Source organism: Micromonospora sp. NPDC049047 (genome assembly GCF_040649135.1).
In the GTDB taxonomy this organism is placed as follows: domain Bacteria; phylum Actinomycetota; class Actinomycetes; order Mycobacteriales; family Micromonosporaceae; genus Micromonospora.
Map to the genome: position 1 here is coordinate 230,687 of NZ_JBEZEY010000008.1, position 56,597 is coordinate 287,283.

Below are 56,597 nucleotides of genomic sequence, written 5' to 3' on the forward strand. Positions count from 1 at the left end.
CGAGGTCAACCTGGCGACCCTGGCCGAGACGGCCGAGCAGCCCACCCTGGTCACCGTACGCGGCGCGCTGCCCGACGGCCGAACGGTGAGCGTCTCCGGCACTGTCACCCACTCGGGTGCTCGTGACGTGCTCAAGCTGACCGAGGTGGACGGTTTCGACGTGGAGATCGGCGCGGAGGGCATCCTGCTCTTCCTGCGCTACGCCGACCGGCCCGGTGTCGTCGGCACTGTCGGTACTTTGCTGGGCGAGTCGGGCATCAACATCGCCGCCATGCAGGTGGCTCGTCGGGAGGCGGGTGGCGAGACGCTGATGACGCTCACCGTCGACCAGGCGCTCGGTGCCGACCTGCTCACCTCGGCCGCCGAGTCGATCGGCGCCACCGCGGCCAGCGCCGCCGACCTGCGCGACGAGTAGCAGCGGACAGACACCACGGGGGGCCTGGCGATACGCCGGGCCCCTCGTCGTTTCCGGTCCGTGCCGCCGGTCGGGTCAGCCGGGCAGTCGTGCCGGGGGCGGGTAGACCGAGCCGTCCTGCGGGTCGAAGAGCATCAGCCCGTGCTCGCCGGCCAGCCGCTCGATGTCGAGCAGCACCTGGTCCGCGCAGGTCGGGTGCAGGTTCAGCTCGACATGGTCGTGGGCGGCGTGCAGTGGTGCCACCGCCCACGGGCTGTTCGCGCCGGGGTGACGGTCCGGGTAGGAGGCGGTGATCGCCCGGTAGAAGCCGACCACCCGCGGGTCCGGGTAACGGTCCACGTGTCGCCCCTGCCGGCAACCCTCGACCGCTGTCCGTACGTCCTCGGGCGTCGCCCCGTCCTCCAGGGCCCACACGCTCAGATCGAAACTCACGGCGGATAGCGTGCCATCCGCCGTTCACCATGTCGAAACTGCCTCGCTGCCGGTCAACCAGTGGGCCGGCAGCATCCCGTCACGACGGTCCGGTGTAGAGACTCTTGCGTCGAGTTGCGTCGATTCGCTAGCGTACGTGCTGCGGTCACTGGCCGAGTTCGAGGCGCCGGCCCGTCTTCGGGTGGCGCGGTCGGCATCCGGCGCGACCGGTCCGCACCCCTCGATTGTGCGAGCCACGCACACTCGTCGCTGATCGGCCCCCACGGTCGTTGCCGAGAGCGTGGGGGCCGATCGCAACAGAAGGTGGCCGCCCGGCGGACCCGCAACCGGGCCCCGGGGCCGATCGCAACGCTCAGCGTCGGTGGGCGAAGAGCGCCCGGTAGTTGGAGTTGCCGCGGAACCACGCCAGCCCGGTGGGGCCGGCCGCGTACAGCGCTGTCGCGTAGGCGTCGGCGATCGTCAGGTCGGGGCCCACGACGGTGGCGGCGACGAGCTGGTCGGCCGGCTCGCCGGTGTGCGGGTCCACCACGTGGCCCTGCCGCCCGGTCACCCCGGAGGTGCCGACCGCCCCGGCGGTCATCTCCAACACAAGTGGTGCGCGCTCGGGCGCGGTGGGGTGGTGCACCGCTACCCGCCAGGGCCCGCCGTGCGGCGCGTGGCCGCGGACGACGAGGTCGGCCCCGGCGAGTACGGCGTAGTCGTGGATGCCGGCGGCCCGCAGCCGCTCGGCGGCCCGTTCCACAGCCCAGCCACCGAGCAGGCCGCCCGGGTCGAAGCCGCCGGGCACCGCCCAGGCGTCGAACCACCCGTCGGTGGCCGCGCGCATTGCCGCGCAGCGGTCCACCAGGTCGGCGAGCGGGGCGTACGAGTCGGGGCTGATCTCACCCCGACGCAGCCGGGAGACCAGGCTCTCCGGCCGGTTGGGGCCGTAGGTGAGGTCGATCGCGCGCAGCTCCGCGACGCTGTCCCGCAACGCCTCGCCCACGCCCCGGCGGCCGAGCCACTCGGGCGCGTTGAGGAAGAGGGTGTATTCGGCGGTCGCGGTGCGTACGGTGTGCTGCACCGCGATCCGGCCCTCGGTGGCGCCGCCCGGGTCTATCCGGTGCCGACGGCTGCCGAGTCGGAGGTCGGGCCGACGGTTGCGGAACGCCGACGGGTCCGGCCAGCGGGTCCGCGGCTGCTCGTCGATGCGCATCGCATCTGCCCCCTCGCACTCGGTGCCGCGTCGTCGCGACCCAGCGGTCGGCAGGGCCCCGTGACCCGCCGATCGCCAGCCTAGGCAGCGGACATGACCGCCTCATGAGTTCCAGCTGAGAGGCTGCTGTGCATTGCAAATCCCATATTTTGAACCCCGCGTACCGGGAGGCGGGACAGCGACGTACCGTTGCCGGAACGGACCCGTTGAGCAGAGGAGTGCGGTCGTGGCGCGGATCGCGGTGGTGGCCGGAGATGGCATCGGGCCCGAGGTGGTCGCGCAGGCCCGCAAGGTCCTCGACGCGGTACTGCCCGGTGTGCAGGCCACCGAGTACGACCTCGGCGCGGCCCGCTGGCACCGTACCGGAGAGGTGCTGCCCGACTCGGTGCTCACCGAGCTGGCCGGGCACGACGCGATCCTGCTCGGCGCGGTAGGCGACCCGACGGTCCCGCCCGGGGTGCTGGAGCGAGGGCTGCTGCTCAAGCTCCGGTTCGCGTTCGACCAGTACGTCAACCTGCGCCCGTCCCGGCTCTGGCCCGGGGTCGCCGGCCCGCTCGGCAGTGTCAAGCCGGGTGAGGTCGACCTCGTGGTGGTGCGCGAGGGCACCGAGGGCCTCTATGCCGGGGCCGGTGGTTCGCTGCACCGGGACACTCCCGCCGAGGTCGCCACCGAGGAGAGCCTGAACACCCGGCACGGCGTGGAGCGGGTGATCCGGGACGCGTTCGCCCGCGCCGCCCGCCGGGAGCGGCGCAAGGTCACCCTGGTGCACAAGACCAACGTGCTCACCCACGCCGGGTCGCTCTGGGCGCGCACCTTCGACGCGGTCGCCGCCGAGCACCCGGACGTCGCCACCGAGTACCAGCACGTCGACGCCGCCGCGATGTTCCTGGTCACCCAGCCGCAGCGCTACGACGTGGTGGTCACCGACAACCTCTTCGGCGACATCCTCACCGACATCGCCGCCGCCGTCACCGGCGGGATCGGGTTGGCCGCCAGCGGCTGCATCAACCCCGAGGGGGCGTACCCCTCGATGTTCGAACCGGTGCACGGCTCCGCGCCGGACATCGCCGGGCGGGGCATCGCCGACCCGGTCGCCGCCGTGCTCTCCGTCGCCCTGCTGCTGGAGCAGCTCGGGCACACCGAGGCCGCCATCCGGGTCAACGCGGCGGTCGCCGCCGAGCTGGCCAGCCGCACGCCGGGTGCGACGCTGCGTACCGAAGAGGTCGGGGACCGGCTCGCCGCCCACGCCGTAGCCTGATCGCCCCGGCGTCGGCCTGGTCGCCACCCGGTCCGGCCCGAGCGGCGCTACCCGCTGAACGACCGTTCGGGGTAAGTTTCTGGCACAGTCATGTCGGTGTGCGGTCTCGCATGCCGTTGTCCACAGGGAGGTCAGCGCGATGAGCGGTGGTGACATGCTCGACTTCGAGATCCGTCCGAATCCCGCGCCGGTATCCGCCGCCGATCGGGCCGCCCTGCTGGCCAACCCCGGGTTCGGCCGCGTCTTCACCGACCACATGGTCACCGTCCGTTACGCCGAGGGCAAGGGTTGGTACGACGCCCGGGTGGAGGCACGTGCCCCGATCCCGATGGACCCGGCCAGCGCCGTGCTGCACTACGCCCAGGAGATCTTCGAGGGGCTGAAGGCGTACCGGACGGCCGACGGCGGCGTGACGATCTTCCGGCCGGACGCCAACGCCGCCCGCTTCGTCACCTCGGCGCAGCGGATGGCGATGCCGGAGCTGCCGCCCGAGGTGTTCGTCGACTCGCTGCACAAGCTCATCGAGATCGACCGGGACTGGATCCCCACGGTCGCGGACAGCAGCCTCTACCTGCGGCCGTTCATGTTCGCCAGCGAGGTCTTCCTCGGCGTCCGCCCGGCCAACGAATACCTCTACATGGTGATCGCCTCGCCGGCCGGGTCGTACTTCAGCGGTGGGGTCAAGCCGGTCACCGTCTGGGTCTCCCCGGACTACACCCGGGCCGCGCCCGGCGGCACCGGCGCGGCCAAGTGCGGCGGCAACTACGCCGCGTCCCTCGCCGCCCAGGCCGAGGCCATCGAGGCCGGCTGCGACCAGGTGGTCTTCCTGGACGCGGTGGAGCGCCGCTTCGTCGACGAGTTGGGCGGCATGAACGTCTTCTTCGTCTACGACGACGACACGGTCGTCACCCCGCCGCTGACCGGCACGATCCTGCCGGGCATCACCCGCGACGCGATCCTCACCCTGGCCGGTGCCGCGGGTCACCAGGTCGAGGAGCGGCCGGTCAGCTTCGCCGACTGGCAGACCGACGCGGCAAGCGGTCGCCTCCGGGAGGTGTTCGCCTGCGGCACCGCAGCGGTAATCACCCCGATCGGTGGGGTCCGCACCCCGGACGGCGAGTTCCTGGTCGGCGGCGGCGAGCCCGGCCGGGTGACAATGGCCCTGCGTCAGCAGTTGGTGGACATCCAGCGCGGCAACACGGCCGACGAGTACGGCTGGGTGCACCGGGTGCTCTGACCTGCGTGGCTGCGCCGGCCCGTCGCAATCGGACGGGCCGGCGCGGTCGGGTCATGGTGGTCGGTCCCGACCGACCGGGCGGGCTACGCCCCGCCCGGCTCGGCCAGCAGGTGGTCGCGGAGGGCGGCGAGCTGCTCGTCGGTCACCCCGGCATGTCGCAGGTACGCCTCCACCGAGCCGTGCCCCTCGCGTAGCTCGTCCAGGAAGAGCTGCATCGCCTCGGCGGGCGAAGCCAGGAACGGTGCCGGCACGTCCACGCCGTCCGGGTTGATGGCGGCCAGCCAGGCACTGTAGCGGGCCGACCCCTCGCTGCTGAGCGCGTAGTCCGCAGTGATCTGCGCGTCGTCGACGCCGAGCACGGCGAGGGTCAGCGCACAAACGATGCCGGTGCGGTCCTTGCCGGCCACGCAGTGCACCACCACCGGGGCATTCGCCGAGTCGGCGATCAGGCCGACCGCCTCGCCCAGCCCTGCGGTGCCGGTCTGGGCCAGGTCGGCGTACCGGTCCGCGAGGTAACGGGCCAGGCTGGCACCCTCGTCGTGCGGCACGCCCGCCCAGTCGTCGTGTTCCGGGTGGATGTTGTGATAGGTCAGCCCCTGGTAGGCCGGCACCCGCCCGTCGCGCTGCACCTCGGTGGGGCGGCGCAGGTCGATGACGGTGCGGATCCCGATCGCGACGAACGCGTCCCGGTCCTGCTCGGTGAGGCGGTGCAGCGAGTCGGACCGGAAGAGCCGGCCCCGGCGTACGGGTCGGTCGCCGTGGCCGAGGCAGCCACCGACGTCGCGGAAGTTGAAGGTGGCGGGCAGCGAGGTCTGGCGATTGTCGTCGATGGCGTCCACGTTCACACGGTAACGGCCGGTGGGGTCGGACCCCACCGGCCGTCGGGTCGAACAGTCACCGGGCGGTACCCGGCGGGAGGGCACCGTACGTCTCGTCGTAGTAACCGCCGAGCTGATCCCGGTAGCTCGGGTCGCTGTGGCTGCTCTCGTCGTACTCCGGGGCGGCCTTGATCTGGTCCCGGGTGCGGTCGACGGAAACGGTGCGCTGGTCGTGGTCGACCTGGTTGACGGTGCCGGCCGGCAACATCACCTTCTTGCCGAAGATCCAGGGGCCGGTGTCCACCACCAGGTAGCTGCCGCCCACCTCGTGGCTGGCGCTGTCGATCTTGCCGATGCCACCGTCGCTGGCCTCGACCTTGTAGCCGACCAGGTCGGCGTCGGCCACCCCGGCGTGGTCCCGGTACCGCCAGGGGTCGAACGTTCCGGCTGGCGCGCCACCGGGCACGACGCCCTGGTCACCGCCGTGCAGCGGGTCCGGCCCGGCGTGCGTGGCGTGCGGATCGATCCTGTCCATGCCGTTCACTCCTGACTGTCGCCGATCGTCTCGGCGTAGGCGGGTTCGTGGTCCCCGCAGGAGCTACCCGGCCACCGGGGGCCGGAAACGGCGTGCGGCCGAGGCCGCCACACCGCGACGGGCCGGCGCCGCGAGATGCGGCGCCGGCCCGTCCGGGCGGATACCTGCTCAGGCCAGGGCGGCCTCGGCGTCCAGGGTGACCGCGGCGGCGTGCACCACTGCGGAGATCCGCAGGGCCTCGTGCACCTGCTCGCGGGTGAAGCCGCTGCCGCGCAGCGTCTTCTCGTGCGACTCCAGGCACACGCCGCAGCCGGTGATGGCCGACACGGCCAGGCACCAGAGTTCGAAGTCGCCCTTGTCCACGCCGGGCCGCGCGATGATCTGCATCCGCAGCCGGGCCGGCATCGAGGCGTACTGCTCGTCGCCGATGACGTGCTTGGCCCGGTAGTAGATGTTGTTCATCGCCATGATCGCGGCGGCGCCCTTGGCCGCTTCGACGCCCTCCGGCCCGAGGTGCGCAAGCGCCTCGGCGGCGATCTCCCGCAGCAGCACCGGGTTGCGGGCGGCGACCGCGCAGGCCAGCGCGGTGCCCCAGGTCTGCACCGGGGTCAGCGTCGAGGTGCCGATCGTGGAGCCCAGATTGAGTTTGATGTCCTTGGCGTACTCGGGCAGGCCAGCCTTGACCGCGTCCAGGCCCATGCTCAGACCCCGGCGGCGAGGAGCGCGTTGGCGTCGAGGGTGTCGCCGCCCTTGTTCCAGTTGCACGGGCACAGCTCGTCGGTCTGCAGTGCGTCGAGCACCCGCAGCACCTCGGAGACGTTGCGGCCGACCGAGCCGGCGGTGACCATTGCGAACTGGATCTCGTTGTTCGGGTCGACGATGAAGGTCGCCCGCTGGGCCACGCCGTCCTCGCCGAGCACGCCGCAGGCGGCGGACAGCTCGCGCTTGATGTCGCTGAGCATCGGGAACGGCAGCTCCCGAAGGTCGGGGTGGTCCTTGCGCCACGCGTAGTGGACGAACTCGTTGTCCACGGACGCCCCGAGGACCTGTGCGTCCCGGTCGGCGAACTCGCCGTTGAGTCGGCCGAACTCCGCGATCTCCGTCGGGCAGATGAAGGTGAAGTCCTTCGGCCAGAAGAAGACCACCCGCCACTTGCCCTCGTGGGACTTGTGGTTGATCGTCTCGAACGCCTTGTTGGCGTCGAGAGACACGCAGGCGGTGAGTTCGTACTCAGGGAAGCGGTCACCGACAGTGAGCACAGGTCCTCCTTCTAGGCGGCACGGTGGCCGTAACTGGATCCGTTCCAGATTGTTCCGCACTGCTGTTTTGGCCGGTGGGCGGCCTGGGAGCGGGTGAAGCCGATCACCGGCGGGGGTCCGGGCCGGGTTCTCGGGACCGGGCGACCCCGAGAACCCTCCGTAACGGTCCCGGAATGTGGATTGTTCTTCCCACATTCGGAAGGGAGTGGCAGAGTGGCGATCGTGACCAGCACCGTCCTGATTATTGCGACCTAGCGCGCCGGCTCTCCCCTCCGCCGAGCGCGCAGACCTCCCGCACCCGCGGGAGGTCTTTTTGTTGCTCCGAGAAAGGATCCTGATGACGTTCCAGGTCTTCGACACGACCTTGCGCGACGGCGCCCAGCGCGAGGGGCTCACCTACTCGGTGATCGACAAGCTGGCGGTGGCCCGGCTGCTCGACGAGTTCGGCGTCGGCTTCATCGAGGGCGGCTGGCCCGGCGCGGTGCCCAAGGACACCGAGTTCTTCCGCCGGGCGCGTACCGAGTTGGACCTGCGGCACGCAGTGCTCGTCGCGTTCGGCGCCACCCGCAAGGCCGGCGTCGCGGTCGCCGACGACCCCCAGGTGCGCGCCCTGCTCGACGCGCAGACCCCGGCGGTGGCGCTTGTCGCCAAGGCCGACACCCGGCACGTCGAACGGGCGCTACGCACCACCGGCGCGGAGAACCTGGCGATGATCCACGACACCGTCAGTCACCTTGTCGCCGAGGGCCGCCGGGTGTTCGTCGACGGTGAGCACTTCTTCGACGGCTACCGGCACGACCCGGCGTACGGCGCGGCAGTGGTGCAGACCGCAGTCGCCGCGGGCGCCGAGCGGATGGTCCTCTGCGACACCAACGGCGGCATGCTGCCGTCCCAGGTGACCGCCGTGATCGTCGACCTGACCAACCGACTCGGCGTCGACCCCGCGCTGTTCGGCATCCACGCGCAGAACGACACCGCGTGCGCCGTGGCCAACACGATCGCCGCCGTCGAGGCCGGCGTCCGCCACGTGCAGGGCACCGCCAACGGGTACGGCGAACGCCCCGGCAACGCCGACATCTTCGCGGTCGTCGCCAACCTCCAACTCAAGCTCGGCATGCCCGTCCTACCGGAGGGCTGCCTGGCGCAGATGGTGCGGGTCTCGCACGCCATCGCCGAGATCGCCAACATCGCCCCCGACACCCACCAGGCGTACGCCGGGGCCGCGGCCTTCGCCCACAAGGCGGGGCTGCACGCGAGCGCGATCAAGGTCGACCCGTTGCTCTACAACCACGTGGACCCGTCGGTGGTGGGCAACGACATGCGGATCCTGGTCACCGAGATGGCCGGCCGGGCCAGTGTCGAGCTCAAGAGCCGCGAGCTCGGCCTGGACCTGGCCGGCAGTCCGGAGGCGCTGACCCGGGTCACCAAGCGGGTCAAGGAGCTGGAGGCCGGTGGCTGGTCCTTCGAAGCCGCGGACGCCTCCTTCGAACTGCTGGTCCGCTCCGAGTTGCCGGAGGGCGGTCCGGCCCGACCGTTCACTCTGGAGTCGTACCGGGTGCTCGTCGAACACCGCGAGGACGGTTCGGTGGTCTCCGAGGCGACCGTCAAGATCCGGGTACGCGGGGAGCGGGTGATCGCCACCGCCGAGGGCAACGGCCCGGTGAACGCCCTCGACGAGGCGCTGCGGGTGGGGCTGGCCCGGCACTACCCGCAGCTGCGCGGCTTCGAGCTTGCCGACTACAAGGTGCGCATCCTGGAGGGCAGCCATGGCACCGGCGCGGTGACCCGGGTGCTGCTGGAGACCGCCGACGGCACCGGCCGCGACTGGACGACAGTGGGCGTGCACCCCAACGTGGTCGAGGCCAGTTGGCACGCCCTGATCGACGCCCTCACCTACGGCCTGGCCCCAGCCTCGGTCTAACCCACCCCTCCCGGCCCGCACCCCGCCCCACCTCGCCCCCGGTCCCGCCCCGCCCCCGCCCCCGCCCCACCCGGTCGATCATGGAGTTCTGGTGGCGACAAAACGGGTTTCGGTGCCAAAACACCCGCCACAACTCCATGATCGACGAGGGCGGGGCGGGGCGGGGCGGGGCGGGGTGGGGTGGGGGTGGGGTGGGTTAGGGGGTGGGGAGGGTGAGGGTGGCTAGGACTGGGCGGTGGTCGCTGCCGGGTAGGGCGAGCACCCGCACTGCCTGGACCGCGATGCGCCGGTCGACGAGCACGTGGTCGATGGTGACCGGTGGGATGAGGTCCCCGTCGTACGGGCCCCAGGTGCCGGTCAGGCCCTCGCCGGTGACGTCGGCGGCGTCGACGTAACCGGTGCGCAGCAGGGCGCGGAGCGGACCGTGGTCGAGAGTGGCGTTGAAGTCTCCGGCGAGGATCTGTAGGCCACCGTCCGGGGTGGCCGGGGGTTGGGCGCCCAGGTCGGCGCGCCAGTTGCCGACCTGGTCCAGCGCGTACGGGGCTGACGGGTGGGCCGACTCGACCCGTATCGGGGGTGCGCCGGGGATGGCCACCGTCCCGTACGCCTGGGTGAAGCCCCAACCGTTGAGGTTGCGCCGCAGGCCGACGTCGGTGAGCGGCCAGCGCGAGTAGAGCCCGGAGCCGGGCGTGCCGATCTCCGCGTTGAGCTGCCGGTACGGCAGCAGCCGGTCGAGGCCGGCCTGGTCCAGGGCGGCCTGCGCCGCCGGCGTGAACTCCTGCACCGTGAGCAGGTCCACCTCGTTGCGGCGGACCAGCTCGACAAGCGTCCGGGCGTCGCCGGCGCCGGCGAGCAGGTTGGCGGTGAGCAGCCGCACGGTCGGCCCGGTCGCCGGCGGCTGCGGGGCGGCCAACGCCCGAGGTGCGACGACGCCGAGCAACGCCACGGCCGTCAGGGCCGCGACAGCCGCCGGCCACCAGCGCCGCAGGGCGAGTGCGAGGGCGAGCGGCAGCACGCTGAAACCCGCGATGTACGGCGTGAAGGCGAGCGCCTGCACCAGCGGACCCCGGTCCAGGCCGATCAGCCGGGCTGCCGCCCAGAGTGCGCCCGGCGCGACCGCCAGCCAGCAGAGTGCCGGGCCGAGCCGAGAGCGGCGGTACCACCGGGGCGTGGGCGGAGGCCCGTCGACGATCATGACGGTGATCCTAGTGCCTATGTCGAAACTGTTTCGTGAACGGTTTTACGTTCACGTTTCGCAATTATCTGACGGCTGATTGACAAGTCGATAAAGTGAGATCAACTATTGACTCTCGGCTTTTTCCGGTGCTACGTTCCATCTGGCTTAAACGACGCAACTCTGAGTAGTAATCCCAGCTCAGGGGGGATGTAGATCCTTCAGGAATCAATCTCACCGGTTGCCAGTGGGCGAGGTTTCCCGCACCCCAGTGTCGTCGTCCGCCTATTTATGGGCAGTCATCCGTCCCGCCCCGCGGGTCGGCCGAATTCGCACGGTCACACAAGGGGGACCTGTCATGGAAACATCTCTCCGACGCAAGGCGGCAGCTGTCACGTTCGCCGTCCTGGCGCTCACTCTGGCTGGCGGGGGGATCGCCGTCGCCCAACCGTCGGCGAAGGCGCCGCAGCCGGCCGTCAAGCAGGCGGAACGTCGCACGAACAGTCAGCCGCCGGTCACCGCCGAGTCCGCGCGCTCGGCGAAGGCCGCAATGAAGGCGGGTGGGGTCACCACGATGGCGGCGGCCAGCTGGTTCACCGTCGTCAACGCCAACGGCACCAAGGCGCGTGGCACCGGCACCGTGCTCAAGTACGGCCCCGGCGAGTACGAGGTGCAGTTCGGCTACAACGTCTCGGCCGGTGCCTTCCTGGCCACCATCTCCCGAGCCGACTCCTGCTGCATCCCGCCCGCTGGGGAGATCGCGGTCGCCCCGCGGCTGGGCACGCCCAACGCGGTCTTCATCCAGACCCGCGACTCGGCGGGAACACCTGCCGACCGAGGCTTCACCCTGCTCACCCACACACCCTGACCGAATCGACACCCGGCCCCCGCGCTCGTGCGCGGGGGCCGGGCGCTGTCCACCCGCCCTCGCCCGACGGCCCGGCCATGATCGCCCGTGCGCGACGCGGGGCGCTGTCCACCCGCGTCCGCCCGCCACGACCCCGTGCCCGACGCGGGTTGCGTGCATCCGTGCTGTCCGGGCCAGTGTGATGCCCGCGCCCACCGCCGCGCCGGTCCTGGCCCCGCCTGCCGGGTGCCGACCTGGTTGTCGGTCCTCGGCAGGCTCGCGTCGATCGTCACGCTTGCGTGCGACTCATCCCCGTTCGAGCCACCCCGGGCCGGTCCGGCCCGCACAATCCCACGTTTGCCGGGCCCCCGCCCCGGGAAGCAAGCACCGTGACGGACATCTCGGACACCCTGGCCAGCATGCCCAGCTCGGTCGATCGCGAGCCGACAGGCGTCGAGCTGGAACAGACCCTCTTCGAGGTCAAACGCGTGATCGTCGGGCAGGATCGGCTCGTCCAACGCCTGCTCACCGCACTGATCGCCAACGGGCACTGCCTCCTGGAGGGCGTACCCGGAGTGGCCAAGACCCTGGCCGCGCAGACCCTCGCCACAGTCGTCGGCGGCACCTTCTCCCGGATCCAGTTCACCCCGGACCTGGTCCCCTCCGACATCGTCGGCACCCGGATCTACCGGGCCTCCAAGGAGACCTTCGACATCGAGTTGGGTCCGATCATGGCCAACCTGGTGCTGGCCGACGAAATCAACCGTGCCCCGGCCAAGGTGCAGTCGGCGCTGCTGGAGGCGATGGCCGAACGGCAGGTCTCCATCGGCGGGCGCAGCTGGCCGGTCCCGGCCCCGTTCCTGGTCCTGGCCACCCAGAACCCGATCGAGTCCGAGGGGGTCTACCAACTCCCGGAGGCGCAGCGCGACCGGTTCCTGATGAAGGTGGTCGTCGACTACCCGAGCGACGCCGACGAACTCGCCATCCTCTACCGGATGAGCACCGACCGGCCGAGCCCGCGCCCGGTGCTCGACGCGCAACGACTGCGGGACCTCCAGGCCCACGCCGAGAAGGTCTTCGTGCATCACGCGTTGGCCGAGTACGTGGTGCGGCTGATCCTCGCCACCCGTGACCCGGGCCGCTTCGGGCTGCCGGAGATCGCCCCGCTGTTGGCGTACGGCGCCAGCCCGCGGGCCACCCTGGGCCTGGTCGCCGCCGCCCGGGCCCAGGCACTGCTGCGGGGGCGGGAGTACGTGCTGCCCGAGGACGTCCGCGAGCTGGCCGTCGACGTCCTCGCCCACCGGCTGGTGCTCTCCTTCGACGCGGTGGCCGACGGGGTGTCGGCCGAGAGCCTGGTGCGACGGCTGGTCGAAGCGGTGCCACCGCCCCGGTTGGCCACCGGTAACCCGCAGCAGACACCGGACCTGGCGGCGGCATGAGACGAGCTGACGTCGTACCCGCCGACCCGGGCCTCGCCGAGTTGGCCCCGGACCAGCGGGTACGTCGCCTCGAACTGACAGTCACGCGGCGGCTCAACGGGCTGCTGCACGGCCAGTACCGCGGCCTGCTGCCCGGACCGGGAAGTGAACCCGCCGGCAGCCGCGAGTACCGGCCGGGCGAGGACGAGGTCCGCCGGATGGACTGGGCGGTGACGGCCCGTACCGCCGTCCCGCACGTCCGCCAGGTCGACGCCGACCGGGAACTGACCACCTGGCTTTTGGTCGACGGCAGCGCCAGCATGGAGTTCGGCACCGCCGAGCTGGACAAGCGGGAGCTGGCGGTGGCCGCGGTCGCGGCGGTCGGCTTCCTGACCGCGGGCGTCGGCAACCGCCTCGGTGCCCAGGTGCTGCGGGCCGACGGGGTACGCCGCTTCCCGGCCCGCAGTGGGCGTACCCATCTGCTCGCCCTGCTCCGCACGCTGCTCACCGCCCCGCGGCCCACCCCGCCCGCCGACCGACCGGGGTGGGGGTCACCGGACCTGGCCGACGGGCTCGACGCGCTGCACCGGATCGCCAACCGACGCGGTCTGGTGGTGGTGGTCTCCGACTTCCTCGACGGCCTGCCCGACGACCCCGACCAGCCGGCGCCCTGGGAACGCACGGTGCGCCGGCTGGCCGCCCGGCACCAGGTGCTGGCGATCGAGGTCACCGACCCGCGTGAGCTGGAGCTACCGGACGTCGGGCTGATCACGCTCGTCGACCCGGAAACCGGTCGGCACCGCGAGGTGTGCACATCGGACCGCCGGTTGCGCGAACGCTACGCCGAGGCCGCCGCCGCCCAACGCGACCAGATCCACACGTCGTTGCGCCGCAGCGGTGCCACCCACCTGCCGCTGCGCACCGACGCGGACTGGAGCGCGGACGTCGTTCGGCACGTGCACGCCCAGCGTCGACTGGCCGCCGCGCCGGTCGGCCCAGCCCGGGGAGGTGTCGCGTGACCTGGCAGTCTCCGCTGCGACTCTGGCTGCTGCTCGGCGTCCTCGCCCTCGTCGGCGCGTACCTGCTGGTGCAGCGTCGGCGCAGCCGGTACGCGGTCCGCTTCACCAACCTGCGGCTGCTGGACCGGGTGGCGCCGGAGCGGCCCGCCTGGCGTCGGCACGTACCGGCCGGGCTCTTCCTGGCCATGCTGGCCCTGCTCGTCGTCGGGTTCGCCCGCCCCAGCGCCGAGGTCCGGGTGCCTCGGGAACGGGCCACGGTGATGGTGGCGGTGGACGTGTCCACGTCGATGCTCGCCACCGACGTCGAGCCGGACCGGTTGGCCGCGGCGAAGCAGGCGGCCCGCCGGTTCGTCGACGGCCTGCCCGACGAGTTCAACGTGGGTCTTGTCGCCTTCGCCGGCAGCGCGGCAGTGCTGGTGCCACCCGGCACCGACCGGGACGCCCTCGAGGAGGGGATCGGCCGGCTCGCCGAGGGCATCACCGGCGTGCAGGGCACCGCGATCGGCGAGGCCATCAACACGTCCCTCGGCGCGGTCAAGAGCCTGGACAGCGCGGCCGCGAAGAAGCCGCCACCGGCCCGGATCATCCTGCTCTCCGACGGCGCCAACACCTCCGGGATGGACCCGATGGAGGCGGCGGCCGAGGCGGTGACGGCGGAGGTGCCGGTGCACTCCATCTCGTTCGGGACACCGTCCGGGTTCGTCGACCGCGGCGGCCGACCCATCCAGGTGCCGGTCGACGGGCAAACCCTCAAGGAGGTCGCCGAGGAGACCGGCGGGATGTTCCACGAGGCCAGCACCACCGAGGAGTTGCGCGCCGTCTACGACGACATTGGCAGCTCGGTCGGTTACCGCACCGAGCGGCAGGACGTCTCGGCCCGGTTCATCGGCCTCGGACTGGTGTTCGCGATGGGCGCCGCCGCCGGCTCGATGCGCTGGTTCTCCCGCCTGCCCTGACCGCCGCGCACCACAGTCGTCGACCGTGAGGAGTACGCATGGCTGTACAGACCGGACTGGGCGAACCGCGCGGTCCCTGGTTCATCTCGCCGCAGCTCGACCCGGACGGGCGCGGGTGGTGGGATCCGCCCGAGCGTGACCCGGGCGGGCGTCGGCCCCGACGGCTGCTCGCCGCGCTGGCCGTGGTGGCGCTCTCCACCGTCTCGGGCGCCGTCGCCGGGGGCGTGGTAGCCAGCCGGGACGCGGATCCCGGCGCGGCCGCGGCGTCCGCCGCCCCGGTCCCGGCCGAGTTGGTCACCGCGGCCGAACGGACCGTACCCGGGGTGGTGTCGGTGCTGGCCGGGGGTACGACAGCCGGTTCCGCGACCGGCGGGGTGGCGACCGGCGGCCCCGCGACCGGCTCCGGGTTCGCCGTCGACGACCAGCAGCACCTGATCACCAACGATCACATCCTGGCCAAGGGCGGTGGGGGACCGGTGACAGTGGAACTGCCCGACGGCCGACGGTTCGCCGCCGAGGTGGTGGGCCGGGAACCCCGCAGCGACCTGGCCGTGCTGAAGGTGCCGGCGGCGGCCGGGCTCACCCCGTTGCCGATGGCCAAGCCGGGCGCGACCCGGGTCGGTGAACCCGTACTCGCGGTCGGCTCGCCGCTCGGTCTCGCCGGCACTGTCACCGCCGGCATCGTCAGCGCGTTGGACCGCGAGGTGCGGCTGGGCAACAACCGGCACCGCGCGGTGCAGACCGACGCGTCGATCAACCCCGGCAACTCGGGTGGGCCACTCGTCAACGCCCGCGGAGAGGTGGTCGGCGTGAACACCGCCATCGCCACCATCGACGGGAGCGGCTCGATCGGGATCGGGTTCGCCATCCCGATCGACCAGGTGCAGCAGACCGCCGACACGATCATCGGCAAGGGTGGCTGACCTGCGCGGACAGCCGAGGTGCGGCCAGTGTCGGATATCCGGCCGGACGGCATCGGACCATGGAAATATTACTGTCGGTATGGATACTGGCGGAGGTGGAGCGTCCTCTTCTCGCGGTCCTCCTGCTGGTGGGCCTGGTCATCGGATGTGCAGTGGGGTCGGCGTACGCCCGGGCACGACGCGGGTGGAACGACTACCAGACGGTCCGGAAGTCGGTGCCGGGCGCCCGTCGAGGTGCCTGGTCACTGATCCGTGGAGTCGCAGTGAAAGCCGCGGTGATCGCGTTGCTGCTCTTCGGCGCGGTGGCGTACGCGGCGGTCGGCTCCGACGAGGAAACCGCCGGGCGGCCGGCGCCCGGCCACTCCCCGACGCAGCGGGAGACTTCGCACCGATGACCACCGGTGGGTCGTCGCGGGTTAGCCTCGGGGCGTGGACGACGGACTGCGGGTGACCGATCGGTGGATCGTTCCCGCCGGGGAGTTGCGGGAGCGCTTCTCCCGCTCCTCCGGGCCGGGTGGGCAGGGCGTGAACACCGCCGACTCCCGGGTGGAGCTGAGCTACGACCTGGCCAACTCGCCGGCCGTACCCGACTGGCTGCGGTCACGGGCCCTGGCCCGGCTGGCCAACCGCCTGGTCGACGGGGTGCTGACGATCGCCGCGAGTGAGCACCGGGCCCAGCTGGCCAATCGGGAGGCGGCCCGGGAACGGATGACCGCGCTGCTGCGGGAGGCCGCCGCACCTCCACCGCCGCCGCGCCGGGCGACCCGCCCGTCGCGCGGAGCCAAGGAGCGCCGGCTGGCCGAGAAGAAGCGCCAGTCCCAGCGCAAACGGGACCGCCGCGCCGACGGCGAGTAGGCGGCGGTCGAGTCAGGCCGGCACCGCGGCGAGCAGCCGGTCGCGCAGCACGGCGGCCCGGTCGGCGAACCCCCGCTGCGCCGCCGCGTACTCCGCCCGACCGTCCGGGGTCTCCACCCGCACCGGCGGATAGCCGAGTGCCGCCAGGTCGTACGGGCTGGCCCGCATGTCAAGCGTGCGGATCTCCCGGGCCAGTTCGAACGTGTCGGCCACCAGCTCCGACCCGATCAGCGGGGACAACTTGTAGGCCCACTTGTACAGATCCATGTTGGCGTGCAGGCAGCCCGGCTGCTCGTGCGCGTGCTGCGTCTCCCGGGTCGGGGTGAGCACGTTCAACGGTCGGGCCGGCGCTGTGAAGAACCGGAACGCGTCGAAATGGCTGCACCGCACGCCCCGCTCCTCGACGACGGCGGCGGTCCGCTCCGGGGTCAGCCGCAGCGGCCAGGAGTTGTGCCGCAGCTCCTCCCGGGTCTGCCGGTAGACCATCGCCCACTCGTGCATCCCGAAGCAGCCGAGGTGCGGCGCCCGCCCGGCGGTGGCGGCCAGCAGGGAGCGGATCCAGGCGATCGACTCGCCGCGTCGGGCGCGTACCGCATCGGTGTCGAGGGTGACCCCGGCGGTGGTGGCGCGGTAGTCCCGGCCGAATTCGCCCGGATCGGCGCCGCGCAGCTCGACCCCGGCGCCCGGGTGCCAGCGACGCAGCTGGGCCGGGCGGTGCGAGTAGTAGGTGAACAGGAAGTCGGCCACCGGGTGCCGTTCACCGCGCCGCCGCCGGGCCAGGTGCGGGGTCAGCCAGACGTCCACCCGCTCCTCGTGGGCCCGCCGGCGCGCCTGCCACTGCGCCACGTCGAGCACGGCGGGGGCGAGGGCGGCGGTCACGCACCCCAGGGTACGACCGCCGCCCGCGCACCCGGTCAGGGCATGTGCACCCGCACCCCGGCGGAGAACACCCCGCTGCGCAGCTCCAACTGCTCCGGCGGGTCCCGTCCGTCGACGGTGAAGACAAGCGGCAGCACCATCCGACTGCCCGCGGCCATCGGGTCGGCGAAGATGTCCCGACCCAGGTTCGCCGCCCGGGTGGCCGGCTCGTCGGTGCTCACCCAGCGCCCGCCGGGCAGGTAGGCCCGTTGCAGTTGGCCGTGCCAGGGTTGGTGGTCGCCGGTGATGTTGCGCACGCCCACGGTGGCCTGGCAGCGTCGGCCACTGGCTGGCGGGACACCCCCGCCGTCGGTCTTCCCGGCGGTGCCGGGCGCTCCGCACGACATCCGGTAGACGGTGAACTCGAACGCCGACTCGCGAAGTGGCACCCCCACCGGCCCGGTGACCCCGCTACCCACCCACGCGCCGCTGGTGGGCTGCTTCTGCGTGTCGATCGCCGAGACCTGCCGGGTCGCCGTCCAGCCCGCGGTGCCGACGACGCCGGCCAGTACCGCCACGGCCGCACCCACCAACAACCAGACCGGCGGGGTACGCCGACGCCGCGTCGCGCTCGGGGCGGCCGGTCGCGGATAGATCGTTCCGCGACCGCCGTCGGCTCCGCTCCCGCCGCCGGGTCCGCCCCGGCCGGCCAGTGCGGCAGCCGTGACCCGGCCCGCGCGCCGACGTCGCCACACCCACACCAGGGCGGCGCTGACCAGCAGCAGCACCGCCAGTCCGGCGAGCAGCACCGGGTACCGACGCCAGGGGGGTGCCGCGGTGACCTCCGCCGCCGGCGCCGCCGCCGCCTGCCAGGTGGCCGTGGCGCAGTCGTACGGCCGGGTGCCGTCACTCGTGAACGCGCAGGCCGGCGCGGTCAGTGGCTGGCCGGGTGCGGTCGCGGCCAGCGCGGTGCCGAGCGTGGTGCTGCTGTGCGCCGGCAGTCTCAACCGCCAGGTCACCTCGGTGGTGGACCCGCCGGCCGGGGTGGACCGGCCACCGGCGCTGATCGCGGTCGGTGCCGACCCCGCCGGCAACTCCTGCCGCACTGTGGTGTCCACCGGGGCGTTGCCCACGTTGCGCACCTGGATCCGGTACCTCGGTGCCGGGCTGCTCTCCGACGCGACCGCCACCGTGACCTGCTGCGGGGGCGCCGAAGCCGGTGCCCGGGACGGCGGGGCCACCGCCGGTGGCGCTGACGGCGGGGTGGGCTCGGCGGACATCCGCGCGACCACCGCGACCGTCGGATGCGTGCGCTCCGGTGGCGCGGCCGTCGGCACCCCGGTCGGCCCGCCGCCCGGTCGAGCCGCGCCGCCCGGCGGTGGTGTGGGGCCCGGTCGAGCCGCGCCGCCCGGTCGTGGTGTGGTGTCCGGTCGGGCCGCGCTGCCCGGCGGTGGTGTGGGGCCCGGGCGGGCCGCGCCGCCCGGCGGTGGTGTGGCGTCCGGCGGTCGAGCCGGCGCGGCCGGTGGTCGCGAGGTGGCGTCCGGTGGTCGGGCCGTCGCGGCTGGTGGTCGCGGCGCGGCCGACGCCTCCGGCGCCGCCGTTGGCAGGGCCGGCACGGCGGCGAGGATGCCGAGGCAGTGCACGAACACTGCGAGGGCTCTGTGGTGTCGTGTCGATGCAGGCATACGAACGAACCTCCGGAGCCGACGCTAGGGGCGAGCCGCCTCCGTGCGGGTACGAAGTCGGGAACCCCACCCCGGTCACCGCCAGCTCCGGTAAGGTGCCGCGCACTGACGGGTTGCGCACACCCGACGGCCGGTCCTGGCCGGTGGCGGGGTCGGCGGCGCTAGATTGGCCGGGTGCGTATCGCTCGTTTCGCCCATGCCAAGGGAATGTCGTTCGGAGCCGTCGAAGGCGAACCGGAGGCCGGGCCGCAGGGCCTGACCATCGCCGAGATCGAGGGCCACCCGTTCGGCAAACTGTCCTTCAGTGGGGCCCGCTGGGCCCTCTCCGACGTCCGACTGCTCTCGCCGATCCTGCCCAGCAAGGTCGTCTGTGTCGGTCGCAACTACGCCGACCACGCGGCCGAGCTCGGCAACGACGTGCCCAAGGAGCCGCTGCTCTTCCTCAAGCCCTCCACCTCGGTGATCGGCCCCCGGGACGCCATCCGACTGCCGATCTTCTCGAAGCAGGTCGAGCACGAGGCGGAGCTGGCGGTCGTGATCGGGGCGCCGGGTGCGCGTCGCGCCGACCGGGCCGCCGCCGAACGCGCCATCTTCGGCTACACCTGCGCCAACGACGTCACCGCTCGGGACCTTCAGCGTTCCGACGGGCAGTGGACCCGGGCCAAGGGCTTCGACTCCTTCTGCCCGATCGGCCCGTGGATCACCACCGCTCTGGACGTCTCCGACCTGGAGATCCGCTGTGAGGTGGGTCGCAATCCGGAGGAGATGGAGGTACGCCAGCTCGGCCGCACGAAGGACATGGTCTTCGACGTGGCGGGTCTGGTGTCGTACATCTCGCACGTGATGACGCTGCTGCCCGGCGATGTCGTTCTCACCGGCACTCCGGCCGGGGTTAGCCCGCTCGTCGAGGGGGATACGGTCACCGTGCGGATCGAGGGCATCGGCGAGCTCACCAACCCGGTGGTGCCCGTCGCCTGATCCGTCGGATGCCCCCGTCTGCGCAGCTCACGGGCGTTGTGGGGGGATCCGATTTGGCCCGCCGGCACCGGGAGGGTAAAGTTCACTCCCGGCACCGCAAGGGGCCAATGGGGTATGGGGTAATTGGCAGCCCGACTGATTCTGGTTCAGTTAGTCTAGGTTCGAGTCCTGGTACCCCAGCGCTGCTGGAATTCGCGAGAATTCCGGACGCTGGATTCTGACGGAGTTTCACTCCGCCCCCACGGGGCGGAGTGCGCTTCGGTGGAGTGCAGCTCCTCCGCCCGACAGGGTGGGGGAGCGACAATTGGTTCTGGCCCCGTCGTCTAGCGGCCCAGGACGCCGCCCTCTCAAGGCGGTAGCGCCGGTTCGAATCCGGTCGGGGCTACATCGTGCACAGCCCGCCTCACCTGGTGAGGCGGGCTGTTTCGTGTCCATCGGCCGGTGCGCTGCGATGGCCCCACCCCCCGCTCGCGGCCGCTAGTGGTGCCGCTAGACTACTGCCGCACCACCCGCGAGGGTGGTGAACGGAAGAAGTTCTGGCCCCGTCGTCTAGCGGCCCAGGACGCCGCCCTCTCAAGGCGGTAGCGCCGGTTCGAATCCGGTCGGGGCTACAACCAAAGGCTCACCTCGCTGAAGCGAAGTGAGCCTTTCCCGTCTCCCCCACCCCCACCCCCCTGCCCCACCTCCTCCCCGTTGATCATGAAGTTATTGTCACGACACGCCGGAGTGGGGCGCAATAACTTCATGATCAACGCCGAAAGGGGGTGGGGGTGGGGGTTAGAGGCCGGAGAGGCGTTGGCCGGCTCTCACTACCGCCATGGCGTGGCGTTCGCCGGGGCGGCGGCCCAGGCGCTCGATCGGGCCGGAGATGCTGACCGAGGCGATCACGCGGCCGGTGCGGTCGCGGATCGGGGCGGAGACGCTCGCCACACCGGCCTCCCGCTCGGCGACGCTCTGTGCCCAGCCGCGGCGGCGTACCTCGGCCAGGGTGCGGCCAGTGAACTTGCTGCGCGGCAGCAGCGGCATCACCGCCTCCGGCGGCTCCCAGGCGAGCAGGATCTGCGCCGCGGAGCCGGCGGTCATCGGCAGCACCGAGCCGACCGGAACGGTGTCCCGCAGGCCGCTGGCGCGTTCCGCAGCGGCCACGCAGATCCGCTCGTCGGCGCGGCGCAGGTAGAGCTGCGCGCTCTCACCTGTGGCGTCGCGCAGCGCGGCCAGCAACGGCTCGGCGGCGGTCAGCAGGACGTCCGGTGCGGCATTCGCCAGCTCGCCGAGGCGGGGGCCCGGGCGCCATCGGCCCTGGGTGTCCCGGACCAGCATCCGGTGGATCTCCAGGGCCTGTGCCAACCGGTGCGCGGTGGCTCGGGGCAGCTTGGTGCGTTCAACGAGTTCGGCCAGGCTGGCGCCGTCCACGCAGGCGGCCAGGATGACCACCGCCTTGTCGAGAACGCCGACACCGCTCATACTGTGTCCCACAAACCGAAACTTACCTCCCAGAATTTAGGATGTCCAGATGGTGGGAGTCACTCCTGAGCCGAGGACCCTGGCCGAGAAGGTCTGGGACGCGCACGTCGTACGGTCCGCCGCTGGTGAGCCGGATCTGCTCTTCATCGACCTGCACCTGCTGCACGAGGTGACCAGCCCGCAGGCGTTCGACGGGCTGCGGCTCGCCGGGCGCCGGGTGCGTCGTACCGACCTGACCCTCGCGACCGAGGACCACAACACCCCAACCGGGTACGCCGACCCGGCGTTCCGCCTGCGCCGTGGTGACCTGCTCACCATCGAGGACCCCACGTCGCGTACCCAGATCGAGACGCTGCGGCGCAACTGCGCCGAGTTCGGGGTACGACTGCACCCGCTCGGCGACGACAACCAGGGCATCGTGCACGTGATCGGCCCGCAGCTCGGCGTCACCCAACCGGGCATGACGATCGTCTGCGGCGACTCGCACACGGCCACCCACGGCGCGTTCGGCGCGCTCGCCTTCGGTATCGGCACCAGCGAGGTGGAGCATGTGCTGGCCACCCAGACGCTGCCGCAGAGCCGGCCGAAGACGATGGCCGTGAACGTCACCGGGCGACTGTCCCCGGGCGTCACCGCCAAGGACCTGGTGCTGGCGCTGATCACCCAGGTCGGCACCGGTGGCGGGCGTGGGCACATCGTCGAGTACCGGGGCGAGGCGATCGAGGCCCTCTCCATGGAGGGGCGGATGACCATCGCCAACATGTCCATCGAGTGGGGTGCCAAGGCCGGCATGATCGCGCCGGACGAGACCACCTTCGCGTACCTCAAGGGTCGGCCGAACGCGCCCCAGGGCGCGGACTGGGACGCGGCGCTGGCCTGGTGGCGGACGCTGCCCACCGACGAGGGCGCCCGCTTCGACGCCGAGGTGACACTGGACGCCAGCCGGATCACCCCGTTCGTCACCTGGGGCACCAACCCGGGGCAGGGGGCGCCGCTGAGCGCTCCGGTGCCGGACCCGGAGGACTTCGTCACCGACTCGGAGCGCACCGCCGCCCGCCGCGCCCTGGAATACATGGACCTGCGCCCCGGCACCCCGCTGCGGGAGCTGCCCATCGACGTGGTCTTCGTCGGGTCCTGCACCAACGGTCGACTGGAGGACCTGCGGGCCGCCGCCGACGTGCTGCGCGGCCACCGGGTCGCCGACGGGGTCCGGATGCTCGTGGTGCCCGGTTCCGCGGCCGTCCGGGAGGCCGCCGAGGCCGAGGGGCTGGACAAGGTCTTCGCCGACGCCGGGGCCGAGTGGCGATTCGCCGGCTGCTCCATGTGCCTGGGGATGAACCCCGACACGCTGAAGCCGGGCCAGCGCTCGGCCTCCACCTCGAACCGCAACTTCGAGGGCCGTCAGGGCCGGGGTGGGCGTACCCACCTGGTTTCCCCGCCGGTCGCCGCCGCCACCGCCGTGGTCGGCCGGCTGGCCGCCCCCGCCGACCTGTAGAAGGGACTCCAGGAGATGGACAAGTTCACCACCCACACAGGCACGGCAGTGCCGCTGCGGCGGTCCAACGTGGACACGGATCAGATCATCCCGGCCGTGTACCTCAAGCGGGTGACGCGTACGGGCTTCGCCGACGGGTTGTTCAGCGCGTGGCGGGAAGATCCGACATTCGTTCTCAACGATGAGCGCTATTCCGGCGCGTCGATCCTGATCGCCGGCCCGGAGTTCGGCACCGGCTCCTCTCGGGAGCACGCTGTCTGGGCCCTGCGGGACTGGGGCTTCCGGGCGGTGGTGGCACCACGCTTCGGCGACATCTTCCGGGGCAACGCCCTCAAGGAAGGTCTGTTGCCGGTCGAGCTGGAATTGAAAGCCGTCGAAGAGTTGTGGGACCTGGTCGAGGCGGATCCGACCACCCCGGTAACCGTCGACCTGACCGCCCGCCAGCTCCGGGCAGGGGACGCCAACTGGTCGTTCCCGCTTGACGACTTCAGCCGCTGGCGGCTGCTGGAGGGCCTCGACGACATTGGACTCACCCTCCGCCACGCCGCCGACATCGACTCCTACGAGGCCCGGCGACTGCCGTTCCTGCCCTCCGTGGCATAGCCGCACAGCGGATTTCACCCCCATCGGCCCGACCGGTGGGGGTGAATCCGTTACGACACAAGGGCTTTTTTCTACCGAATGTTTGTGTCCCGGCAGCACAGGGCATAACGTGCGCGCAGAATGGCTCGCGACGAGTCAGTTGCACAATCGGGAGGAAGTCGTGAACAAGGCCGAGCTCATCGAGGCGCTCGCCGTTCGCCTGGGGGACCGGAAGACGGCGACGAACGCCCTCGAGGCGGTCCTCACCGAGGTCCAGGCGGCGGTCACCAAGGGCGAGAAGGTGGCGATCACCGGATTCGGAGCGTTTGAAAAGCGTGTGCGTGGTGCGCGAACAGCGCGCAACCCGCGTACCGGCGAGGCGGTGAAGGTCAAGAAGACATCAGTCCCGACCTTCCGCCCCGGCGCCGGGTTCAAGGAGATGGTGGCCAGCGGCAAGGTGCCGAAGGCCACGGTGGCGACGAAGAAGGCCACCACCACCGCCACGGCCAAGACGGCCGGCACCAAGGCGGCGGGCACCAAGGCAACCGCCGCCAAGGCCGCGGGCACCAAGGCAACCGCGGCCAAGGCTGCCAGCAAGAAGACCGCCCCGGCCAAGGCGAGCAAGACCACCACGGCGACCAAGACGGCCGCCAGCAAGAAGACCGCCCCGGCCAAGGCGAGCAAGACCACCACGGCGACCAAGACGGCCGCCAGCAAGAAGACCACCGCGGCGAAGAAGACCACCGCGGCGACCAAGTCGGCAGCGGCGAAGAAGACCACCGCGTCGGCGAGCAAGAGCACGGCGGCAAAGAAGGCGCCGGCGAAGAAGGCTCCGGCCAAGAAGGCGGCCAGCAAGCGCTGACCGACCAGCTCCGGAAAGGGCGTCCACCCGCGGGTGGGCGCCCTTTCGGCGTACGGAGACCGTTGACCCGGTCGGCGCGCTCGCGCAGAATCGCCGTGCCGGCCCCCCTCCGCCGGCCTGCCGACACCGAAATGGGGCGCCGGTGCGCTACCGCCAGGTCACCACCGGGACGCTCGCGCTCGGCGTCATCCTCCTCATCGACGTGCTGCGGGTCTGGCTGCCCGGCATCATCACCATCTTCGGTCAGGCGGCGTCCACCCCGGCCGAGCTGATGGGCGCGTTCGCCCTCTGCTGGTTCGTGCTCCCGCTGGGCGCACCGGCCGTGGTTCGCCGGGTCGGTGCCCGCCCGGTAACGGTTGTCGCGGCCGTCGTGCTCGCCCTCGCCCGGCTCGCGCTCACCACCGCGCCGGGCGGGCGTCCGCAGCTCTGGCTGGCCACCGCCGGGCTGCTCGCCGGGCTCGTCTGGCTGGTCGGCGTCGCCGCCGACACCGACCGTCCGGTCCCGGGGCTGGCGTTGGGGTTCGCTGTCAACGCGGCAGTGCACGCGGTGCTCGACACCGTCGACCTGGTCTGGCGGGGCGACTGGGTGGCCTGGCTGCTCAGCCCCGTCGCGGCGGCGCTGTTCCTGGTCGGTACGGCGCGGCCCGGTAACCGCGCCGGTGCCGGTGGAGCGCGGGCCTGGCTGCTGGCCGGACCCGCACTGCTGTTGGCGGCGATGGTGGCGCTCTCCCCGGCGCTGGCCCGCACCGGAATGTCGTACCTGGTCGCCGTTGACGGTGTGGCGGGTTCGCCGTTGTTCGGCCTGGCGCCGGTACCGGTGGCGGTCGCCGCGTTCCTGTACACCGCGTCGACCCGGCCGCCACGGGGATGGGGCCGCGCGTACGGGCCGGTGGCGTTGCTGGTGGGCGCGGTGCTGTTCGCCCTCGACCGGGGCAACCTGCTGCTGCCCGCGATCCTGCTCGCCGCCGTCGGTCTCGGCGCCTGCCTGGCCCTGACCGACGCCGCCAACGACCCGACGACCAGCCCCACCGCCGGTCCAGCTGACGGGGCCGGTTCCGCTGACGCTGTCGACCACGAGGGGGATGACGGGCGGTGGGCGTCCCGCCGGGGATACGCGGTGGCCACCGGCATGCTGGTCTTCGCGCTGGGTGCCGTCGGGTACTACTCCGCCTACGACCTCGGATATCCCAACGCGGCGGTGCCGGTGGCGGTGGCCGTCCTGGTCGCCGTGGTGGCGTTCACCGCCCGGCCCGCCGTCCAGTGGCTTCCCGGGCCGTTCCCGCCGCTACGGGCCACCACTGCGGTCGCCTCGCTGGCGCTGCTGGCACCGGTGCTCGCCGACGAGATTCCGGTGGCCAGCAACCGGGACGGCCCACCGGAGCGGCTGACCGTTGTGGCGTACAACATCCGGATGGGCTTCGGGCTGGACGGTCGGTTCGACCTGAACGGGCTCACCGAGGTGGTCGACCGGCAACGCCCCGACGTGGTGCTGCTCAGCGAGGTGGACCGCGCCTGGCTGCTCAACGGTGGCCACGACACCCTGGACGTGGTGGCCGACCGGCTCGGCATGCCGTACGTCTTCGGGCCGGCCGCCGACCCGGTCTGGGGTGACGCGGTGCTCAGCCGTTGGCCGATGCGTGATCCGCGTACCCTCCCGCTGGCGGCCGTGGGCGCGCCCACCGGAGCGCAGGCCCTCGCCGTCACGCTGGACCTGGGCGACGACGTCCGTACCGCGGTGGTCAGCACCCATCTGCAACCGCCACCCGGGCAGGGCCCGGTGGTCCAGGCCCGCGCGGTGGCCGACTTCGCCACCCGGTACGCCGCGGGTCGACCGTTGGTGGTGGCCGGAGACATGAACACCGAGCCGGGGGACGAGGCGTTCGGGCAGTTCACGGACGTCGGTCTTGTCGACGCGTTGGCTGCCGCCCGGCCGCTGGCGACCAGCCCCGCGGACGACCCGCGCGAACAGATCGACCACATCTTCGTCTCGGCCGGTCTGAGCCCCAGCGACCCGGTCGCGCCCCGCAGCACGGCCAGCGACCACCTGCCGGTCGCGGTGACGCTGACCCTCCCGCCCCGCTGAGCCGCCCTACAAGCGGTCAGCGGACAACAGGCGGTCGGCGGTGAAGGCGAGCAGCCAACCGCCGCCCTTGGGCGTGGTGAAGTCCTCGTCGGTGCGCCCGGTCAGCCGTTCCAGGGCACCCGGCAGCACCTTGCCCTGGCTGCACACCGCCGCCTGCCCACCGGCGGTGGCCAACTCCAGCAGCCGGGCGGCGGTGGCGAGGATCTGCTCGTCGGCCTGCTGGCCGGGCTGTGGTTCGTCCAGGTCACCGCAGACCTCGATGGGCAGGTCGAGCAGCGCGGCGGCCGGGTCCAGTGTCTGCACGCACCGGCGCGGTGACGCCGACACCAGCCGGGCCGGTCGGATCAGGGCGAGCAGGTCGGCCAGCACGGCCGCCTGGGCCCACCCCTCGGCGTCCAGGGGCCGGCCGACGTCCGGGCCGGACCAGGTGGCCCGCTTGCCGGCGTGCGCGTGCCGGACCAGCGCGAGCGTCGCGGTGACCGCCGGCAGCGCGGCGAACGCCGCCAACACCTCAGCGTCGTGCGGGTAGCTGACCAACTGGATCGCGTCGTCCACCGCCAGCCAGCGGATGTCGTCCACCTCGGTGCCCGGCTGGAAACCCCCGCTGGCGACAGCGAGCATCGACCAGTAGTCGACAAGCTTGGGCTGCCCCTCGCTGTGGTACCGCACCGACGGCAGCCGCACCTGCGGCACGCCCCGCACGTCGGCCTCCTCGGCGACCTCGCGTACGGCGGCGGCGAGCGCGTGCTCACCCGGCTCCAACTTGCCCTTCGGCAGCGTCCAGTCGCCGTAGCGGGGGCGGTGCACCACGCAGACGCGTACGCCGTCGGCGGTCGGCCGCCAGGCCACCCCGCCGGCCGCCCGGATGCCGGTCACGGCAGCCAACTGGTCCGCCGTCGACGGGTGGCCCCGTGCCAGGCGGCCGGGAAGAGGGCCCGCATCCGGCGTACCGACAGGCGTTCCCGTTCGGCCAGCCGCCCGGCGGTCACCGCCAACTCGTGGTCGTCCGGCCGCTCGGCGGCGATCTCCAGCCAGGTGTCCGCCGCCACCGCCGCATCCTGGTGTTCGCCGAGCACGTCCTGCACCCCGGCCAGGGCGCGGGACAGCCGACGCGCGCCCTTGCCGACTGTCGGTGCCACCGCGTTCACCGCGTACCGGGTCTGTTTGCCCTCCTTGCGAACGGCGTGCCAGCGCCCGTCCGGCGACTGGGCGTCGAGCCCGTCGACGCCGTCCGGCCCGGTCAGCCGCCGCCAGGGCCGGGCCACCAGCGCGGGCAACGCCTCCGCCGCGGGGGCAGCCGCGCCACGGGTGAGCCGGGGCGCGCGGGCGGCGAGCACCAGAGCGTCCACCAGAGCCAGGTAACGCGGGGAGCGCAACGCCTTGTCGATGGCGGCGAGCGCCTGCCGCTGCCGTTGCGCGAGCACCTCGTCGAGCCGGTCGACAGCGCCCTGGTCCAGGGGGCTGAGCGGGTCGGCGCTCGCGGTGTCGCGCAACCGCTTGCGCAGCACCTCGGCGTCGCGGGCCGCGCCGAGGACACCGGCCAGCCAGCGCAGCTCGTCGCGCAGCGGGCGGGACCAGGTCTTGCGGATCAGCGACTTGAAGGTACGCAGGTCACTGCGTAGGCGACGGCAGGCCACCCGCATCTGGTGCACGCCGGAGTCGCCGCCGCCCGCGGGGGCGCGCAGCCGGACCAGCGGATCGTGCGCCAACAGCCGGTGGATCTCCTTGCGGATCGACTCGGTAACCACCTCGCCGGCGCTCGGCTCTGCGGTCAACCCGGCCGGCGCGACCAGGTCCGGGTCGGCCTGCGCCGACGCGCCCAACGCTCGGACGTGCTTCGGGGTGAACGTGCCGCTCTGGGCGCCCGCCTCGCGCAGCACCGCGCCGAGCCGGTCGAGCAGCGCCCGGTCGCCGGCCTTGCGTTCCACCTCCAGCTCACGGAACGCGCCGGTGGTGGTGCCGGCTTCGTCGAGCACTGTCACCCGGTCGTCCACCACCTCGGCGAGCACCGCGCCGGCCCTGTCACACACCTCGTACGCGTGCCGGACCGTCCGCACCACGGTCACCGGGGCCAGCGGGGCGCCCCGGTGCAGGACGGTGACCAACTCCACAAGCTCCGGCGGCGGCTGGCCCTTCGGCCCGGGGCGGGAGACCTCGTGCCGGACGCCCGGCGTCCCGGTCGGCAGCTTCACCGTCCAGGGCAGCTCGTCGCCCCGGCGGTGGCGCAGCGAGGCACCGGCACGGGCCAGCCGCAGGTCGACGGTGTCGAGGTAGCGGGCGACGAGCGTCACCGGTGGCAGCACCCGGACCCGACCTCCGGCCGGGGCCGCGCCGGTCAGGTCCGGCAGCACGTAGGCGTCGTCCACCTCGTACTTCTGCTCCTCCTCGACCATCAGCTCAGCCTAGGCGTTGATCGGTCACCTGGCCGTGCCACCGACCCGGCGCAGCAGTAGTTCCTGCAGGTGGGCCCGCGCTTTCGCGTCTTCGCCGGTACGCCGGGTCCAGCTGCCGTCGCCGGCCAGTTCGAACGCGTCCACGTCGGGACTCATCGCGGCGGTCAGCACCTGGTCCAGTTCGGCGCGGGCGACCGGGTCGCTCACCTGCACCAGCGCCTCCACCCGACGGTCGAGGTTGCGGTGCATCAGGTCGGCGGAGCCCATCCAGAACTCGGCCTCGCCGTTGTTGCCGAACCGGAAGACCCGGGAGTGCTCCAGGAACCGACCGAGGATCGAGCGGACGCGGATGTTCTCCGACAACCCGGGCACCCCCGGTCGCAGTGTGCACATGCCCCGGATGAGCAGGTCGACGTGTACACCGGCCTGGGAGGCCCGGTACAGCGCGTCGGTCACCCCCTCGTCGACCAGCGAGTTGACCTTGAACTGCACCAGACCGGGCATGCCCAGCCGGACGTGCGAGATCTCCCGCTCGATCCGCTCGATGAGTCCGCTGCGGATGCCCTGCGGGGCGACAAGCAACCGCCGGTACGCGGTCTGTCGGCTGTACCCGGTGAGCACGTTGAACAGGTCGGTCAGGTCCGCGCCGATCTCCGGGTCGGCGGTCAGCATGCCGAAGTCCTCGTACATCCGGGCGGTCTTCGGGTGGTAGTTGCCGGTGCCGATGTGGCAGTAGCGGCGGATCTGGTTGCCCTCCTGGCGGACCACGAGCGCTGTCTTGCAGTGCGTCTTCAGGCCGACCAGGCCGTACACCACGTGACAGCCGGCCCGTTCCAGCGTGCGCGCCCAGCCGATGTTCGCCACCTCGTCGAACCGGGCCTTCACCTCCACGAGCACCACCACCTGCTTGCCGGCGGCGGCAGCGTCGACAAGCGCGTCGACGATCGGGGAGTCGCCGCTGGTGCGGTAGAGGGTCTGCTTGATGGCCAGCACGTTCTCGTCGGCGGCGGCCTGCTCGATGAAGCGCTGCACGCTTGTGGCGAACGAGTGGTACGGGTGGTGCACCAGGATGTCGCCGTCGCGCAGGGTGGCGAAGACGCTGCGCGGCACCTCACCCTCGGCGAGCCGGGGATGGGTGGCCGGCACGAACGGCGGATCCTTGAGGTCCGGCCGGTCGGCCTCGCCGTAGACCTGCCACAACGCGGACAGGTCGAGCAGCCCGGGCACCCGCAGCACGTCCTGGTCGTTCATGTCCAGTTCGCGGACGAGCAGCTCAAGCATGTGATCGGAGATGGACGCGGCGGCCTCCAGGCGGACCGGGGGGCCGAACCGGCGCCGGGCCAACTCCCGTTCCAGGGCCTGGAGCAGATCCTCGTCGCGGTCCTCGTCGACCTCCACCTCGGCGTTGCGGGTGACCCGGAACAGGTGGCACTCGACCACCTGCATGCCGCTGAACAGCTGCCCCAGGTGCACCGAGATCAGGTCTTCCACCGGCAGCATCCGCACGCCCGGCTGGTCCCGGTCCACCCGGACGAAGCGGGGCACGTTGTTCGGCACCTTCACCCGAGCGAACAGCTCCGAACCGCCGTCGGGGTCGCGTACCGCCACCGCCAGGTTCAGCGACCGCCCGGAGATGTACGGGAACGGGTGCGCCGGGTCCACCGCGAGCGGGGTCAGCACCGGGAAGATGTGCTCCCGGAAGTAGGTGCGCAACCGCTCCCGTTCGGGGTCGCCCAGCTCACCCCAGCGCAGGATGCGGATGCCCTCCTCGGCAAGCTTGGGCAGCACGTCGTCGACGAAGCAGGCGGCGTGCCGGGCGCCCAGCTCGGCGGTCCGCTCGGCGATCATCTCCAACTGGGTACGCAGGGGCAGCCGGTCCCCGCCGCGCACCGGCAGACCGGCGGAGAGCCGCCGCTTCAGCCCGGCGATGCGCACCATGTAGAACTCGTCCAGGTTGCTGGCGAAGATCGCCAGGAACTTGGCCCGTTCCAGCAGCGGGGTGCGCTGGTCCTCGGCCAGGGCGAGCACCCGGGCGTTGAAGTCGAGCCAGGACAGCTCCCGGTTGAGGAAACGGTCCTCCGGCAGCGGCCGGGCCGCCTCGTCCTCGTCCTCGTCCCCGGCCGGCAGGTCACTCGGCAGGACCGGATGGACGGCACCGGCGCCCGGCCCGTCCGCCTCGACGGCCGCCGGAGGGTCGAGGACCTCGTCCAGCCCGGAGGAGGCACCACCGGGATCGTCGGCGAGGGTGTCGGCGCGGGCGGCACCGGCCCGTTCGGCGCGGGACGGGCGGAAGCGGCCGTCGGTGCCGCGTACGCGGGAACCGTTGCGGAGGTCGGTGGCGGGCGGGCGGGCCGGTTGCTCGCGAGGGGTGCTCACCCGCTCATAATCACCCGATTACGGTAAACGCAAAATGAACTTGGGCTCGCCGGCTCAGATCATCGTCGGCAATGTCACCCGGACGACCTCGCCGTCGGGATCGGTGTCGATGCGAACCCGCTGGCCGAGCCGGAGTAACCGCAGCCCGGAGGCGTCGAAGGCCCGCGCGGGGAAGCGCATCTCGGTGCCGTCGTCGAGCAGCAGGACCCCGCTGCGCGTCGCCGCGTCATAGCTGGCCACCGTGCCCTGCATGCTGGCACCGTACACCCGGAGGTCAGCCCACCGGGCGGGCCGGGCGGTTCAGTCCGCGCCGGGCGGGCTTGTGGGTCAGCCCGGGCCGGGCGGGCCGAGCGGGTCAGCCCGCGGAGCGGGCCGGGCGGCCGGCGGTGACCAGCGCGGCGGTGCGTGGCCCCAGCCCGAGCCGGGCGGCGGCGGTCAGGTCCGCGGCGGTGTCCACGTCCCGGCGCAGGCTGGGCCAGTCGCCGTTGAGCGGCAGCGCCCCGCTCGCCGCGTGCGCTACCGCCGAGCCCACCCCGAAGCGGGGGTCAAGTGGTACCCCCGGCGGCGCGGTGAGCAGCACGGTGCCGCTGCCGGGTGCGTCGGGCACGAAACGGCGTACCGCGGGTCGCCCGTTCTGCGCCGCGAGCAGTGCGCCGGCCAACTCGGCGGGGCGCAGCGCCGGCAGGTCCGCCGTGAGCCCGGCCACCCACCCGGCCGTGGTCGCTGTCGCGCCGTGCCGGAACGCGGCGTTCAGCCCGGCGGCCGGTTCGTCGGGCAGCACCCGCGCGCCGGCGGCCCGCGCCGCCCCCGCCACCCGGGCGTCGTCGGTCACCACCAGGGCCTCGGCGACCGCCGGGCAGGCCAGCACCGCGCGGAGCGTGTCGGCCGCCAGGGCCAGCGCCAGTTCCTCGTGCGGTACGCCCGGCAGTGCGCCCCGCAGCCGGCTCTTTGCCGCGGCCAGTTGCTTCACCGGCACCACCACGGCCCACCTCGGCTGACTCACGCCCGCAATCCTGCCAGCCGGACGGCGGGACCCTCGCTGGCCGTACCGGGGGCGAGCAGGCATGATTTCCGCTGCGGGTGTCGCGGGCGGGTTTCGCGGCCGGGGTTGGGGCGCGACGAGGAGGCAGAGTGGCACGGCGGAGGCTGGGGTTCTGGCAACGGTTCGCCGTGGGGCTGGTGAAGCCGGTGATGACGGTATGGACCCGCCGGACCTGGCGTGGCCAGGAGCACCTTCGACGCGACGGCGGCATCATCATCGTGGCGAACCACATCTCCCACGCCGACCCGCTGGTCTCCGCGCACTTCATCTATGACTCCGGACGTTGGCCGCAGTACCTGGGCAAGGCCAGCGTGTTCCGGGTGCCGGTGGTCGGCTGGATCCTGCACCGGTGCCTGCAGATCCCGGTCGAGCGGGGCAGCGTCGACGCGGTCCGCTCGCTGGACTCCCTGGTCGCCGCGCTCGACCAGGGTGGCGCCGTGGTGATCTACCCGGAGGGCACCACCACCCGACAGCCCGAGCTGTGGCCGATGAAGGCCAAGACCGGTGCCGCCCGGCTGGCCCTGGCCACCGGCGCTCCCGTGGTACCGGTGGTGATGTGGGGACCGGAGCGGCTCTTCGACCCCCGGACCAGCCGTGTCAACCCGCGTCCCCGGATCCCGGTGACGGTTGTCGCCGGAGCACCTATCGACCTGAGCCGGTGGGCGGACGCCCAGCCGACCCGGGTCACCCTCGAGGAGATGACGGACACCATCATGCTGCGGCTGCGGGACATGCTCGGCGAGGTCCGTGGCGGCACCCCGCCGCCGCTGTGGGAGCGACCTGCCCGGTCCTCCGCCAGCCGCGACCGGCAGGGTGAAGCGGCGTGAACGGGCGACACGTCGGACCTGGCACCGGTGTGGTTCCGGCCGTCCCGACGCGTTCGGGAGCGGTCGCGTGACCGGCCACGTCGCGGTGCTCGGTGCCGGTTCGTGGGGCACCGCGTTCGCCAAGATCCTCGCCGACGCGGGCCGGGACGTGACGGTGTGGGCCCGCCGTGCGCCGGTCGCCGAGAGCATCCGCACCGAGCGCCGCAACCCGGAGTACCTGCCCGGTGTGCTGCTGCCGGCCCGGGTCACCGCCACCGGCGACGCGGCCGAGGCGATCACCGGCGCCGAGGTGGTGGTGCTGGCCGTGCCGTCGCAGACCCTGCGCGGCAACCTCGCCGAGTGGGCCGGGCATCTGCACCCCGACTCGACCCTCGTGTCGCTGATGAAGGGCATCGAACTCGGCACCACCAAACGGATGAGCGAGGTCATCGTGGAGACCGCCGGGGTCGCCGCGGACCGGGTGGTAGTGGTCTCCGGCCCGAACCTGGCGCCGGAGATCGCCGCCGAGCAGCCCGCCGCGACAGTGGTCGCCGGGACGAACAGCCACCGCACAGTGCTCGTGCAGTCGTCGATCCGGACGCCCTACCTGCGCCCGTACACGAACGACGACGTGATCGGTTGTGAGCTGGGCGGGGCGGTCAAGAACGTGATCGCGCTGTCGTACGGCATCGCCACCGCTATGGGTTTCGGCGACAACACCCGGGCCATGCTGATGACCCGGGGGCTGGCCGAGACGGCCCGGCTGGGCGTGGCACTCGGCGCGGACCCGATCACCTTCGCCGGCCTCGCGGGCATGGGGGACCTGGTCGCCTCCTGCTCGTCCCCGCTCGCCCGCAACCGCACCTTCGGCGAGCATCTGGGCCGTGGTGAGACGCTGGAGCAGGCCCAGGCCGCCACCCGGCAGACCGCCGAGGGTGTGAAGAGTTGCCTGGCGATCCGGGACCTCGCCCGGGCGCACGGTGTGGAGATGCCGATCACCGAGCACGTCGAGCGGATCTGCCATGAGGGGATGGATCCACGCCTCGCCGTGGAGACCCTGATGAGCCGGACCGCCAAACCCGAGTCGTATGAGTGAGGAACCAATGAGCGAACTTGGTGACGGCACCCGCTGCGTACGCGCCGGTCTGCCGGAGCCGGCCCCGGGGGACCCGTTCCTGCCCGGCCCGGTGTTCGCCGCGCCGTACCACCTCGACCCGTGGCAGGGGCAGGGCAGCTCGCCAAACGGCTACGGCCGCCCGGACAACCCGACCCGACGGCTGCTGGAGGCCGCGGTGGGCGAGTTGGAGGGCGGCGACTGCCGGGTCTTCGCCAGCGGTCAGGCCGCCATCACGGGGACGCTGCTCACCCTGCTGCGCCCGGGGGACACAGTGGTGCTGCCCGCCGACGGGTACTTCCCCGTCCGGGCCTTCGCCACCGCCGTGTTGGAGACGATCGGCGTGCGGGTGCTCTTCGTGCCGACAGTGGGGCCGTACCCGTCCTTCGAGGGCGTCCGGCTGGTGCTTGTCGAGACCCCGGCCAACCCGGGCCTGGACGTTGTCGACGTGGCCGCCCTGGCGCAGCAGGCGCATGCCGCGGGCGCCCTGCTCGCCGTCGACAACACCACCGCCACCCCGCTGGGGCAGCGCCCGCTCGACCTCGGCGCGGACCTGGTGGTGGCCTCCGGCACGAAGGCGCTCACCGGTCACTCGGATCTGCTGCTCGGCTACCTGGCCAGTCGCTCCGTCGAGGTGATCGAGGCGGTGACGACCTGGCGTACCGGCACGGGTTCGGTCCCGGGCGCGTTCGACGCCTGGCTGGCACACCGGTCGCTGGCCACCCTCGACCTGCGCCTGGCCCGGCAGAGCGCGAACGCCGCCGCCGTCACCGACCTGCTCGCCGACCGGTCGGACGTCGCCGGGTTGCGGTGGCCGGGGCGGCCGGACGACCCGGCGTACGCGGTGGCCTCGGCGCAGATGCGCCGGATGCCCGGGGTGCTCTCCTTCGACCTGGGTACCGCCGAGCGGGTGGGTCGATTCGTCGAGGCCGCTCGGCTGGTGGTGGCGGCGACCTCCTTCGGTGGCCTGCACACCACCGCGGACCGGCGGGCGCAGTGGGGTGACGACACCGCGCCCGGTTTCGTCCGGCTGTCCTGCGGGGTGGAGGACACCCCCGACCTGGTGGCCGACATCGCCGCCGCGCTGGACGCGGCCGGGCCGCGTTGACCGTTCCGGCGACAAACCCCGACCGGTCCGCCCTGATCAGCCGGCTGCGGGCCGCCGGCTGCGTCTACGCCGAGGACGAGGCCGACCTGTTGCTGGCCGCGGCCGACTCACCGGCGATGTTGGCCGACCTGACCGACCGTCGGGTGGCGGGTGAGCCGCTTGAGTACCTGCTCGGCTGGGCGGAGTTCTGCGGTCTGCGGATCGCCGTCGACGCCGGCGTCTTCGTGCCCCGCGGTCGGACGGCCCTGTTGGTCGAGGTGGCCGCCGGGTTGACCGGCCCGGCTCCGGCGGTGGTCGACCTGTGTTGCGGCTCCGGGGCGACCACTGTCGCGTTGGCGCACCGGCTCGCGCCGCGCTGGCTGGCCGCCGCCGACATCGACCCGGCGGCCGTGGCGTGTGCGCGCCGCAACCTGGCCGGCCTGAACGCCGAGGTGTACGAGGGTGACCTGTTCGCGCCGCTGCCGCCGCAGTGGCGGGGTCGGCTGGACCTCGTCCTCTGCAACGCCCCCTACGTGCCGACCGACGCGGTGGCGCTGATGCCGCCGGAGGCGCGGTTGCACGAGGCCCCGGTGGCGCTCGACGGCGGGCCGGACGGGCTCTCCGTGCTGCGCCGGGTGGCTGTCGAGGCGGCCGAGTGGTTGGCGCCGGGTGGGCACCTGGTGGTCGAGGCCGGCGTCACCCAGGTGGACGCGCTCGCTGCGGCCTTCGAGGACGCTGGCCTGCTGCCCACCGTCCGGCACGACGACGACCTAGACGCCACCGCACTCCTAGCCCGCCGCCCAACCGGTTGATCATGGAGTTGTGGTGTCCAGTTGGGCCAACAACACGGTGTTCGTCCCCCACCACAACTCCATGATCGACAGGGGAGGGGCGGGGTGAGGTGGTCGGGCGTGACGGGGGAGCGGGGTTGGCACTAGCCTCGGCTCACACTCATGACGGGCGGGAGGCGGTTTCGGTGGGCAGCGCAGGGGTGCCGGTGGTCGTCGGGCTCGACAACGGCGGCACCAGCAACAACGCCACAGTGCTGACGGTGGACGGCCGCTTCCTGGTGGACGGGCTGTTGGAGATCCCCAGCGAGGTGCGGTCCGGACCGGAGGCGGCGATCGAGGCGCTGGCCCGGGCGTTCGACGGCGCGCTGGCGCAGACCGGCGTGCCGCGTGAGCTGGTCCGGGCGGTGGGCCTCGACACTCCCGGCCCGGCCAGCGCCGACGGCGTCATCTCGTCGCGGGGTTCCACGAACTTCTCCCAGCCGGCGTGGCGGGGCTTCGACGTGCGGGGCGCGTTGCAGCGCCGGCTCGGCCTGCCGGTGATCTACCACAACGACGGCAACGCCGCCGCGCTCTACGCCCACCACGTGCACTTCGGCGACGACGCGATGAACCGCTCGTCGGTCTCCGCGATCGTCGGCACCGGTCTCGGCGGCGGTGTGGTCGAGAGCGGCCGGGTGATCGCCGGCGCCGCCGGGATGGCCGGGGAGCTTGGTCACGTGCACATCCCGCTGGGCGGGCTGATCGGCCCGGGGCAGTCGGAGCCCACCTGCGCCTGCGGCTTCACCGGGGACGTGGAGAGCATCGCCTCGCTTACCGGCATCGAACGCAACCTGCTGCCGTACTGGTTGACCCGCTATCCCGACCACCCGCTCGCGGCCGAGCCGGTGGCCCGCGCGGCGAAGTTGGTCCGGGGGTACGGCGAGCGGGGGGACGCCCTCGCGCGGGACCTCTTCACCCAGCAGGCGATGGCGCTGGGCCGGCTGTTCACCCTCGCGGCCAACTTCACCGATCCGCACGCCTACTTCGTCGGCGGTGGGGTGGTGGAGGCGGCGGCGGAGTTCCGCGACTGGTTCCTGGCGACGGTCCGCGAGCACACCGTGCTGCGCGAGGAGCAGGCGGCGGTCGCCACCTTCGCCCTGGTGCCGGAGCGGGACATGGCCGGTGCCCGGGGCGTGGCGATCGCGGCGTTGGAGACGCTGCGTGCCGTCCCGGAGCCCCGACCGCTTGTCGCCTGAGGTCAGGCCCGCGCGGCTGTCGCGCCGTCATCAGGACCGTCTCGGGCGGTGACCATCGGTCAGTGCCGTGGGTGCGGAAGCGGTGGTGAGCGGCACACCTCGGGGCCATTGTTCGTACCTCCGAGGCATACCGCTCACCAGCACACCGGCCCGGTGGGCAGCCACCGTGGCTGGCCCTTGCCGGTCAGCTCAGCGGCTCGGCCGCCCGGTCACCGCAGGGGTGGTGCCTGGGCGAAGGCGGCCCAGGCGGCCGGCGGGAACAGCAGCGCCGGCCCGGACGGGTCCTTGGAGTCGCGGACGGCCACCAGCCGCGCGATGGCGGCCACCTCCACGCAGGCGCCCTCGTCGCCGCTGCGGCTGCTCTTGCGCCACGCCGCCGCGGCCATGGCCGCTGTGATCGTCGGTGTCATCGGTCTTACCGTCCCTTCAGGGCTGTCAGGAGCATTCCGCGGCTGTCGGCCGGGCTGAGCGCCACGCTTCGGAGATGCTCCATGATCTTGGTGCAGGTCCGCGTCTCGCCGGCGCGGTCGAGGATCATCTGACCGGCGACGGTCTCCACCGAGGCGATGATCGGATCCTCGGGATCGGCGAACTCGAGGATGTGCAACGAGCCTCGGGTGCCCCGGTGGTAGCCGGCGGAGAGCGGGATCACCTGAACGGTGATGTTCGGCAACTCGGCCATCTTGACCAGGTGCCGCAGTTGGCCGTCCATCACCGACTGGTCGCCGACCGGGCGCAACAGCGCGCCCTCGTCGATGATCGCGTCGAGGATGGGCGGGGATTCGCCGGTGAGCCGTTGTTGCCGATCTAGTCGGATCTTGACCCGCTGCTCCACCAGGTCGTCGCCGAGGGTGTGCGGGCCGCCGCGCATCACGCCACGGATGTAGTCGGCGGTCTGGAGCAGACCGGGCACCACCGAGGGCTCGAAGTTGGCGATGGCGGTCGCCTCGGCCTCCAGCGCGATGAAGTCGATGGTGCGCGGATCCAGCAGGTACGAGTACGACACCCACCAGCCCGGCTTGCGGGCGTCCTTGGCGAGCTGCACCGCCGCCGCCACCTCCTCGGCACTTACCCCGTACGACGTGAGCAGCGCGCGCACGGTGGCCGGGGTGATCAGGGTCTGGGCGTTCTCGTACCGGGAGAGGGTGCTGCGGGTGCTGTTGATCTCATCCGCGGCGGTTTCCAGCGTCAGGCCGGCCGCCTCCCGGTGGTGGCGCAGGGCGATGCCGAGCCGGCGGGCACGGGCTGTCTTCGGGGCCATACATCGATGGTCGCACACATCTCTGGGAACGTCTGCATGAGAGAACGTCGATGAGAGTTGCATTCACGGCTGTGAACGTGTCAATCTGTTAGCGCGTCCTCACCGCCGGTTGTCGTGGCGACGGTGGTGGTGAGCGACCGGAGGGATGGGGCGCGCGGCGATCGGGTTTCTCCCCCGTGCCCGATCGTCGCGTGCCGCGCCATCCCGCCCGCCGGAAGGAGGCGACGACGTGCGTACCGGTCCGGAGCCCTGCGCTGCACAACCGGTCGGTCCCCGGTGACCCGCTTCCTGGTGGTGCTCACCGACGTGCGTCCGGTCGAGGGTGTCGACCGCGACGAGCGGACCGTGCCCGAGCGGCGACGGCAGGTGGTCGGCGCCAACACCCGGGAGGCCGCCGACCGGATCGCCGGAGCGTTCATGGCGCTCGGCATGGTGCGCGCAGGTCGGCAACGGGTGAAGGTCATCGCGGTCGGCCGTCGGCACGCTCGGGACTGATCCCGCACCGGCTGCCCGTCCCTCACGTGGCAATAGTCCCGTCACGCACCGTATATCCTCTGATGACCGATCGACGTGTCGCGCCGCGGCTCGCCGGGTATCGCCTCGCCCCGTGGCCACGCACAGTAAGGTCAACCGGGTGAGCGCCACCGGCGAGCACGACCAGCCGCAGTCGCGTACGAAGAGGTGACCGGAGTGACCACCCCAGGCAAAACCCGTGTGGCGATCGTCTTCGGCGGCCGCAGCCCGGAACACGGCATCTCCTGCGTCAGCGCCGGCAGCGTGTTCGGCGCACTCGACCCGGACGAGTTCGAGGTGGTGCCCGTCGGCATCACCCGGGCCGGCCAGTGGGTGCTGACCAGCGGAGACCCGGCCCAGCTCGCGATCGAGGCCCGGCAGCTGCCGGAGATCACCGCCGACTCCGGCGACGACGTCGTGCTGCGCGCCGACCCCACCGGTAACGGTCTGATGGTGCTCGACCCGACCGAGGGGCCCCGGGTGCTTGCCGACGTCGACGTGGTCTTCCCGGTGCTGCACGGCGCGTACGGCGAGGACGGCACCATCCAGGGAATGCTGGAGATGGCCGGCATCCCCTACGTCGGGGCGAACGTCTTCGCCTCCGCCGCCGCCATGGACAAGGAGTTCACCAAGAAGCTCTGCGCCGTCGAGGGCATTCCGGTCGGCACGTACGCCGTGCTGCGCAACGGGATGACCCTCAGCGAGCAGGACAAGGAGCGGCTCGGCCTGCCGGTCTTCGTCAAGCCGTCCCGGGCCGGGTCGTCGTTCGGCGTCAGCAAGGTCACCGACTGGGCCGACCTGGACGCCGCTGTCGCCGCCGCCCGGCAGTTCGACCCGAAGGTCATCATCGAGGCCGCGATCGTCGGCCGCGAGATCGAGTGCGGCGTGCTGGAGGGTGAGGCCGGCGGCACGCCCGAGGCGTCCGTCCTGGCCGAGGTGCGGGTCGTCGCGGACCACGACTTCTACGACTTCGAGGCCAAGTACCTCGACGACTCCTGCGAGTACGACCTGCCGGCCAACCTGCCCGAGCGGGTGACCCGCCAGGTGCAGGAGTACGCGGTTCGCGCGTTCACCGCGCTTGACTGCGCCGGTCTGGCCCGGGCCGACTTCTTCGTCACCCCCGAGCTGGACGTCTATCTCAACGAGATCAACACGATGCCCGGGTTCACCCCGACGTCGATGTTCCCCCGGATGTGGGCGGCCTCCGGCCTGGAGTACCCGAAGCTTGTCAACCGGCTGATCCGGACCGCCCAACGGCGCGGCGTCGGCCTGCACTGAGCCACCCGGTCCCCCCGCGCGGTTCAGTCGGCGTGGGGGGCCAGCTCAGCGTTGGCAGCCGGACGGGATGGCACCGCCGGAGGGCACGCTCGCCACTATCGTGCTGGAGATCGACGGCACCCACTGCAACGGCTGCGCGTACGCCCGCGGGACCCGCACCTCGATCGACGTCTCCCGGTCGACAGTGGTGAGCACCGTCTGCTCGCCCTGCTCGGCCAGGTGCCAGCAGACCCGGTTGACCGTCCAGACCTCGTCGGTGGCGGGGAAGGTCGGCTCGGTGCCGCCGCAGGCCACTGTGAGCGCGGGGTCGCCGTACGCCGCGTTCTGCTCCGGGCCGGCGGTGACCGGCCGCTGGGCCAGGTCGCGGATGCTCGTCGGCAGCTGGGAGAGCAGGGCCCGGCAGACAGTGGCCGGGCGGGCGGCCAGCGCCGGGGCGGCCATCTCCACCGGGGCGGTGGACTGCACCCGGGCGGTGGTCGCGGACGCCGACGGCGCGGCGGCCGGCGCGTCCGGGGTGAGCTTGGTGAAGGCCAACACGGCCACCAGCAGCGTGATCGGCAGCGCGATCAACGTGGCCAGCAGGGCGGCACCGCGGATGGTCCGGTCCCGTCCGGCCGGCGCGGCGGCGGCCGGGTCGGCCGCCACACCGATACCGTCAGCCGGCTCAGGTGTCGCGTCGGACCCGTCGCGCGCCCCGTCGTCGTTCAGAGCAGCGGAGGAGTTCGTCATCTCGTCCACCTACAGCCGCACCACCGAACAGGTGAGGGTGCGGGTGATGCCGGGCACCATCTGCACCTTGCTGACAATGAGTTTGCCGAGTTCGTCGACGGTGTTCGCCTCGGTGAGGACGACCACGTCGTACGGCCCGGTGACGGCGTCGACGCGCACCACGCCGGCGAGGTCCGCGATGAGACCCGCCACGTCACGTGCCCGGCCCACCTCGGTCTGGATGAGGATGTACGCCTGTACCACGACTAGACCTCCGTCCGTCGCCGCCCGGGAGCGGCCCGAAGGGTGAAACTACCTTACGGACCAGGTCTGATCCCTATCGGTGGTCAAGGAGCAGCGGTGAGCGAGAACGGCGGAGCCGGGCAGCACGGGCGGAACGCCGGCGGCGGTGCCAGCCTGTCCGGGATCGGGGAGTTCGGGCTGATCGGGAGGATCACCGCCCGGCTGACCTACGGACCGGCGACCCTGCTCGGTCCGGGCGACGACGCGGCGGTGGTGGCCGCGCCGGACGGACGGGTGGCGGCCTCCACCGACGTGCTCGTCGACGGACGGCACTTCCGGCGGGACTGGTCCTCCGCCCGCGACGTCGGGCACCGGGCGGCGGCGGCCAACCTGGCCGACATCGCGGCGATGGGAGCCACGCCGACCGCCCTGCTGGTCGCCCTCTGCATGCCGGCGGACCTGGACACCGGCTGGGCGGAGGAGTTGGCCGACGGGCTCTCCGCCGAGGCGGCCACTGTCGGCGCGAGCGTCGTCGGCGGCGACATGTCGGCAAGTCCCACCCTTACCGTCGCGGTCACCGCGATCGGCGACCTCGCGGGCCGCCCGCCGGTGCTGCGCTCCGGTGCCCGACCGGGGGACGTGCTGGCCCTGGCCGGGCGCAGCGGGTACGCGGCAGCCGGGCTCACAGTGCTCACCCGGGGCTTCCGCACTCCCCGGCTACTCGTCGAGGCGTACCGTCGGCCGCAGGTGCCCTATCCGGCCGGCCCGCAGGCCGCCCGGCTCGGCGCCACCTCGATGATCGACGTGTCGGACGGCCTGCTCGCCGACCTCGGGCACGTCTCGGCGGCCAGCGGCGTCGCGATCGACGTACGCCGCGACGCGTTCGAGGTGCCCCGGCAGATGGCCGACGCGGCGCGGGCGCTCGGCGTCGACCCGTACACCTGGATCCTCGCCGGTGGCGACGACCACGCGCTGGCCGCGACGTTCCCGCCCGCTGTGGTGTTGCCGCCGGACTGGCGGCCGATCGGGATGGTCACGGACGGTAGCGGTGTGACTGTCGACGGCGCACCCCACGACGGCCCTGCCGGCTGGGACCACTTCCGGTGAGGCCCGGAGCCGGTCGTATTGTGGATACCGTGAGTGAGATTGAGATCCGAGCCGTGCGGTTCGACGCACCGGTGGCGCAGCGGTTGATCCAGGCCGCCCTTGCCGACCTCGCCGCCCGCTACGGTGGCTCCGGCGACGACACCCCGGTCGACGCTACCGAGTTCGAGCCGCCCGACGGCGCGTTCCTCGTCGCCTATCTGGCCGGCGAGCCGGTCGGCTGCGGTGGCTGGCGCAGCCACGGCACGGACTGCGCGGAGCTGAAGCGGATGTACACGACCCCGGCGGCACGTGGGCGGGGCGTGGCCCGTGCCGTGCTGGCGGCCGTCGAGCGTTCGGCCCGCGAGCACTGCCGCAAGCGGGTGGTCCTGGAGTGCGGCGACAAGCAGCCCGAGGCGATCGCCATGTACGGCTCCGCCGGTTACGAGCGGATCCCGAACTTCGGCTTCTACAAGGACGCGGAGGGCTGCGTCTCGTTCGGCCGCACGCTCTGACCGGCTACGGGTTGGTGCGCGCACGACAGAGCCGGCGGACCCGGAGGTCCGCCGGCTGAGTCGTACGAGAAGGTGGGTGCCGCCGCGTCAGGCGCGGGTGACCTTGCCGGCCTTGATGCACGAGGTGCAGACCTGCAGCTTCTTGGTGTTGCCGCCACCGGCCGGGGTGCGCACCGACTGGATGTTCGGGTTCCAGCGGCGGTTGGTCTTCTTCTTGGACCAGGGCACGTTGTGGCCGAAGCCCGGCCCCTTGCCACAGACGTCGCACACGCTAGCCACGGGATACTCCTGGGATTGAAACGTTCATGAGGTTGCCGGCCGAGGTGCTGCACGGGCAACCGCGTCAGCCTACCCGATGCCCCGCCGAGGTGACCAACCGCCCTGGCCCGGTGATCAGCCGCCCCTCCGCAGGTGGGTGGTGGGCGGCCGGCCAGGCGACGGCGGTGGTTCCGGCGGCAACTGTACCTGCCGGGCGGATCCCGTCCGTCGCGGCCGGGCGGGCGGGCCGGCCACGTGCGGCGCAACCGGACACGCCGGACGAGCCCGGCGCGTGTCGGTGCGCGCCAGTAGGCTTCTGGCCGTGCTGGACACCCTCGACGCCGCCGCGGTGCGCCGCTGGTGCGCGGGTGGGCTGGCCGCACTCAAGCGCCACCAGGGTGAGATCGACAGGCTCAACGTCTATCCGGTGCCCGACGGCGACACCGGCACCAACCTGGTGCTCACCCTCACCTCGGCCCAGCAGGCCCTCGCGATGGATCTGGACACTCTCCCCGACAGCGGGCCGAGCGCGCACGGGCACGCGCTGCGGCTGATGGCCCAGGGTGCGCTGCTCGGCGCGCGGGGCAACTCCGGGGTCATCCTGTCGCAGATCCTGCGGGGGTTCGCCGACGAGGTCGCCGCGTCCCCGGCGGTGCGCGGCCGGGAGTTGGCCGCCGCGCTGCGGTGCGGCACCACCGCCGCGTACACAGCGGTTGCCCGGCCGGTCGAGGGCACAGTGCTCACCGTGGTCGCGGCGGCCGCCGCCGCGGCCGACCGGGCGGACAGCGACGACCTGGTGGCGGTGGCCCGGGTCGCGGCGCGGGCGGCGGCCGACGCGCTCACCCGCACCCCGGAGCAGTTGCCGGCGCTGGCCCGCGCCGGTGTGGTCGACGCCGGTGGGCGCGGGCTCTGCGTGCTGCTCGACGCCCTGGTCGAGGTGCTCACCGGGGAGAGCACCGGCCAGCCGGCACCCACCCCGCGCTCGGCCCGCCCGGCGGCCACCGCCGCCCGGGAGACCGGCTCCGAGGAGTACGCGTACGAGGTGCAGTTCCTGCTCGACGCGCGGGCCGAGGCGGTGGCCGGGATGCGCCGGGCACTGGACGCCCTGGGGGATTCGCTGGTCGTCGTCGGCGACGGTCGGGAGCCGGAGGGCACCTGGAACGTCCACGTGCACGTCAACGACGTGGGCGCGGCTGTCGAGGCGGGCGTCGCCGCCGGCCGCCCGTACCGGATCTCGGTCACCCGGTTCGCCGACCAACCCGAGCCGCCCCGCGGCCCGGTGTCGGACGGCCGGGCCGCGGTGGTGGTCGCCACCGGCGGCGGCATCGCCGAGTTGTTCGCCGCGGAGGGCGCCACAGTGGTGCCGGGCAACCCGTCCACAGGTGAGTTGCTCGACGCGATCCGCGGCACCGGCGCGGCCCGGGTGGTGGTCCTGCCCAACGACGCCAACACCGGGGCGGTGGCGGGCGCGGCAGCCCGGGAGGCCCGTCGGCACGGCATCAGGGTGAGCGTGGTGCCGACCCGATCGCCGGTGCAGGCGCTTGCCGCCCTCGCGGTCCGCGACGGCGACCGCCGCTTCGAGGACGACGTGATCGCGATGGCCGAGGCCGCCGGCGCCTGCCGGTACGCCGAGGTCTGTCACGCCAGCCGGGAGGCGCTCACCGTGGCCGGCCCGTGCCGTCCGGGCGATGTGCTGGCGCTCGTCGAGGGGGAGGTGCACCTGATCGGCACCGACCTCACCGAGACCTGCGCCGCGGTGGTCGACCGGATGCTCGGCGGCGGTGGTGAGATGGTCACCCTGCTGTCCGGGGTGGACGCCCCGGCCGGGCTCACCGATGCCGTCCGCGCGCACGTCGCGCGACGCTGGCCGTTCGTCGAGGTGCACGCGTACCCGGGCGGCCAGCCGTTTTATCCGCTCCTGGTAGGGATCGAATGAGCGAACCAGCCACCGTCGACACCGCGCTGAAGAAGCTGGTCGGGGACAAGACAGCCAAGGCACTGGCCGCGCACCTCGACCTGCACACAGCGGGTGACCTGGTCTACCACTTCCCGCGGCGTTACGACGAGCGGGGCGAGCACACCGACATCCGTTCGCTCGACGTCGGCGAGCAGGTCACCGTGCTGGCTCAGGTGCAGCGCACCGCCGTGCGCCCGATGCGGCAGCGACGGGGCAACCTGCTGGAGGTGACAGTCGGCGACGGCTCAGGTGGGCTGCTGACGCTTACCTTCTTCGGCAACCAGGCGTGGCGCGAGCGGGAGCTGCGCCCCGGCCGGTGGGGGCTGTTCGCCGGCAAGGTCACCGAGTTCCGGGGCAAACGGCAGCTCAACGGCCCGGAGTACGTCCTGCTCGGCGAGGGTGGTGACGGCGAGGCGGCGGCCAACGACGAGATCGAGGAGTTCGCCGGTGCGCTGATCCCGGTCTACCCGGCCGCCGCGGCAGTGCCGACCTGGGTGATCGCGCGTTGTGTGCGGGTCGTGCTCGACACGTTCACCCCGCCCGACGATCCGCTGCCGGATGACGTGCGGGCCAGCCGCAAGCTGGTCGGGCTGGGCACCGCGTTGACCGAGATCCACCGGCCGACCAGCAAGGAGGCGCTGTACCGGGCGCGGCGGCGGCTCAAGTGGGACGAGGCGTTCGCCGTCCAGCTGACGCTCGTGCAGCGCAAGCACCGGGCGGCCGACTGGCCGGCCCGGCCCCGCCCGCCCCGCCCCGGCGGGCTGCTCGACGCCTTCGACGCCCGACTGCCGTACGAGCTGACGGCGGGTCAACGCGACGTCGGCGTGGAGATCGCCGGGGATCTGGCCACCCCGCACCCGATGCACAGGTTGTTGCAGGGTGAGGTGGGTTCGGGCAAGACGGTGGTGGCGTTGCGGGCGATGCTCCAGGTGGTCGACGCGGGTGGGCAGGCCGCGCTGCTGGCACCCACCGAGGTGCTGGCCGCCCAGCACCACCGTGGCATGCTCGACCTGCTCGGGCCGCTCGGGCGGGCCGGTGAGCTGGGGTCCGCCGAGCACGCCACCCGGGTCGAGCTGGTCACCGGCTCGCTGGGTGCGGCGGCGCGGCGGCGGGCGCTCGGCGAGGTGGCCAGCGGTGCCGCCGGCATCGTGCTCGGCACCCACGCCCTGCTCTACGAGGGCGTCGACTTCGCCGACCTCGGCCTGGTCGTCGTCGACGAGCAGCACCGCTTCGGCGTCGAGCAACGCGACGCGCTGCGAGCCAAGGCCGACCAGCCGCCGCACACGCTTGTCATGACGGCCACCCCGATCCCGCGCACTGTGGCGATGACCGTCTACGGCGACCTGGAGGTCTCCACCCTCTCCCAACTGCCCCGGGGGCGGTCACCGATCGCCTCGCACGTGGTGCCCGCCGCCGAGAAACCGGCCTACCTGGACCGGGCCTGGCGTCGACTGCGTGAGGAGGTGACCGCCGGCCACCAGGCGTACGTGGTGTGTCCCCGGATCGGTGACGGTCCCACGTCCGACGAGGAGCCGCCACCCGAGGACGACAACGGTCGACGCCCACCGCTGGCGGTGACCGAGGTGGCCCCGCTGCTGGCCGAGGGGCCGTTGCACGGGCTGCGGATCGGCGTGCTGCACGGTCGCCTGCCGGCCGACGAGAAGGACGCGGTGATGCGTTCCTTCGCCGCCGGTGACCTGGACGTGCTGGTGGCGACCACGGTGATCGAGGTCGGCGTCGACGTGCCGAACGCCACGGTGATGATCGTGCTGGACGCCGACCGGTTCGGTGTCTCCCAACTGCACCAGTTGCGGGGCCGGGTCGGCCGGGGCGCGGCCGCCGGGCTGTGCCTGCTGGTTAGCGAGGCCGCCGAGGGCTCGTCGGCACGGGAGCGGCTCGACGCGGTCGCGTCCACCAGCGACGGTTTCAAGCTCGCCGAGCTGGATCTGGAGCAGCGCCGCGAGGGCGACGTGCTGGGTGCCACCCAGTCCGGGCACCGCTCCCATCTGCGCCTGCTGTCGCTGCGCCGCGACGCGGACCTGATCCGCGACGCCCGCGCCGAGGCGATCACCCTGATCGAGCAGGACCCGGACCTGAGCGGCAACCCGGCGCTGGCCGCCTCGGTCGCCGCGCTCGTCGACGAGGACCGCGCCGAATACCTGGAGAAGGGCTGAGGCGTCCGCCACCCGTGGCTGTGCCCCGGTGACGAGGTGGGTTGGGCGACGGCGAGTTCGTCGCGGGCCTTCCCGTTGACCTGGTGACCGGCAGGTGTCCACCCGCAATGGCTGAGGGCGCGTCGACCAGATGGTCGACGCGCCCTCAGTTGTCAGCTAGAGCGTGTTGTCTCAGGCGGTGAAGCGAACCTTACGACGACGCGCCATCACGAACAGGACAGCACCAGCGGCGAGCAGCACCGCGGCGCCGGCGATGATCCCGCCGGTCGCGGCACCGGTCAGCGGCAGCGCCGGCCCGTCGTTGTCGCCGCCACCCTGGCCCGGGGTGCACTCGGCCGGCTTGACCCACTTGACAGCGTCGGCCGGGTCGGCCTGCTCACCCTCGACGCTCGGGGTGACGGTCAGGCCCTCGTACGCCTCGAAGGAAACCTCGGTCTTCTTGCCCGGGACCAGCTCGAGCTTCTTGACGACGTTCTTCTCCGAGGTCAGCACGACGGTCTCGGTGACGCCGTCGGCCGGGTTGTCGGCGGTGATGACAAGCGCGTCACAGTCGAAGACGATCTCGAACACCGGAGCGTTGGGCTCCTCCGGCACCAGCGGGCCGGTCGGCTCGCTCGGCTGCGTGGTCGGCACCGGGCTGGTCGGGACCGGAGTGGTCGGGACCGGAGTGGTCGGCGTCGCGCTCGGGGTCGCAGACGGGGTCGCGCTCGCGCTCGGGGTCGCGCTCGGCGTCACTGTCGGCGTGGGGGTGGGCTTCGTCGGCGTCGGCGTCGGCGTGGCCGTCGGCGGCGTGGTGCAGTTCTTGCTCAGCTTCGCGGTGCCGGAAGCGGTGTTGGTGATCAGCTTGCCGTTGCGGATCCACTTGGCGGTGACCTTCAGCTCGAGGGCCTTGCCCTTGGTGGTGAGCTGAGTGCCGGAAACCTTGCCGTTGGCGGCAATCTTGGTGCCCTTGGCGATGCCGTTGATGGTGGTGCCGGAGGGGGTCCACACCTCGGTGATGGTGGCTTCGAGGTCGCGCTCGCTGTTCTCCACCTTCCACTCGACGCGGTGCACGCCGTTAGTGGTCAGGCAGGCGGTGCCGCTGATGGTCGTGTGGTGCGCGAGTGCCGGACCGGCGAAGGTCGCTGCGCCGGTGAGGCCGATCAGCGCGCCTGCGGCGATGGCCGCGACGCGCCGCATCGGAGACTTGGGGAGGTTCAACGCCTGCTCCTGGTGAGGGGGGTACGGATCGCGGCGGGAGGTCGGGAGGCGGGGCGACCGGGTGGGTCGTCTGCTCACCGGGACGTCCGCGACGCGGGGGCGTTCCCGCGCGAAGCGGGGACAGACGGTGACTGTACTGACCGGTCATCAATGAGGGGAGTCCTCATCATTACCTAAGGGCAATGTAGTGAATTCGTGATCTTTGATGAACGGAAGGTGCTCGACTGATCACTGAGGACGTGTAGCGTCGATGACCGATGGGTGGATCCGCAATGGACCGAACGGCGGCGAGGGAGGTCAGGGGCATTTCAGGTGCGGCCGACGACGTCAAGACCTCACCTGGGGCGCTGCCCGGCCCTCGCGATACCGGCGGTGTCGGTCGTGGTTGGCGTCGACTCGCGTAGCGTCGCGGGCATGAGCAGGAGGAGACGGTGACCCGGATCGTGGCCGGGACGCTCGGCGGGCGGCGGATCGCCGCGCCGGCCGGCGCCGGCACCCGACCCACGTCCGACCGGGTCCGGGAGGCGCTGTTCAGCGCCGTCCAGGCCGAGGTCGACCTCGACGGCACCCGCTTCGCCGACCTGTACGCGGGCTCGGGCGCGGTCGGGCTGGAGGCGCTCTCCCGGGGCGCCCGGCACGTCCTGCTCGTCGAGTCCGACCCCCGGGCGGCCCGGGTGATCCGGGAGAACGTGGCAACCCTGCGCGTCGGCCCGGCCGTTCGTCTGGTCGCCGGGAAGGTGGCGACAGTGCTGGCCGCCGGTCCGGACGGCGGGCCGTACGACGTGGTCTTCGCCGACCCGCCGTACGCGGTGCCGGACGCGGAGATCACCGCGCTGCTGACGACGCTTGTCGATGGTGGCTGGCTGGTGCCCGACGCGCTGGTGGTGGTGGAGCGGTCCAGCCGCACCAGGCAGTTCGACTGGGTGGAGGGGATCACCCCGGACCGCAGTCGCCGGTACGGCGAGACCACCCTTTGGTACGGTCGCCGATCATGAGACGTGCGGTCTGCCCCGGTTCGTTCGACCCGGTCACCAACGGACACCTCGACATCATCGGGCGGGCCAGTCGGCTCTTCGACGAGGTGGTGGTCGGCGTCCTGGTGAACCAGTCGAAGAGTGGTCTGTTCACCGTCGAGGAGCGGATCGACATGCTCCGCGAGGTGACCTCGTCGTACGGGAACGTGCGGGTCGAGTCGTTCCGTGGGTTGCTTGTCGACTTCTGCCGGGCCCAGCAGGCGAGTGTGCTGATCAAGGGCCTGCGGGCGGTGAGCGACTTCGACTACGAGTTGCAGATGGCGCAGATGAACATCGGTCTGGCCGGCGTCGAGACGCTGTTCATGCCGACCAACCCGCTCTACTCGTTCCTCTCCTCCAGCCTGGTGAAGGACGTGGCGAAGTGGGGCGGCGACATCTCCGCCCACGTGCCGGACCCGGTCCGCGAGGCCCTGCAGGCTCGGCTGCGCCCCCGCCCCTGACCGCTGCACCCGGCCGAGCCGGCACCGCTTGTTGCTCAGGCACCCCTTTTGCGGAAGATTGTCGGGCGGTGTGGCGGCGGGTGACGATGTCGCGACGCGCCGGGTTGGGGCGGATGGGGCCCGGGTGGGTCGAGCACGACATGATTGGTGACGCGGGGAACGGCCGTAGCCCGCATCATGGAGGTCGGCCGAGGAACGACAGGAGTGAGGTACCGGTGGACCCGCTCGATCGCATCGACGAACTGATCGCCATGGTGGAGCAGGCCCGCTCCGTCCCGATGTCGCGTAACAACTGCATGGTCGACCGGGGTGAGATGATCGCCGCCCTCGACGAGATGCGTGCTGATCTCCCTGCTGACCTGCGTCGCGCCGCCGCGCTCCTGGAGGAACGCGACAAGATCATGGACGCCGGCAAGCGCGAGGCGGACCGGATCATCAGTGAGGGTGAGGCAGAACACGCCCGCCTGGTCTCGGTGAACGAGATCACCGTGTCGGCCGAGCACGAGGGCGCGCGGATCATCGCCGAGGCCCGGGCCGAGGCCCAGCGCCTGAGGGAGGAGGTCGACGACTACGTCGACACCGCGCTCGCCAACTTCGAGCAGTTCCTCACCCGGGCCCTGGCCTCGATAGAGCGGGGCCGGGACAAGATGCACGCGCTGCGGGAGATCGGCACCTTCGGTGGGGATGAGGCGGAACGCCCGCTACCCTTCTGAGCGGCACCTCACCAGCCGACATTCTCGCTCGGGTGTCGCCCCCGGTTCGACGGTCCGGGGGTCACCCAGGTAACCTTTTTTGTCGGCCTCTCACCGGCCGGAGTCTGACTATGCCCAAGCACTCGCCATCAACACTCAACCCCAGGTCGCCGCTGGTCCTCGACACGAGGGACCTGCCGCGCCGCCCTGGCGCGTTGCGTGAGGTCCAGCGGGTCGTGCCGGCACCGGCGGACCTCGGTGTGGAGTTGATCGGCGTGCCGGAGGGCGCGGACCTCGACCTCGATCTGAGGTTGCAGTCGGTGTCCGAGGGCGTGCTCGTCTCCGGGACCATCACCGGTCCCGTCCGGGGTGAGTGCGGCCGTTGCCTGCGCGAGATCAACGACTCGATGGGCGTGACGATCCAGGAGCTGTACGCGTACGAGGACAGCACCACGGACGCCACGACCGACGAGGACGAGGTGGGCCGGATGCAGGGCGATCTGATCGACCTGGAGCCGGCGCTGCGGGACGCGTTGGTGCTCACGCTGCCGACCAACCCGCTCTGCCGGGAGGACTGCCCAGGGTTGTGCCCCGAATGCGGGACACACTGGGACGATCTGCCGGCCGACCACAGTCACCAGCAGATCGACCCGCGTTGGGCGGGCCTGTCGCAACTGACCGTTACAGAGGAGTAAGAACCGTGGCCGTCCCGAAGCGCAAGATGTCGCGCAGCAACACCCGGTCCCGCCGGGCGAACTGGAAGGCGACAGTGGTCGCGACCGTCGCGTGCCCGCAGTGCAAGTCCCCGAAGCTGCCGCACGCCGCCTGCTCCGTCTGCGGCACCTACAACGGCCGCCAGGTTCTCGAGGTCTGACCTGGACGCCGAGTGACGCCCCCGACCCCAGGTCGGGCGGCGCGCGCACCCTGGCATTCGCCCGGTGCCCCGGCTTCCGCCGACGCTGGCCGGCCCACTCCGGCCGGCGTTCCGGTGGAGCCGGGCACCGCGCGGATCGCCGTTGACCTCCTCGGCGGGGACGACGCTCCCGCCGTCGTGGTTGACGGCGCTCTGCGGGCCATGCGCGCCGACCCTGACCTGCACCTGCTTCTCGTCGGCCCGGCCGAGGTCGCCGACGAGCTGATCGCTGCCCTCGATCCGCCGCAACGTGCGCGGATCACGGTGCGGCCCGTTCGTGATGTCGTCGGCATGGCCGACCATCCCAGCGCCGCCCGTGCGGAGAGCACGGTCCGGGCCGCGGTCACCGCCGTTCGCGACGGGACCGCCGACGCCCTGGTCTCCGCCGGCGCCACAGGTGCCACGGTCACCGCTGCCGTGCTCGGCCTCGGCCGCTGGCCGGAGATCCGCCAACCCGCGCTCGCCGCCACCCTGCCCACCGTGGCCGGGCCGGTCGTCCTCCTCGACGTCGGCGGCTCGCTGGAGCCCCGCCCGGCCACCCTCGCCCGCCACGCCGTACTCGGCGCCGCGTACGCCGCGGTGGCGCACTCGATCGCCGCGCCGCGGATCGGCCTGCTGTCGGTCGGCACCGAGGCCGGCAAGGGCGACCGGGTCCGCCGGGCCACCGACCCCCTGCTCGCCGTCGAGCCGCTGCCCGGTGGCGCGCGCTACGTCGGCCTTGTCGAGGGGTACGACGTGACCCTCGGCTCGCGCGTTGATGTGGTCGTCACCGACGGCTTCACCGGTAACGTGCTGCTCAAGGCCATCGAAGGCGCATACGCGATGGCCGGTGGCCCACCCGCCGAGGGCGGGGCGCCCCGGGCGGCCGCCCTGCTGGGCGTCGCGGGGACGGTGGTGGTCTGCCACGGATCCGCTCGCGCCGACGACGTCGCCTCCGGCATAGCCCTCGCCGCCCACCTGTGGCGGCGGCGCGCCACCGATCTGGTCTCGGCGTTGCTCGACGGCGACGCCGCGATGGACCGCACCGACCGCTCCACCGACACCGAGGTACGCACATCATGAGCAACGACAAGCGGCGGCGGGCGTCCGTCGGTCACCTGGAAGCCGCGTTCGGCGTGAGCCTGGAACCGGAGCTGCTCCAGCGCGCCCTGACCCACCGCTCGTACGCGTACGAGAACGGCGGGTTGCCCACAAACGAGCGGCTGGAGTTCCTCGGCGACTCGGTGCTCGGCGTGGTGATCACCACCGCGCTCTTCCACAACCACCCGGACCTGCCCGAGGGGCAGTTGGCCAAGCTGCGGGCCAGCGTGGTCAACATGCGGGCGCTCGCCGACGTGGCCCGTGGTCTGGGCCCGGACGGCCTCGGCGCGTACCTGCTGCTCGGCAAGGGTGAGGAGACCACCGGTGGCCGGGACAAGGCGAGCATCCTGGCCGACACACTCGAGGCGCTGCTCGGCGCGATCTACCTCCAGTACGGCCTGGACACCACGGGGATCGTCATCCACCGGCTCTTCGACCCGTTGATGGCCGAGTCGGCGGGTCGGGGTGCCGCACTGGACTGGAAGACGAGCCTTCAGGAGCTGACGGCGGCGCTCGGGCTCGGCGTCCCGGAATATCGGATCGAGGGCACCGGCCCGGATCACCTCAAGACGTTCACCGCCTGGGTGGTGGTGGCCGGCAACCGGTACGGCGGCGCCGAGGGGCGCAGTAAGAAGGAGGCCGAGCAGCGGGCCGCCGAGGCCGCCTGGCGAACGCTCGCCGAGCAGAACGGCCGGGCCGGCGACGACGGCCAGACCGGTCAGGCCGGCGATGGCCAGTCCGGCCGGAGCGGCGGCGACGGCCGGGGCCAGTTGGTCGACCCGGACGGCTCGGCCGACCGGGATGAGCCGTTCGGTCCGCTCGAACGCGCCGCTCGGGCGGCCGAGGCCGAGCAGGCCGACCACCTGGCGCAGGCCCTGCCGGCCGGGGGTGCCGACGGCCACGAGACCGGCCTGCGGCGTGCCTGAGCTACCCGAGGTGGAGACCGTCCGGCAGGGGCTGGCCCAGTGGGTCGTCGACCGTCGGATCGCCTCCGTCGAGGTCCGACACCCGCGTGCCGTGCGCCGGCACGTCCCCGGCGGCGTGCACTTCGCCGACGTGCTCGCCGGCCGGACCGTGCTGGACGTCCGTCGGCGCGGCAAGTACCTGTGGCTGCCACTGGACAGCGGCGACGCGATCATCGGCCATCTCGGTATGTCCGGTCAGCTGCTGCTCCAGCCACCCGGCACCGCGGACGAGACCCACCTGCGGGTCCGGTTCCGGTTCACCGACGACGGTCCGGAGCTGCGCTTCGTCGACCAGCGCACGTTCGGCGGGCTCTCGGTGAGCGAGGGCGGCGCCGAACTGCCCGACGAGATCGCGCACATCGCCCGCGACCCGATGGACCCGGAGTTCTCCGACGTGGAGTTCGTCGCCGCGCTGCGCCGCCGGCACACCGAGGTGAAGCGGGCACTGCTCGACCAGACCCTGATCTCCGGGGTGGGCAACATCTACGCCGACGAGGCACTCTGGCGTGCCGGGCTGCACGGCGGCCGACCCACCGACGCGCTGACCGGGTCGGCGGCGCAACGCCTGCTCGGCCACGTCCGCGACGTGCTCGCCGAGGCGATAAGCGTGGGTGGCACCAGCTTCGACGCCCTCTACGTCAACGTCAACGGCGAGAGCGGCTACTTCGATCGGGCCCTCAACGCCTACGGTCGCGAGGGCGAGCCGTGCCGGCGGTGCGGAACGCCGATCCGCCGTGAGGCGTTCATGAACCGATCCTCGTACAGCTGCCCGCGCTGCCAACCACGGCCCCGGGGTTCCCTTCGGGGATGACCCGGAGCCGGCTCCGGGTCGGCACCGGCGGGTCGCCGCCGGACGCTCCGGGCCGCACCCCGGTGTACGCCCGAATCGCGCTCTGCTGCCCGTTTGGTGGGCCGTTCGTCCTCGGTGTACCGGCTCCGGGGCGGGCCAGGGCCGTTCCCCGATGTGACCGCCTCGTCACGCACCTAACGTCAGCACGGTTGGCAGGGGGTTGACTTGACAGGGGGACCCGAGATGGGGGCAAGACCGGTGACGGTGCGGCTGGCGCGGTGGAGCGCCGAGCACCCGTGGCGGGCGATCGCACTGTGGGTCGTTTTCGTGGCGGTGTGCTTCGTGGGCGGCAACGCCGCCGGCCTCAACGAGGCCACCAGCGCCGACCAGGCGATCGGTGAGGCGGGGCGGGCCAGCCTGATCGTGGACGCCGGTGACTTCGACGACCCGGCAGTGGACAACGTGCTCATCACCGCGCGGGACGGTGCGCTGGACCCGGCGGCGGCGAAGGCGGCGGCCGACGACGCGGCGGCCCGGCTGCGTACCGTCACCGGGGTCGCCGAGGTGGGTCAGCCGGTCACGGCCCGGGACGGCTCGGCGCTGCTGTTGCCGATCACCATGGCCGGCGACCCCGAGACCGCCTCGGACCGGGTGCAGCCGCTGCGCGACGTCACCGCCGCCGTGCAGACCGCGCACCCGCAGTTGCGGGTCGAGCAGGTCGGCGGTCCGTCGATCGGTCAGGCGCTCGACGACACCCTGGGCAAGGACTTCGAACGCGCCGAGTTGCTCAGCCTGCCGGTCACCCTGGCCATCCTGATCATCGCGTTCGGTGCGTTGATCGCGGCCAGCGTCCCCGTGCTGCTGGCGCTCTCCTCGGTCGCCGCCGCGATGGGACTGTCCACGTTCGCCTCGCACCTGGTGCCGGCCACCGACACCACGTCACCGGTGATCCTGCTGATCGGCATGGCGGTGGGGGTCGACTACTCGCTGTTCTACATCCGCCGGGAGCGGGAGGAACGGGCCAGGGGCCGCGCCGGCCTCGACGCGGTGGAGATCGCCGCGGAAACCTCCGGACACGCCGTGGTGGTTTCCGGCTTCGCCGTGATCATCGCGATGGCCGGGCTGCTGCTCGCCGGTGACGTGGTCTTCTCCTCCCTGGCGATCGGCTCCATCCTGGTGGTCGCCGTCGCCGTGACCGGTTCACTGACCGTGCTGCCCGCCCTGCTGGCCAGGCTCGGCCGCTGGGTCGACCGGCCCCGGGTGCCACTGCTCTGGCGACTGACCGCCCCGCGCACCGGCCGGCACGGCGAGCCCCGCACGCCCCGGCTGTGGCCGGCGCTGCTCCGGCCGGCGCTGCGCGCTCCGGTGGTGACGCTCGTCATCTCGGTCGGCCTGCTGCTCGCGTTGGCCGCGCCGGCGCTCGGCATGAAGCTGAAGTTCCCCGGCATGGAGGACCTGCCCCGCACCACCCCCGCCATGCAGGCGTACGACCGGCTCACCGCCGCGTTCCCGAGCACCGGCACCAACCACGTGGTGGCCGTCCGGGCCCCGGCCGAGCAGGCCGACCGGGTGCGCGCCGCCCTCACCGACCTGGCCACCCGGGCCGCCGGCGATCCGCTGTTCGCCCCGGCCGAGGCGGACGGCCCGAAGATCGAGGTGTCGGCCGACCGGCGGGTGTCGGTGCTCGACGTCGCCACCCCGTACGCCAGCCGTGACGACCGTTCGGTGCAGTCGCTGGAGCGGTTGCGTGCGGACCTGGTCCCGGCCGAGCTGCGGGGCATCCCCGGCATCGAGTACGCGGTCGGCGGCAGCGTGGCCGACAGCGAGGACTACGCGTCCCACGTCCGGGACAAGCTGCCGCTGGTGATGGGCTTCGTGCTGGTGCTGACCTTCCTGGTCATGGTGTTCACGTTCCGGTCGGTGGTGGTCGCGGCCAGCTCGATCGCGCTGAACCTGCTCTCCGCCGGTGCCGCGTACGGGCTGCTGGTGCTGGTCTTCCAGGGCGAGTGGGCCGAAGGGCTGCTCGGCTTCACCTCGATGGGCGCGATCGTGTCCTGGCTGCCGCTGTTCCTCTTCGTCGTGCTCTTCGGCCTCTCGATGGACTACCACGTCTTCGTGGTCAGTCGGATCCGTGAGGGGATCCGGGCCGGCATGCCGAACCGCGACGCCGTGTCGTACGGGATCACCTCGTCGGCCGGGGTGGTGACGAGCGCGGCGATCGTGATGGTCGGCGTGTTCTCGATCTTCGCCACGTTGAGCACTATCGACATGAAGCAACTCGGCATCGGTCTGGCGGCGGCGATCCTGCTGGACGCCACGATCATCAGGGGAGTGGTGCTGCCAGCGTTGATGACCATGCTCGGCGATGCCAACTGGTGGG

At 72.4% G+C, this 56,597-nt stretch carries 56 protein-coding genes, 3 tRNA genes and 1 pseudogene (2 of these 60 running past the window's edge); 39 read left to right on the plus strand and 21 right to left on the minus strand.

The features are described from left to right. A protein-coding gene (gene serA / locus AB0B86_RS15710) for a phosphoglycerate dehydrogenase (protein ID WP_357407880.1) crosses the window boundary here: on the plus strand, positions 1–415 show its 3' portion. Its footprint begins 1,184 nt before the window's first position; the window shows 415 of its 1,599 coding nt (coding positions 1,185–1,599); its start codon lies beyond the left edge, outside the window; it ends in the stop codon at positions 413–415. Positions 416–490: 75 nt separating this feature from the next. Here serA and AB0B86_RS15715 read toward each other — a convergent pair whose 3' ends face one another. Both AB0B86_RS15715 and AB0B86_RS15720 read right to left on the minus strand, forming a co-directional pair. After that, on the minus strand, positions 491–847 hold the full coding sequence (locus tag AB0B86_RS15715; protein ID WP_357407882.1) for a hypothetical protein: 357 nt from the start codon (positions 845–847) through the stop codon (positions 491–493). Positions 848–1,199: 352 nt separating this feature from the next. Then, entirely contained in the window at positions 1,200–2,042 is an 843-nt protein-coding gene (locus AB0B86_RS15720; RefSeq protein WP_357407884.1) for an FAD:protein FMN transferase, read from the minus strand. Positions 2,043–2,268: 226 nt separating this feature from the next. Here AB0B86_RS15720 and AB0B86_RS15725 point away from each other — a divergent pair, with 226 nt between their 5' ends. Together AB0B86_RS15725 and AB0B86_RS15730 are read left to right on the plus strand one after the other, a co-directional pair. Further along, on the plus strand, positions 2,269–3,300 hold the full coding sequence (locus AB0B86_RS15725) for a 3-isopropylmalate dehydrogenase (RefSeq protein ID WP_357407886.1): 1,032 nt from the start codon (positions 2,269–2,271) through the stop codon (positions 3,298–3,300). Between the two features lie 139 nt (positions 3,301–3,439). Continuing rightward, positions 3,440–4,537, plus strand: coding sequence for a branched-chain amino acid aminotransferase (locus AB0B86_RS15730; RefSeq protein WP_357407888.1), 1,098 nt, complete (start codon positions 3,440–3,442; stop codon positions 4,535–4,537). Between the two features lie 83 nt (positions 4,538–4,620). Here the strand turns inward: AB0B86_RS15730 and AB0B86_RS15735 are convergent, their stop codons facing one another. The 4 genes from AB0B86_RS15735 to AB0B86_RS15750 all read right to left on the minus strand — a co-directional run bounded on the left by AB0B86_RS15735 (position 4,621) and on the right by AB0B86_RS15750 (position 7,149). Next, positions 4,621–5,412 carry a tyrosine-protein phosphatase gene (locus AB0B86_RS15735; RefSeq protein ID WP_357418351.1) on the minus strand — a complete coding sequence of 264 codons (792 nt, stop codon included), beginning with the start codon at positions 5,410–5,412 and terminating at the stop codon, positions 4,621–4,623. Positions 5,413–5,431: 19 nt separating this feature from the next. Then, positions 5,432–5,890, minus strand: coding sequence for a PRC-barrel domain containing protein (locus AB0B86_RS15740; RefSeq protein WP_357407892.1), 459 nt, complete (start codon positions 5,888–5,890; stop codon positions 5,432–5,434). A gap of 168 nt (positions 5,891–6,058) precedes the next feature. Then, on the minus strand, positions 6,059–6,589 hold the full coding sequence (locus AB0B86_RS15745; RefSeq protein ID WP_357407894.1) for a carboxymuconolactone decarboxylase family protein: 531 nt from the start codon (positions 6,587–6,589) through the stop codon (positions 6,059–6,061). Between the two features lie 2 nt (positions 6,590–6,591). Beyond that, positions 6,592–7,149 (minus strand): peroxiredoxin, encoded by a 558-nt coding sequence (locus tag AB0B86_RS15750; RefSeq protein ID WP_130408034.1) that lies wholly within the window; start codon positions 7,147–7,149, stop codon positions 6,592–6,594. A gap of 337 nt (positions 7,150–7,486) precedes the next feature. On the opposite strand from AB0B86_RS15750, the gene cimA reads away from it, so the two are divergent. Beyond that, a complete protein-coding gene (gene cimA, locus AB0B86_RS15755; RefSeq protein WP_357418354.1) occupies positions 7,487–9,070 on the plus strand; it encodes a citramalate synthase in 1,584 nt (527 codons plus the stop codon). Positions 9,071–9,266: 196 nt separating this feature from the next. On the opposite strand, the gene AB0B86_RS15760 is transcribed toward cimA, so the two are convergent. Beyond that, positions 9,267–10,265 (minus strand): endonuclease/exonuclease/phosphatase family protein, encoded by a 999-nt coding sequence (locus tag AB0B86_RS15760; protein WP_357413746.1) that lies wholly within the window; start codon positions 10,263–10,265, stop codon positions 9,267–9,269. A 337-nt stretch (positions 10,266–10,602) separates the two neighbouring features. Between AB0B86_RS15760 and AB0B86_RS15765 the strand changes: the two genes are divergently transcribed. From AB0B86_RS15765 to arfB, 7 genes are all read left to right on the plus strand, one after another. Beyond that, positions 10,603–11,112 carry a hypothetical protein gene (locus tag AB0B86_RS15765; RefSeq protein ID WP_357413743.1) on the plus strand — a complete coding sequence of 170 codons (510 nt, stop codon included), beginning with the start codon at positions 10,603–10,605 and terminating at the stop codon, positions 11,110–11,112. Between the two features lie 368 nt (positions 11,113–11,480). Beyond that, positions 11,481–12,530, plus strand: a complete 1,050-nt coding sequence (locus tag AB0B86_RS15770; RefSeq protein ID WP_357413741.1) for a MoxR family ATPase — start codon at positions 11,481–11,483, stop codon at positions 12,528–12,530. Continuing rightward, positions 12,527–13,528: a DUF58 domain-containing protein gene (locus AB0B86_RS15775; protein ID WP_357413739.1), complete on the plus strand. Its 1,002-nt coding sequence runs from the start codon at positions 12,527–12,529 to the stop codon at positions 13,526–13,528. The genes AB0B86_RS15770 and AB0B86_RS15775 overlap by 4 nt, the downstream gene beginning before the upstream one ends. Beyond that, positions 13,525–14,484 (plus strand): VWA domain-containing protein, encoded by a 960-nt coding sequence (locus tag AB0B86_RS15780; protein WP_357413738.1) that lies wholly within the window; start codon positions 13,525–13,527, stop codon positions 14,482–14,484. Before AB0B86_RS15775 ends, AB0B86_RS15780 begins: the two co-directional genes overlap by 4 nt. Before the next feature lie 38 nt (positions 14,485–14,522). Continuing rightward, on the plus strand, positions 14,523–15,407 hold the full coding sequence (locus AB0B86_RS15785) for a trypsin-like peptidase domain-containing protein (RefSeq protein ID WP_357413736.1): 885 nt from the start codon (positions 14,523–14,525) through the stop codon (positions 15,405–15,407). 95 nt (positions 15,408–15,502) lie between these two features. Beyond that, on the plus strand, positions 15,503–15,802 hold the full coding sequence (locus AB0B86_RS15790) for a hypothetical protein (RefSeq protein ID WP_357413734.1): 300 nt from the start codon (positions 15,503–15,505) through the stop codon (positions 15,800–15,802). Positions 15,803–15,836: 34 nt separating this feature from the next. After that, entirely contained in the window at positions 15,837–16,262 is a 426-nt protein-coding gene (arfB, locus tag AB0B86_RS15795; protein ID WP_357413732.1) for an alternative ribosome rescue aminoacyl-tRNA hydrolase ArfB, read from the plus strand. 12 nt (positions 16,263–16,274) lie between these two features. Here arfB and AB0B86_RS15800 read toward each other — a convergent pair whose 3' ends face one another. Together AB0B86_RS15800 and AB0B86_RS15805 are read right to left on the minus strand one after the other, a co-directional pair. Then, positions 16,275–17,141 (minus strand): 3-methyladenine DNA glycosylase, encoded by an 867-nt coding sequence (locus AB0B86_RS15800; RefSeq protein ID WP_357413730.1) that lies wholly within the window; start codon positions 17,139–17,141, stop codon positions 16,275–16,277. Between the two features lie 35 nt (positions 17,142–17,176). Then, positions 17,177–18,805: a hypothetical protein gene (locus tag AB0B86_RS15805; protein WP_357418356.1), complete on the minus strand. Its 1,629-nt coding sequence runs from the start codon at positions 18,803–18,805 to the stop codon at positions 17,177–17,179. Positions 18,806–18,979: 174 nt separating this feature from the next. On the opposite strand from AB0B86_RS15805, the gene AB0B86_RS15810 reads away from it, so the two are divergent. The 4 genes from AB0B86_RS15810 to AB0B86_RS15825 all read left to right on the plus strand — a co-directional run bounded on the left by AB0B86_RS15810 (position 18,980) and on the right by AB0B86_RS15825 (position 20,394). Then, positions 18,980–19,783: a fumarylacetoacetate hydrolase family protein gene (locus AB0B86_RS15810; RefSeq protein WP_357411696.1), complete on the plus strand. Its 804-nt coding sequence runs from the start codon at positions 18,980–18,982 to the stop codon at positions 19,781–19,783. Between the two features lie 108 nt (positions 19,784–19,891). Continuing rightward, a tRNA-Gln gene (locus tag AB0B86_RS15815) sits at positions 19,892–19,963 on the plus strand. 132 nt (positions 19,964–20,095) lie between these two features. Continuing rightward, positions 20,096–20,168: transfer RNA gene (locus AB0B86_RS15820), tRNA-Glu, on the plus strand. 153 nt (positions 20,169–20,321) lie between these two features. Further along, a tRNA-Glu gene (locus AB0B86_RS15825) sits at positions 20,322–20,394 on the plus strand. Between the two features lie 166 nt (positions 20,395–20,560). On the opposite strand, the gene AB0B86_RS15830 is transcribed toward AB0B86_RS15825, so the two are convergent. After that, positions 20,561–21,247 carry an IclR family transcriptional regulator gene (locus AB0B86_RS15830; protein ID WP_007456408.1) on the minus strand — a complete coding sequence of 229 codons (687 nt, stop codon included), beginning with the start codon at positions 21,245–21,247 and terminating at the stop codon, positions 20,561–20,563. A gap of 49 nt (positions 21,248–21,296) precedes the next feature. Between AB0B86_RS15830 and leuC the strand changes: the two genes are divergently transcribed. The 4 genes from leuC (at position 21,297) to AB0B86_RS15850 (ending at position 26,269) form a co-directional block, all read left to right on the plus strand. Beyond that, the gene (leuC, locus tag AB0B86_RS15835) at positions 21,297–22,742 is read left to right on the plus strand and encodes a 3-isopropylmalate dehydratase large subunit (protein ID WP_357411697.1); all 1,446 of its coding nucleotides are present in this window, start codon (positions 21,297–21,299) and stop codon (positions 22,740–22,742) included. A gap of 15 nt (positions 22,743–22,757) precedes the next feature. Continuing rightward, positions 22,758–23,345 (plus strand): 3-isopropylmalate dehydratase small subunit, encoded by a 588-nt coding sequence (gene leuD / locus AB0B86_RS15840; protein ID WP_357411698.1) that lies wholly within the window; start codon positions 22,758–22,760, stop codon positions 23,343–23,345. A gap of 160 nt (positions 23,346–23,505) precedes the next feature. Continuing rightward, entirely contained in the window at positions 23,506–24,186 is a 681-nt protein-coding gene (locus AB0B86_RS15845; protein WP_357411699.1) for an HU family DNA-binding protein, read from the plus strand. Positions 24,187–24,328: 142 nt separating this feature from the next. Beyond that, positions 24,329–26,269 (plus strand): endonuclease/exonuclease/phosphatase family protein, encoded by a 1,941-nt coding sequence (locus tag AB0B86_RS15850; protein ID WP_357411700.1) that lies wholly within the window; start codon positions 24,329–24,331, stop codon positions 26,267–26,269. A gap of 6 nt (positions 26,270–26,275) precedes the next feature. Here the strand turns inward: AB0B86_RS15850 and AB0B86_RS15855 are convergent, their stop codons facing one another. The 5 genes from AB0B86_RS15855 to cofC form a co-directional block, all read right to left on the minus strand. Beyond that, positions 26,276–27,154 (minus strand): NUDIX hydrolase, encoded by an 879-nt coding sequence (locus AB0B86_RS15855; protein ID WP_357411701.1) that lies wholly within the window; start codon positions 27,152–27,154, stop codon positions 26,276–26,278. Next, positions 27,142–28,662: a CYTH and CHAD domain-containing protein gene (locus AB0B86_RS15860; RefSeq protein WP_357418360.1), complete on the minus strand. Its 1,521-nt coding sequence runs from the start codon at positions 28,660–28,662 to the stop codon at positions 27,142–27,144. The genes AB0B86_RS15855 and AB0B86_RS15860 overlap by 13 nt, the downstream gene beginning before the upstream one ends. A 24-nt stretch (positions 28,663–28,686) precedes the next feature. After that, a complete protein-coding gene (locus tag AB0B86_RS15865) occupies positions 28,687–31,038 on the minus strand; it encodes an RNA degradosome polyphosphate kinase (protein WP_357411703.1) in 2,352 nt (783 codons plus the stop codon). A 54-nt stretch (positions 31,039–31,092) separates the two neighbouring features. After that, positions 31,093–31,290: a hypothetical protein gene (locus AB0B86_RS15870; protein ID WP_030335323.1), complete on the minus strand. Its 198-nt coding sequence runs from the start codon at positions 31,288–31,290 to the stop codon at positions 31,093–31,095. A 103-nt stretch (positions 31,291–31,393) separates the two neighbouring features. After that, positions 31,394–32,041 (minus strand): 2-phospho-L-lactate guanylyltransferase, encoded by a 648-nt coding sequence (gene cofC / locus AB0B86_RS15875; RefSeq protein WP_357411704.1) that lies wholly within the window; start codon positions 32,039–32,041, stop codon positions 31,394–31,396. Positions 32,042–32,169: 128 nt separating this feature from the next. Here cofC and AB0B86_RS15880 point away from each other — a divergent pair, with 128 nt between their 5' ends. The 5 genes from AB0B86_RS15880 to AB0B86_RS15900 all read left to right on the plus strand — a co-directional run bounded on the left by AB0B86_RS15880 (position 32,170) and on the right by AB0B86_RS15900 (position 37,113). Then, positions 32,170–32,907 carry a lysophospholipid acyltransferase family protein gene (locus tag AB0B86_RS15880; RefSeq protein WP_357411705.1) on the plus strand — a complete coding sequence of 246 codons (738 nt, stop codon included), beginning with the start codon at positions 32,170–32,172 and terminating at the stop codon, positions 32,905–32,907. 67 nt (positions 32,908–32,974) lie between these two features. Continuing rightward, positions 32,975–33,982 carry an NAD(P)H-dependent glycerol-3-phosphate dehydrogenase gene (locus AB0B86_RS15885; protein WP_357411706.1) on the plus strand — a complete coding sequence of 336 codons (1,008 nt, stop codon included), beginning with the start codon at positions 32,975–32,977 and terminating at the stop codon, positions 33,980–33,982. Between the two features lie 7 nt (positions 33,983–33,989). Beyond that, on the plus strand, positions 33,990–35,108 hold the full coding sequence (locus AB0B86_RS15890) for a cystathionine gamma-lyase (RefSeq protein ID WP_357411707.1): 1,119 nt from the start codon (positions 33,990–33,992) through the stop codon (positions 35,106–35,108). Continuing rightward, positions 35,105–35,899 carry a putative protein N(5)-glutamine methyltransferase gene (locus tag AB0B86_RS15895; RefSeq protein WP_357411708.1) on the plus strand — a complete coding sequence of 265 codons (795 nt, stop codon included), beginning with the start codon at positions 35,105–35,107 and terminating at the stop codon, positions 35,897–35,899. The genes AB0B86_RS15890 and AB0B86_RS15895 overlap by 4 nt, the downstream gene beginning before the upstream one ends. Before the next feature lie 164 nt (positions 35,900–36,063). Next, positions 36,064–37,113: an ROK family protein gene (locus tag AB0B86_RS15900; RefSeq protein WP_357411709.1), complete on the plus strand. Its 1,050-nt coding sequence runs from the start codon at positions 36,064–36,066 to the stop codon at positions 37,111–37,113. A gap of 209 nt (positions 37,114–37,322) precedes the next feature. Here the strand turns inward: AB0B86_RS15900 and AB0B86_RS15905 are convergent, their stop codons facing one another. Next, complete coding sequence (locus AB0B86_RS15905) at positions 37,323–37,523, minus strand: DUF397 domain-containing protein (RefSeq protein WP_357411710.1); 201 nt, start codon at positions 37,521–37,523, stop codon at positions 37,323–37,325. Between the two features lie 5 nt (positions 37,524–37,528). Next, positions 37,529–38,374, minus strand: a complete 846-nt coding sequence (locus AB0B86_RS15910) for a helix-turn-helix transcriptional regulator (protein ID WP_357411711.1) — start codon at positions 38,372–38,374, stop codon at positions 37,529–37,531. 276 nt (positions 38,375–38,650) lie between these two features. Between AB0B86_RS15910 and AB0B86_RS15915 the strand changes: the two genes are divergently transcribed. Next, complete coding sequence (locus AB0B86_RS15915) at positions 38,651–38,869, plus strand: hypothetical protein (protein ID WP_357411712.1); 219 nt, start codon at positions 38,651–38,653, stop codon at positions 38,867–38,869. A 195-nt stretch (positions 38,870–39,064) separates the two neighbouring features. Then, entirely contained in the window at positions 39,065–40,165 is a 1,101-nt protein-coding gene (locus tag AB0B86_RS15920) for a D-alanine--D-alanine ligase family protein (protein WP_357411713.1), read from the plus strand. 45 nt (positions 40,166–40,210) lie between these two features. Here AB0B86_RS15920 and AB0B86_RS15925 read toward each other — a convergent pair whose 3' ends face one another. Next, positions 40,211–40,894, minus strand: coding sequence for a DUF3515 family protein (locus AB0B86_RS15925; RefSeq protein WP_357418363.1), 684 nt, complete (start codon positions 40,892–40,894; stop codon positions 40,211–40,213). A gap of 9 nt (positions 40,895–40,903) precedes the next feature. After that, positions 40,904–41,137: an Lrp/AsnC ligand binding domain-containing protein gene (locus AB0B86_RS15930; protein ID WP_013284547.1), complete on the minus strand. Its 234-nt coding sequence runs from the start codon at positions 41,135–41,137 to the stop codon at positions 40,904–40,906. A gap of 96 nt (positions 41,138–41,233) precedes the next feature. On the opposite strand from AB0B86_RS15930, the gene AB0B86_RS15935 reads away from it, so the two are divergent. Further along, positions 41,234–42,223 (plus strand): thiamine-phosphate kinase, encoded by a 990-nt coding sequence (locus tag AB0B86_RS15935; protein WP_357418365.1) that lies wholly within the window; start codon positions 41,234–41,236, stop codon positions 42,221–42,223. A 29-nt stretch (positions 42,224–42,252) separates the two neighbouring features. Next, positions 42,253–42,714, plus strand: a complete 462-nt coding sequence (locus AB0B86_RS15940; protein WP_357411716.1) for a GNAT family N-acetyltransferase — start codon at positions 42,253–42,255, stop codon at positions 42,712–42,714. 87 nt (positions 42,715–42,801) lie between these two features. Here the strand turns inward: AB0B86_RS15940 and rpmB are convergent, their stop codons facing one another. Beyond that, positions 42,802–42,993 carry a 50S ribosomal protein L28 gene (rpmB, locus tag AB0B86_RS15945; protein WP_091671657.1) on the minus strand — a complete coding sequence of 64 codons (192 nt, stop codon included), beginning with the start codon at positions 42,991–42,993 and terminating at the stop codon, positions 42,802–42,804. A 301-nt stretch (positions 42,994–43,294) separates the two neighbouring features. Between rpmB and AB0B86_RS15950 the strand changes: the two genes are divergently transcribed. Further along, entirely contained in the window at positions 43,295–44,908 is a 1,614-nt protein-coding gene (locus AB0B86_RS15950) for a DAK2 domain-containing protein (RefSeq protein WP_357418367.1), read from the plus strand. Then, positions 44,905–47,103 (plus strand): ATP-dependent DNA helicase RecG, encoded by a 2,199-nt coding sequence (gene recG / locus AB0B86_RS15955; RefSeq protein ID WP_357411718.1) that lies wholly within the window; start codon positions 44,905–44,907, stop codon positions 47,101–47,103. Before AB0B86_RS15950 ends, recG begins: the two co-directional genes overlap by 4 nt. Before the next feature lie 171 nt (positions 47,104–47,274). Here the strand turns inward: recG and AB0B86_RS15960 are convergent, their stop codons facing one another. After that, entirely contained in the window at positions 47,275–48,303 is a 1,029-nt protein-coding gene (locus tag AB0B86_RS15960) for an LPXTG cell wall anchor domain-containing protein (protein ID WP_357411719.1), read from the minus strand. 431 nt (positions 48,304–48,734) lie between these two features. On the opposite strand from AB0B86_RS15960, the gene rsmD reads away from it, so the two are divergent. The 9 genes and pseudogenes from rsmD to AB0B86_RS16005 all read left to right on the plus strand — a co-directional run. Next, a complete protein-coding gene (gene rsmD / locus AB0B86_RS15965) occupies positions 48,735–49,298 on the plus strand; it encodes a 16S rRNA (guanine(966)-N(2))-methyltransferase RsmD (protein WP_357411720.1) in 564 nt (187 codons plus the stop codon). Then, entirely contained in the window at positions 49,295–49,777 is a 483-nt protein-coding gene (gene coaD / locus AB0B86_RS15970; RefSeq protein WP_357411721.1) for a pantetheine-phosphate adenylyltransferase, read from the plus strand. The genes rsmD and coaD overlap by 4 nt, the downstream gene beginning before the upstream one ends. A gap of 215 nt (positions 49,778–49,992) precedes the next feature. Beyond that, the gene (locus tag AB0B86_RS15975; protein ID WP_234590503.1) at positions 49,993–50,490 is read left to right on the plus strand and encodes a hypothetical protein; all 498 of its coding nucleotides are present in this window, start codon (positions 49,993–49,995) and stop codon (positions 50,488–50,490) included. Between the two features lie 110 nt (positions 50,491–50,600). Next, complete coding sequence (locus tag AB0B86_RS15980; RefSeq protein WP_357411722.1) at positions 50,601–51,164, plus strand: YceD family protein; 564 nt, start codon at positions 50,601–50,603, stop codon at positions 51,162–51,164. A gap of 5 nt (positions 51,165–51,169) precedes the next feature. After that, the gene (gene rpmF / locus AB0B86_RS15985; protein WP_030335284.1) at positions 51,170–51,343 is read left to right on the plus strand and encodes a 50S ribosomal protein L32; all 174 of its coding nucleotides are present in this window, start codon (positions 51,170–51,172) and stop codon (positions 51,341–51,343) included. Positions 51,344–51,457: 114 nt separating this feature from the next. Continuing rightward, entirely contained in the window at positions 51,458–52,444 is a 987-nt protein-coding gene (locus tag AB0B86_RS15990) for a phosphate acyltransferase PlsX (protein WP_357411723.1), read from the plus strand. Next, a pseudogene (gene rnc / locus AB0B86_RS15995) lies at positions 52,441–53,148 on the plus strand (ribonuclease III); the annotation flags it as partial. The gene AB0B86_RS15990 and the pseudogene rnc, both read left to right, overlap by 4 nt. A 232-nt stretch (positions 53,149–53,380) precedes the next feature. Continuing rightward, a complete protein-coding gene (mutM, locus tag AB0B86_RS16000) occupies positions 53,381–54,238 on the plus strand; it encodes a bifunctional DNA-formamidopyrimidine glycosylase/DNA-(apurinic or apyrimidinic site) lyase (RefSeq protein WP_357418369.1) in 858 nt (285 codons plus the stop codon). A gap of 222 nt (positions 54,239–54,460) precedes the next feature. Beyond that, on the plus strand, positions 54,461–56,597 hold the 5' portion of the coding sequence (locus tag AB0B86_RS16005; protein WP_357411725.1) for an MMPL family transporter. Its footprint extends 83 nt past the window's final position; 2,137 of the gene's 2,220 nt are visible here — the first part of the coding sequence; the start codon lies at positions 54,461–54,463; the stop codon falls past the right edge of the window.

Bases quoted from the DNA above. Each gene is read 5' to 3' on its own strand.
- AB0B86_RS15720 (WP_357407884.1), bottom strand. From the start codon at position 2,042: ATGCGCATCGACGAGCAGCCGCGGACCCGCTGGCCGGACCCGTCGGCG.
- AB0B86_RS15730 (WP_357407888.1), top strand. From the start codon at position 3,440: ATGAGCGGTGGTGACATGCTCGACTTCGAGATCCGTCCGAATCCCGCG.
- AB0B86_RS15740 (WP_357407892.1), bottom strand. From the start codon at position 5,890: ATGGACAGGATCGATCCGCACGCCACGCACGCCGGGCCGGACCCGCTG.
- AB0B86_RS15745 (WP_357407894.1), bottom strand. From the start codon at position 6,589: ATGGGCCTGGACGCGGTCAAGGCTGGCCTGCCCGAGTACGCCAAGGAC.
- cimA (WP_357418354.1), top strand. From the start codon at position 7,487: ATGACGTTCCAGGTCTTCGACACGACCTTGCGCGACGGCGCCCAGCGC.
- AB0B86_RS15760 (WP_357413746.1), bottom strand. From the start codon at position 10,265: ATGATCGTCGACGGGCCTCCGCCCACGCCCCGGTGGTACCGCCGCTCT.
- AB0B86_RS15765 (WP_357413743.1), top strand. From the start codon at position 10,603: ATGGAAACATCTCTCCGACGCAAGGCGGCAGCTGTCACGTTCGCCGTC.
- AB0B86_RS15775 (WP_357413739.1), top strand. From the start codon at position 12,527: ATGAGACGAGCTGACGTCGTACCCGCCGACCCGGGCCTCGCCGAGTTG.
- AB0B86_RS15785 (WP_357413736.1), top strand. From the start codon at position 14,523: ATGGCTGTACAGACCGGACTGGGCGAACCGCGCGGTCCCTGGTTCATC.
- AB0B86_RS15805 (WP_357418356.1), bottom strand. From the start codon at position 18,805: ATGCCTGCATCGACACGACACCACAGAGCCCTCGCAGTGTTCGTGCAC.
- AB0B86_RS15830 (WP_007456408.1), bottom strand. From the start codon at position 21,247: ATGAGCGGTGTCGGCGTTCTCGACAAGGCGGTGGTCATCCTGGCCGCC.
- leuC (WP_357411697.1), top strand. From the start codon at position 21,297: ATGGTGGGAGTCACTCCTGAGCCGAGGACCCTGGCCGAGAAGGTCTGG.
- leuD (WP_357411698.1), top strand. From the start codon at position 22,758: ATGGACAAGTTCACCACCCACACAGGCACGGCAGTGCCGCTGCGGCGG.
- AB0B86_RS15860 (WP_357418360.1), bottom strand. From the start codon at position 28,662: ATGGTCGAGGAGGAGCAGAAGTACGAGGTGGACGACGCCTACGTGCTG.
- AB0B86_RS15870 (WP_030335323.1), bottom strand. From the start codon at position 31,290: ATGCAGGGCACGGTGGCCAGCTATGACGCGGCGACGCGCAGCGGGGTC.
- AB0B86_RS15890 (WP_357411707.1), top strand. From the start codon at position 33,990: ATGAGCGAACTTGGTGACGGCACCCGCTGCGTACGCGCCGGTCTGCCG.
- AB0B86_RS15905 (WP_357411710.1), bottom strand. From the start codon at position 37,523: ATGACACCGACGATCACAGCGGCCATGGCCGCGGCGGCGTGGCGCAAG.
- AB0B86_RS15910 (WP_357411711.1), bottom strand. From the start codon at position 38,374: ATGGCCCCGAAGACAGCCCGTGCCCGCCGGCTCGGCATCGCCCTGCGC.
- AB0B86_RS15925 (WP_357418363.1), bottom strand. From the start codon at position 40,894: ATGACGAACTCCTCCGCTGCTCTGAACGACGACGGGGCGCGCGACGGG.
- recG (WP_357411718.1), top strand. From the start codon at position 44,905: ATGAGCGAACCAGCCACCGTCGACACCGCGCTGAAGAAGCTGGTCGGG.
- coaD (WP_357411721.1), top strand. From the start codon at position 49,295: ATGAGACGTGCGGTCTGCCCCGGTTCGTTCGACCCGGTCACCAACGGA.
- AB0B86_RS15980 (WP_357411722.1), top strand. From the start codon at position 50,601: ATGCCCAAGCACTCGCCATCAACACTCAACCCCAGGTCGCCGCTGGTC.